Genomic DNA, 55,782 nt, shown 5'->3' with positions numbered 1-55,782 from the left:
CCCAGTTGAAAGATCAGCACGCCGATCAGCACCCGCCCCACGATGGGCGGGCGGCGAGTGCCTTCTAGTTTTTCCGAAGTCTCCTCGCTCATGTGCTTTTTATCGGCGTGACATGGCCGGGGGCGTCTTCGCGTGCGCCCTCATCGGTCGAGGGGGCGGCTTCTGCGGCGGGGCGTCTGTGGGCGGGGCTTTCTTGCATCGCCACATCGACATCGCGCACGGCGGCCAGTGCTGCGCGCAGCTCGGCAAGGGTCAGCGTGTCTTCGACCGCGGCCCCCTCGCGGCCAGAGCGGATCGCGCCTTGGGTAATGGCGAGTATCATCACCAGCACGGCGGGCAATAGGTCAATCGCAATCGCACCGGCCCAAGAGGGCACGAAGTTGCGCGCATAGAGGATCACCGCATCGGCGCTGGAGATCGGCGTATAGGTCGTGTCGGCGGCGGGCGGCATGGCCTGCACGTCTTGCGCGGCGCGCTCCAGCGTGGCGGCGCGTTGGGCCAGCACTTCCAGAACCGAGGTGATCGTGGCGCCCTGCGCGCCGCGCTGTTCTTCGTTGCTGCCGTCCAGTTCCGGCAGCACGACGGAGGCCGCCAGATCCTGTGCCGCGCGTTCAACCAGTGGTGCGACCGAAAGTTGCCGCAAACGGGTTATCAAACCGGCAAGGCGCACGGCCTGTTCGGAAAACTCGACCGAGCGTGCTTGGACCGGGCCGGGTTCTACCGTCAGCGCGCGCATCCGGCTGAGGATTTGGTTGCCCTCTGCAAAGGCGTCATTCACCAGCGGGGTCTGCGTGGCGATCTGCGCCTCCAGCCCTGCCAATTCCGCCGATTTCTGCCGCAGGACACGGAACACCGCGCCGCGCCCAGCAAGGCCCGAAAGACTGCCTGCGGCCTCTTGTTCGCTCAGGTCCTCGAAGCTCTGTCTGACCCGCGCCACGTCACGCTCAAGCCCTTGAGCGGAAAGAGCGATTTCATGGGTGCGCTCCAGCGCGCCTTGGTAGTCTTGCACCGTCTCGGCCAGATGCTGTTCGACCGCCGCCGACCCGGCCAGCGCCGCGGCGTTCAGCCAACTCGACATCGCGATGATCGCCACGGAGCCGAGACCCATGGCCCCCAAAAGCCCCATCCGCGCCCGTGTCGTGCGCACTGCAGGGAAGAGCCGCAGCAGATAGGACCAAAAGACGAAGATACCGACCGAAACCGCCACGGAATAGGCGATCGCGGCAAAGGCCGACATGGCGCCATTGTCGTCGAGCAGTGAGGAAACGCCAAGGTAGGTGTAGATGCCCGAGGCCACGGCGAGGACACCAAGCGCCGTGCCAGAGAATGTGTCGAGCCATGTCAAATGGCCCTCTAATTCACGGGCATAGCGCACCCCGCGCGCCTGTGTCTCACTCATCGGTTCGCGTTGTGCCATGGGCCCCCCTCGCTTTGCTTGTTTGAAGATAGGGGGTTGTGGGGGAAATACCAAACTTTCCGGTGTGGGCCCTTGCGAATGTTCACCAAATGTTCATATTTGTCGCTATGATGGAAAACGAGATACGACAGTTCCAACCCGGTCAGCTTCTGGCGCGGGGGGTGATGCGGCATTTGGCCGATCTGGGTTTCGCCTCTGTTGAGGAACTGGTGCCAACGCGCGGCCTGCGGGTGGACGTGATGGCACTTGGCCCGAAGGGGGAGATTTGGATCGTCGAATGTAAATCCTGCCGCGCCGATTTCATGGGCGACGCAAAATGGGAGGGCTATTTGGAATGGGCGGACCGGTTCTTTTGGGCCGTCGACAGTGATTTTCCGGTAGAGCTGCTGCCGGAGGAAAGCGGCCTTATCATCGGTGACGCCTATGGGGCCGAGATTGTGCGAATGAGCGACGAGACCAAGCTTGCGCCCGCCCGGCGCAAGGTGATGGTGCAAAAGTTCGCGACCCATGCCGCCCGGCGCCTGCACCGGCTGCGCGATCCAGATATGGCGCCGAACTGGTCTTGATAGTGGGGCTGAGCGCAGTTTTTGCTTCGAAAGTAGTGCCTTGGCAGAGCGCTGGAAGAACGCAATGCCCTGCGGGCTGCCTGTCCCTCAAGGGGGCTTAACGCCCCTTTTTGCCCGCGCGGTTCGCTGCGGCCATGATTTCTTCGGCGATTTCGCGGGCTTCCTCGGGCGTGAAATCCATCGGAATTTCAACGCCGTCCCCTTCGACAAAAAGGCGGACCATGCCTTTGTCGGTCGGGCCGATTTGCAGGTTTGCTTCAATGTCGCGTTCGGTGTCGATGCCCATGGGAGCCTCCGGTTTGGTGGGGCTTATCGCTAGCGCGGAGTGGCGGAAAAGGCAAGGGATCTTGCGGTGTTGCGGGACTGTGGCGACCGGGATTCGGCATGGTGCGGATGCGTGCGGGAAACGCTGACCCTCTATGCGGCACGTGGTGGGCTCTGATGCCGTTTTTTGGCACACCTCTGAGCCGAAAGGGCTGAACAAGGCGCGGTGTAGGGGCAGGGGCGCAAGAACCAGTGGCCAGCCACCGAAGTTTCCCCCGGAAAAGGCGATGGTCGGGAAGACGTGAAAATTCTGCCGAAAACCGACCATTCTTCTGTCCCTGAGGTCTTGCATTCCTCTGCCACGGGCGCTAAATCCGCCCCAGTGCCGCCTTAGCTCAGTTGGTTAGAGCGCTTGATTGTGGATCAAGAGGTCCCTGGTTCGAGACCAGGAGGTGGTACCATCCCCCCCCCACTTTTCGTGCATCGGCCACTCTTTCCAGTGAGACTAGCGCCTTTCCGCGAGGGCTGGCCGCGCAGTGCCGCACCAGCGTTTCCACGCTAACCCATAGAATCTAAGCCTTTTCTGGAACGTTCACCCTCAGCTTTCGTTGTAACCACAGCAATTAACGAAAGAGGAGAGAGACAGGAAAACGCTCACAGCCAGCACCCTTGCCTTGACAATCGCAGGCACCGCCGCTTTCGCAGAGGCCCATATGGTCGACCATTCCAACCTCGACAGTGTGGCGATGAACGAGATGCGCCGCGATCTGATCCGCTCGCGGGATATCACAGGCGGAGAGATTTACACCATCAACGAAGCCAGCGATGAATGGAGCCCCAACACGGCATATTCCGAAATCGGCACCGACTGGAACGAGATCGGTGAGATCGAAGACATCGTTCTGTCCAAAAATGGCCAAATGGTCGGTATCGTGGCCGAAGTCGGTGGTTTCCTTGATATCGGTGACAAACATGTCATGATTTCTACGCCCGACGTGAACCTCGTGGCCGTCGACGACCAAACCTATGCCTATGTTACCCGTCTGAGCGAAGAAGAACTGGAAGCGCTGCCCGGCGTTGACGAAGGTTTTTGGGACTGATCTGAACGGTTAACTCTTTGCCGAAAGAGTTTTGACCTTGGCGTGGCGCCGTCCACGCCGGGGTTGTTTTGTGATTGGGGTTAGCCCAGCTTCATCACGATGCAGGTGGTTGAGCCGGTGGCATAAAGTTTGCCATCCTCGACCCCGCGTATTTCACCATGCGCCACGCCGGTGGAGCGGCCCACGTGATCGGTCACCCCGATGCAGTCGATCTCCATCCCCAAGGGCAGGCCCCGCAGGATATTAATCTTGTATTCCAAAGTGGTATAGACCGAGCCGCGCGGCACTTTCGTCATCACTGCGCAGGCCATCGCCGAATCGAGCAGCGTGCCGTACCAGCCGCCATGCACCGTGCCCATCGGGTTGGTCATGGCGAAGCTCGGCGCGCCGCGAAAGATGATGCGGCCCTCTTCGACCGAATGCAGTGCATAGCCCATGGTTTGGCCAATGGGCGGGCCGGGGTTGGTGCCGTCGAGGATGGCCTGCATGAACTCCAGCCCCGACAGTTTCAGGGCCTCGGATTGGGACAAAAGGTCAGCAGGGCTTTGGGCGATGCGGGGCATGGTCTTCTCCGGCAGATGAATTTCGCCGGAGGATACGCCCGAGCGGGGCAGGGGCAAGCCCCTGCGCCCGAGGTGCCAAGTTTACGCGACGTCCGACAGATCAACCTGCGGCGTCACACCGATGGCGCGGCAAACATCGCGGGTCAGTTCGGCGCGGTTGAGCGTGTAGAAATGCAGTGCGTCCACGCCCTCGTCGATCAATTCGCTGCACAGTTCGGTGCACATGGCTTGGGCCAGCAGGTCATGACGGTCATCGCGGATCGCCGCTTCATAGGCTTGGTCGACCCATTCCGGGATGGGCGTACCACATTTGACGGCGAACTTGCGGGCTGAGGTCCAGTTGACCACTGGCAGGATGCCCGGCGTGATCGGCTTGTCGATGCCCGCTTTGACGCAGGCGTCGCGGAAGCGCAGAAAGGTATCGGCTTCAAAGAAGAACTGGGTCAAGGCCTCGTCCGCGCCCGCGTCGAACTTGCGTTTCAGCCAATCGATATTGGCCTGCTGGTCGGCCGCTTCGGGGTGCGGGTCGGGGTAGGCGCCCACTCGGATGGTGAATTTGCCGGTTTTCGCCAGCGCCTCGATCAACTCGCAGCTATCGGCAAAACCGTCTGGATGCGGCTCGAACTTGTCGGTGCCCGCCTGCGGATCGCCGCGCAGGGCGACGATGTCTTTGATGCCCGCTTCGGCGAATTTATCGGCGACTTCCATGGTTTCCGCGCGGCTGGCCCCCACGCAGGTCAGGTGCCCGGCGACAGGCAGACCGGAGGTACGGTGCAGCACATGGGCCGAATCATGGGTCAGATCCCGGGTCGTGCCACCCGCGCCATAGGTGACCGAGAAGAAACGCGGCGCCAGTGGGGCCAGCGCCTGAGCTGCATCCCACAGTTTGAACGCCGCGCCAACGGTGCGGGGCGGGAAGACTTCGAAGGAAACGGCAGGCGTGGTCATTGAGAGATCCTTTTGGCGGTTTCACGTCTTGTCTCACATCTAGCCTTGTGAGACAAACTCATAACATTCATCTTGAACATGAGTAATGCCTCACATGCACATTGAGTTCCGTCACCTGCGCACAATCAAGGCCATTCACGAGGCGGGCGGGCTGGCCCGCGCGGCGGATCAGATGAATATCACGCAATCGGCGTTAAGTCATCAGGTGAAGGGGTTGGAGGATCAGGCCGGGGTTGAGTTGTTTGTCCGGCGCTCAAAACCGTTGAAGCTCTCGCCCGCCGGGCAGAGACTTTTGAAGCTGGCGCAGCAGGTTTTGCCGCAGGTCGAAGCTTTGCAAGATGAATTCTCGGGGCTGCGGGCAGGCAGCACGGGGCGGATGCATATTGCCATTGAATGCCACGCTTGTTTCGAGTGGCTTTTCCCGGTGTTGGAGCAGTTCCGGCGGCATTGGCAGGATGTTGATGTCGATATCCGCCCCGGTCTGGCATTTGACGCGCTGCCCGCTCTGCTGCGCGAAGAGGTTGATCTGGTGGTGTCATCGGATCCCGAAGAACTGCCGGGGGTCGAGTTTGTCGAACTCTTTGATTACAATCCGGTTTTCGTGGCGTCGCAAAGCCACCCTCTGGCCGAGAGACCCTTTGTGGAGGCGGCTGATTTTCGTGGTGAGACGCTCATTACCTACCCGGTGGAACGGACGCGACTGGATGTGTTCAGCCAGTTGTTGATCCCCGCCAAGGTCGAGCCTGCAGCGATCCGACAGGTCGAGCTAACGGCGGTGATCTTGCTATTGGTGGCGTCCAATCGCGGGGTGTCGGTCCTGCCGGACTGGGTGGTGCGCGAGGTGAAATATTCGTCGGATTACGTCACGCGGCCTTTGACGGCGCAGGGTATAACGCGGCGGCTTTATGCGGCGGTGCGCAAGGATGATCTGGGCAAACCGTTTATGGATGAGTTGTTGAAACTGGCCGGGCAAGAGGCGCGGAAGTTGCAGCGGGCCTAGGCGGCGTTCTGAGGGGCAGCACCTCGCCTCATCAAATCGCCTACCCGGGGGACGGGCAGGCGATGGCCCGGCGCCTGCGGCTTGATTCCGGGCCAAAGGTAGGCGCAAGGCTTACTTCACCTTAACCTGCATTCCCCAGGTGGCGTGTCGTTTGAGGTGAAGATCGCCTGTATCCGATCGCTAGACAAGGATTTTCTGCCGCAAGCGGCACCTGCGGTCGCGCAGACTGCTGGATCTGGACGGATCAGACCGCGAAGCCGCTGTTTCCTTGCCCAGGGGCGGCGTTTTTCAGCGCAGCGGACAGATCTGTCCAGCCGCTTTCGTTCAGTTTGAGCGTGGATCGCGATCATGCGCATAGCGGTGGCGCTCGCAATCGGCGGATAGCGGCGAGGATGGCGCGTACCATCGTGCCGGTGACAGCGACCTCGGCCAGCTGGAAGGTGATGGTGCGGGCGTGACGGACCACACGTGCCCCGATCTTGATCAGCTTCAGTTGCAGGCTGGTCAACGACCAGTCGGCCATGGCTTCGGGCAGCTCGATGCAGCGCAAGAAGGTGGCCAGGTTGTACGCCAGGGCGTGCAGTTGCAGCCGCACCTCATTGTCGCGGAACTTCCGGCACGACAGCCGCGTCCAGCGAAAGGCGTATTTGCCCTCTTTGATGTGCTGCTCGGCGGTGCCGCGCTGGTTGTAGAACCGCACCACCCAGTCCGGCTCCATCGGCAGGTTGGTGACGATGAAGCCGACACGCGGGAACAGTTCGCCCGGATGCCATTCGATCTTGGCGATCACCCGGCGTTCCTTGTCCCAGGACGCCGCCTGATACTCGAATTCCTCGAAGAACCGCTTGACCTTGGTCAGTGACGGCCGCCCGACAGGGCGCGTTAGCCGATGCGCGATCTTGTCCTTGAGGACCGCGTTTGCGGGCAGCCGGATGGCGTAGAAGAACCGCGCTTCTTCCAATCGCTCATAGATCGCCGGGATCGCGTAGGCAGCATCGGCCCGGAAGAACCTGCCACCAAGGTCGCGCTCCGCGTAGCGCGCAATGACGGGGTCGAGAACATCACGCCAGCCATCGGCGCTGTGGACGTTGCCATGGCGCAGGGCGCAGCGTTCCAGCATCCCGAACTGGTTGAACAGAAAGTTGGGGTGATAGCAGCTACAGTCGAAATGGCCATTCCAGGCGGACCCTTCCTGGTCGCCATGGGTCGGGCTGACCGAGCTGTCCATGTCCAGAACGATGTACTTCAGCCCGTTACGGTCATGGAACCGGTCGATCCATTGCCCGTTCAGGTCGGCCAGCGCGGCACGGTTCCCGGCCAGAGCCAGCGTCTCGGTCTCGAACCGTCCCATCTGCGATGCCGAGGCCGCTTGTGCATCGACCGCTCTGCCGCCGACAACTTGGCGCATGACCGGATCGCAGGCGAGACGGTTGGCGTCGTTGACATCCTCGTATCCGGCCAGCCGCCCAAAGACTGATTGCCGGAACAGGCCGTCGAGCCGATGGACCGTGTTCTTGCCAGAGCGAGTATCGCGCAGCGCCGCTGACGCCAAATCGGACAACCCGAGCGCGTCATCAAGCTCGCGCATCACCAGAAGGCCGCCGTCGGAACTGAGCTGCGTGCCGCGAAATTCCAGCCGCACGCGAGGGTCGAAATCCACCCGATCTGCCCGTTGCAAGCCCGCACCCTCTGGGTGATCCATGAAACGCGCCCCTCGCAGCCTTCAACACCATGTTTTATATAGGAAATATAATGGTCAGGACAGCGAAATCAGCGCCTTACTTGGGAAATGTGGGCTTAACGATTGCCTTGCCAGTGTTGCCGCCATTCAGCATGTCGATGAACGCCTGCGGCGCATTCTCCAGCCCCTCGGTGATGTCCTCTTTCACCTTCACACGTCCATCCGCGACCATCGGGGCCACCTCGCGGTGAAACTCGGGCATGCGGTTCCAGTGGTTCGAGATGATGAAGCCGCGCACGGTGAGGAAATTCACCAAAATTGTCCGCCACAGCCGCGGCGCGGTGAGGCCAGCGCCCTCGGCGTCGGCACCAAGCCCGCCTGCGTTATACCACGCGATCATGCCGCAGAGCGGGATACGGCCATGCGGGTTCATCAGCGGCAGTACTGCATCAAGCACTTTGCCACCGACGTTTTCGTAATAGATATCAATGCCATCCGGCGCGGCCTCTTTCAGCGCGGCGCGCAGGGATTTGGCGTCGTCATAGGCGCGGTGATCAAGGCAGACGTCAAAGCCGAAGTCGCGCGTGGCGATCTTACATTTCTCGGCCCCGCCCGCGATGCCGACGGTGCGCAGCCCTTTGGCCTTGGCCAACTGCCCCACCATCGACCCGACAGGCCCCGTGGCGGCCGCGACGACAAGCGTCTCACCCTCTTTCGGCTGGCCGATTTCGTTCAGCCCGTACCAACCGGTCAATCCGGGCATCCCCAGCACACCAAGCGAGGCGGTGATCGGCACGGCTTCGGCGTCGACCTTTTGGCACTGCTTGGCCGGGGCAACGCCGTGGGTCGCCCAGCCAAAGGCGCCAAAGGCAAAATCGCCAACGTTAAAGCTCGGATCATTGGAGGCGATCACCTTGCCGACGCTGCCGCCCTCCATGAGCCCGCCAATAGGCACCGGCTGCGCATAAGATTTCGCATCATCCATGCGGCCCCGCATATAGGGATCAAGCGACATGTAGTGCACTTCGACCAATATTTCCCCGTCGCCCGGCTGGGGCATATTCGCGCTTTCTAGGCGGAAGTTTTCAGGCGTTGGCGCACCGTCTGGGCGGCTGGCGAGGACGATTTTTTTCATCTGGTCAGACATGGGATTTCCTTCGGGCTGATTGCTTTGGGTCCAAGGTGTCACCTTGTGCTTTTAAAACAACCCGCACGCTGCGTAAGAATGCCCCAGCGGCCTAGGTTTCTGCCCCCTTGGCAATTGCGCTCTTGCGCCCTATACGTCCCGCCTTATCCATCAAAGGGCGCGAACAATGATCGGCAGTGCGAATCTTAACATCATGATCAAAGCGGCACGCAAAGCGGGGCGTGCATTGGTCAAGGATTTCCGCGAGGTCGAGAACCTTCAGGTCTCGGTCAAAGGCGCGGGCGATTTCGTGACCAAAGCCGACATTGGCGCCGAGAAGATCATCAAAGACGACCTGATGGGCGCGCGCCCGACCTACGGCTGGCTGGCCGAAGAGGGCGGCGAGGAAGAGGGCCAAGACCCAACGCGCCGTTGGATCGTCGACCCGCTGGATGGCACGACCAACTTCTTGCACGGCCTGCCGCATTGGGCCGTCTCCATCGCGTTGGAGCATAAGGGTGAGATCGTCGCTGGTGTGGTTTTCGACCCTGCCAAGGATGAGATGTTCTTTGCCGAAAAAGGCACTGGCGCTTGGATGAACGAAAGCCGCCTGCGCGTGTCGGGCCGTCACCGCATGATTGAATCGATCTTTGCCACGGGCTTGCCTTTCGGTGGCCGTGCCGATCTTCCCGAAACGCTGAAGGATCTGGGCCGTCTTCTGCCCGTTTGCGCCGGTGTGCGCCGCTGGGGTGCGGCTTCGCTTGATCTGGCTTACGTCGCTTCGGGCCGCTACGATGGGTTTTGGGAACGTCGTTTGAAGCCGTGGGACGTGGCCGCAGGCATGTTGATCGTCAAAGAGGCCGGTGGCCTTGTCGAGGCGATCCGTCCTGAGCGCAATATCCTGCAGCACGGCGAGATTATCTGCTCGAACGAGCCGATCTATTCGACCTTCGCCAAAACGATCCGCGGCTGATTATTCGATCGCTACCGTCTGGCGCAATTCGCCGGTCAACTGGTCAAAGATCAGGATCTCATCCGCATCCGTCACCACCGCATACCAGCCGCGCCCTTGCGTAAATGCTTGGGCGCTGCTGCCATCGGGCAGGGTGATGCTGCGCGGCATGGTCGGGCCTTGATCGCTCAGGCGGGTGACAAGCACGAAGATCAGCACTAGAACCCCGCCAATCATCACGACGGTCAAGACCGTCACCATCCGCCGCAGAAACCGCAGGTTCGCCGGTTCATCAGGGTTGTCCGTGTCCATGTCTCACCGCCGCATTGATTTCATTCTGGGCGATAGCCCGCCCGCCCGTCTTGATAAGGCGCTGGCCCGCGATGTGCCAGAGGAAGCGAACCTGTCGCGCACGCGATTGGGCCGGTTGATCGCCGACGGGGCCGTGACGCTGGACGGTGTCAAAGTCCAAGACCCCCGCGCCAAAGTGGCCGAAGGGCAGGTAGTGCAGATCACGGTCGAAGAAGCGGCAGAGAGCCACATCCTGCCCGAAGACATACCCCTGTCGGTGGTGTTCGAAGATGACGACCTGATCGTGATTGACAAACCAGCGGGCATGGTGGTCCATCCCGCCCCGGGCTCGCCTTCCGGCACGCTGGTAAACGCATTGTTAGCACACTGTGGCGATGATCTCTCGGGCGTGGGCGGGATGAAGCGGCCCGGCATCGTGCACCGGATTGACAAGGACACCACGGGACTGCTGGTTGTCGCCAAATCCGACGCGGCGCATCACGGGCTGGCGGCGCAGTTCGAAAAACATACGGTTGAGCGGTATTATCAAACGCTTGTCTACGGTGTGCCGGATGCCAATGACCCGCGTCTGCGCGGTGTTAAGGGCGCATCCTTTGAGGCGGGAAACATCCTGCGTATGACCACCCAACTGGCGCGGCACAAGACCGACCGCCAGCGGCAGGCGGTGCTGTTCCAAGGCGGCCGCCACGCCGTAACCCGGGCCCGCACGGTTGAACGTTTTGGCACGCCACCCGTTCTGGCGCTGCTGGAATGCTGGCTGGAAACGGGGCGCACGCACCAGATCCGCGTGCATATGTCTCACGCAGGCCACGGTTTGGTGGGGGATGCGACCTATGGCGGGCGGCGCAAGCTGGCCAAAGCGGCCTTGCCTGAGGCCACCGCCGAGGCCATCCGCGCCTTCCCGCGTCAGGCACTCCACGCGGCTGTTTTGGGGTTTGAGCACCCAGTGACCGGCGAAAACCTGCGTTTTGAAGCCCCCCTCCCGCCGGATATGGCAGCGCTGCTCCAACTGCTGCGTGAGGGGCCTGTCGACCCGTCGGCGTGACCCCGCCACCTCAGGGAACCGCCCTAGGATTGATTACGTTCTGTTCACAGAAGCTGTGCAATCATGAACAAAAGCGTGAAGGCTTCTGTCTTGAAAGCACGAAGGGGGCCGCCCATATTGCATGTTAAGCGAAATAACATAGGCCCCGATCAAACTGGGGAAAGGGACAAGACATGGCAAATTATGCAAATCTGCCCGCACCGACACCGGAAGGCGGGCTGAACCGCTATATGCAAGAGATCCGCAAGTTCCCACTGTTGGAGCCTGAGGAAGAATACATGCTGGCCAAACGTTGGGTCGAGGAACAAGATACCGAAGCCGCGCACCGCATGGTCACGTCGCACCTGCGTCTTGCTGCGAAAATCGCGATGGGCTACCGGGGCTATGGGCTGCCGCAGTCCGAGGTGATCTCGGAGGCGAATGTCGGCCTTATGCAGGCGGTCAAACGTTTCGATCCGGAGAAGGGCTTCCGCCTTGCGACCTACGCGATGTGGTGGATCCGTGCTTCAATTCAGGAGTATATCCTGCGGTCGTGGTCGCTGGTGAAACTTGGCACGACTTCTGGTCAGAAAAAGCTGTTTTTCAACCTGCGTAAGGCAAAGAACAAGATCGGTGCCTTGGAAGAAGGCGATCTGCGCCCCGAAAACGTGACAGAGATTGCGACCCAACTGGGCGTGACTGAAGCTGAAGTCGTTTCGATGAACCGGCGGATGTCGGGTGGGGATGCCTCGCTCAACGCCACCGTCGGGTCCGAAGGCGAAGGCACGATGCAGTGGCAAGATTGGTTGGAGGACGAAGACGCCGACCAAGCGGGTGACTATGCCGAACGTGACGAGTTGGAAACTCGGCGTGAGATGTTGGCCGAAGCCTTGGATGTGCTGAACGACCGTGAAAAGGACATTCTGACCCAACGCCGCCTGTCGGATGAAACGGTCACTTTGGAAGACCTGTCGTCGCAATATGATGTCAGCCGCGAACGTATTCGCCAAATCGAAGTGCGTGCTTTTGAAAAGTTGCAGAAGCGGATGCGCGACTTGGCGAAAGAAAAAGGCATGATGGCGGCCAGCTAATTCTCGGCCAGCTTAACATAGATGGCCCCGCTCGCAGGAGCGGGGCTTTTTCACGTCTGGCTTGGGCGGGCAAGCCTACCTTCGATTTCCGCAATCTGTTCAAAGCAGACGGCAAGGGTGCCGCTCTTCATCGCGCGGGCCGCGGTTTGCAGCACCTCACGCAGATGCGCAATCTGGGCCTGTGGCTGGGTCTCGAAATCCCGCAGGGACCACCTGATCAGACGCCAATAGGCCGCGCGAAAAGCATCACTGAGGATCGGATTCTCGATCATCTCGGATAAGGCATTCAAAAGCTGGGCGCGTATCTCGAAAAACGCCTCGGCTTGGTCCAGCTGGCTGATGTCCATCATCCCCAAAAGCCCGGCCAGCGACATGAATTGCGTTGGCGGCGCAGGGCTAGAGGGGGCACATTTGGCTGCGGCCTCAATAATCGCGGCTGCTGCGCAGATATCGTCAGCGCGCATCGACTCCTCCAAGGGCGTCACGACAGAGCCGACACCGGATTTAACGGCGATCATCCGTTCATAGGCCAACCGTTGCAGCGCTTGTCGGATCGGCGTGCGGGAGACGCCAAATCGCTGCGCTAAGGCCACCTCGTGCAACATTCCATCCGCGATGTCGCGATTCAGGCAGATATCCGCCCGGAGCGTGTCAGCAATCGCTGCGCTGGATTTGACTTGGTTGAGCATCGCCCGGCGTCCTTCGGTCTGTTCACATCTTGCCTGATTAACATGTATACAGGTGTCGCTGCGCTTACTCAAATTTTATGGATGCTGTTATGTCTGGCAATCTGCCTTTTTTCGATCCCGAAGCGACCTCGATACGCGCCGTCATCCCGACCCCGCGCGGGGGGCATCTGGCGATGACCGGCTTTCCGGGGCTGTTGACCCATGTCGATGGCTCTGCCTATCTCGATCCGCATCAAATGGTCGAAACCTTGGAAGGGTTGCGTGCGACCGGCGCGCGCCAATTGCTCATCCTGACTGAGGAAGCAGAACTTCCCAAGGGGGCGTTTCCTTTGATTTCAGAGGTTTCTCAACCCCTTGGCCTGACGCTTTCTTTCGCGGCGATCCAAGATTTCAATGTGCCCGGCGACGCTTTCCTGACGCAATGGCCGGAACGTCGGGCCGGTTTTGAGCAGGCGCTGGCGGCTGGGGAGACGGTGGCCCTGTCGTGCCAATACGGGGCGGGCCGTAGCGGAGTTATTGCGGCATGGTTGCTAATAGGGTGCGGTCTGGCGGCGGCTGACGCCATCGCCTTGGTGCGCGCTCACTTTCCTGAGGCAATCGAGAATCGGCTTCAGGAAAGGTGGCTCCTAGACGTCGAAAAGGTGGGTTAGGCGCTGCATTCGCATAGAGCATGTGAAAAAAGATTGTCGAATTATACGATTGCCCCTTTGTCGGCAAGTTGTTGCCACATTCTTGCCACAATTGGATCGGACAACATGTATACAGGTTGGGCAAACAGCGGAACCTCCCGAGGGAACGCAACAGCCCACAGAAGGGGAAGACTAACGAACAGACGAGTAGAAAGAGGATTAGACATGCAAAGCCGCTCCATCGCGCCAGAAACATCCGGCCCCATCGCATCCCTCAGCGCAGGTGACATTATCCGCCGTAGGCGCGGCTATGAACCCGTTACCGTCTGTCATCCTTCCGATGAATTTCCCGCTGTTCTAAACATTTGCAGCACGTGTTTCCACAGTGTCCACCATGACCGCGACTTTGGCAGGGTGGAGGCGGTGGTCGAGGTGACCTATACGCACCATCCGCGCGCCATGCCGCAGACCGTGTACCTGCGCACCAACGTGCCACTGCGCCCCGCGGGGCAGCGCCAAGAGCTTCGCCAACGGCTTATCCAAAGTGCCGTTACCCTGTCCGTCCTGATCAATCGTCAAAATGAAGGAGATACGACCCTGCGTGCTGCTTGACTCACAGCCCAATGCCTAGCAACTGCACCCCCTTATGGGGGTGTTTTTTTGTTGGGCAGGCGGTACGGTCGCGTTTCGCGTAATTATCCTCCGGCGCTTCGGCGCGGCCTGTGAACCTTGTATATTCGCGCAGGCCCCCCATTTGTTACACTCTGATGAGGGCAGCGAGGGCTTGGCATAGATGTGGCCGCAGGTCCGTGACAAGCGGCCCGCGGGCCCCATATCAATGATGAGCATAGCAACAGGAGGGTGTGACATGGCAGGCGGATGGGCGCGTGATGGCGCGGTAAGCGAACAGATCGAAGCATCCATATCGGACGAATTGGCACGGCTGAAAGCCCGCCGCGCGCCGGTGGGTGAGAGCCTGACCCATTGCGCGGAATGCGAAGAGCCTATCCCCGAAGCACGACGCATTGCTCTGCCGGGGGTGAAACTTTGCATTGATTGCGTGCGCGACCGGGACGGGAAGGCGCAGATGCGCGGCGGGATAAACCGGCGCGGGTCGAAAGACAGCCAGTTGAAGTGAGGTTAGGGGCGCATTGCCCTGCGCCGACGCCGAAGAGAGCGCCAGCGCCGATACAACCGCACATCCATCGCCGCCACCATGAAACCAAGCGGTAGCATCCAAAAGCCGAGGATCGGCAAGAACCCAAGGATGCCGCCGCAGATCAGCAGCAGGCCGAGCGCAAACCTGAACCCGGGCGGGACCCGCCTTTGGACCCAAGCAAAGAACGGCGCGAACCTGTCCTTCATGCGCTCGGCGAGGGACATCAGTCCTCCATCGCCTCCAATTCGTCGATCATGTCAGAGATCATCGACAGTCCTTTGTCCCAGAAGGCGGGGTCAGAGGCATCAAGCCCGAAGGGGGCCAGAAGCTCCTTGTGGTGCTTCGATCCGCCTGCTTTCAACATGTCGAAATACTTCTCTTCAAAGCCGTCCTCGCCCTCGGCGTAGACCGCGTAGAGCGCGTTTACCAGCCCGTCGCCAAAGGCATAGGCATAGACGTAGAAGGGCGAATGCACGAAATGCGGGATATAGGCCCAGAAGGTCTCATAGCCGTCCATATACTCGAATGCTGGCCCAAGGCTCTCGGCCTGAACGCTCATCCACAGCGCGTTGATGTCGTCGGGCGTAAGCTCCCCGCCGCGGCGCGCTTCGTGCAATTTGCACTCGAAATCATAAAAGGCGATCTGGCGCACGACCGTGTTGATCATGTCCTCGACCTTGCCAGCCAGCAGCACCTTACGCTCTGACTGCGTCTTGGCCTTGTCGAGCATTTTGCGGAAGGTCAGCATCTCACCAAAGACCGAGGCCGTTTCGGCCAATGTCAGCGGGGTCGAGGACAGCATCTCGCCCTGATCGGCGGCCAGCACTTGGTGCACGCCATGGCCCAACTCATGCGCCAGCGTCATCACGTCGCGCGGTTTGCCGAGGTAGTTCAGCATCACATAGGGGTGCACGTCCGTTACGGTGGGATGCGCAAAGGCGCCCGGCGCTTTGCCCGGTTTCACGCCGGCGTCGATCCAGCCCTTGGTGAAGAACGGCTTGGCCAACTCGCCCATGCGCGGATCAAAGGCGGTATAGGCTTCCATCACGGTCGCTTCGGCCTGCGCCCAGTCGACCACCTTGGGGTCTTCCATCGGCAGCGGCGCGTTGCGGTCCCAGACCTGCATCACATCAAGGCCGAGCCACTTGCGCTTCAGCTCATAGTAGCGGTGGCTCAGCTTCGGATAGGCTTCGACCACAGCGTTGCGCAGCGCTTCGACGACCTCGGGCTCGACATGGTTGCGGAGATGCCGCCCGGTCTGCGGTGTCTCCATGCCGCGCCAGCGGTCGATGACCTCTTTCTCTTTCACCTGCGTGTTATGGACGCGGGCGAAGGTGCGGATGTTGCGGCCCAGCACGTCAGCCAATTCACGCGCGCCCGCTTCGCGCTTGCTGCGGTCGGGGTCGGTCAAGAGGTTCAGCGTGCCTTCGATGTTGAGCGTTTCGCCCTCGACTTCGAACTCCAGGCCGGCGATGGTCTCATCGAACATCCGTTCCCAAGCATCGCCGACGACGCCGAGGTCGTGCAGAAATTTCTCCATCTCATCCGACAGTTGATAGGGCTTCATGGCGCGGATACGGTCGAAGACGGGTTTGTAGCGTGCCAGATCCGGGTTTTCGTCCAAGAGCTTGGCAAGGTGATCGTCGGGCAGTTTGTTCAGTTCCAGCGTGAAAAAGACCAGCGGCGTGGTGTAATCGGTGATTTTCTCTTGGCAGTCGGACATGAATTTGGCCCGGCCTGAGTCCGTCGTCTGCTGGTAATAGCGCAGGCCCGCGTAGGACATGATGCGCCCCGCGACCTGATTGATCTTTTCGTTGCGCAGCACACAGTCGAGCAGCCCTTTGGCGTCGAGCGCGGCCAGATTACCTTGGTAGTCAGTAGCAAAACGCGCGCAGGCTTCCTCTAGCCAGTCGAGGTCGCGCTTCAGTTCGGGCGCGTCTTCGGCGGTGTAAAGGTCGCTCAGATCCCATTCCGGCAGATCGCCGAGGTTTTTGCCCCCGGCGCTGGCGTTGGCATCGTGAAGCGGGAAGGGAAGCTGAAACATCGGTGTACCTCATTTGCGTTTCGTCACATCTATGCCTCCGGGCGGGCCGGAACAACCTATCCGTAGATGCGGAGCATTTCTTTCAGATCGTCGAGGGTGTTGGCCTCTTGCAATGGCTTGTCCTTGCGCCAGCGCAGCATGCGCGGAAATCGCAGGGCGACGCCGGATTTATGGCGGGGGCTGGGTTGGATGCCTTCAAAGGCGATCTCGAATACATGGTGCGGCGTGACCTGCCGCACGGGGCCAAAGCGTTGCTGCGTGTTCTTGCGCACCCACGCGGTGATCTGGCGGAATTCGGCGTCTGTGAGGCCGGAATAGGCCTTGGTGAAGGGGACCAGATCATTGCCGTTCCAGACCGCGAAGGTGAAGTCGGTAAAAAGGTTCGCGCGGCGGCCCGAGCCCGATTGTGCATAGATCATCACCGCGTCGATGGTCAGCGGGTCGAGCTTCCATTTCCACCAGTCGCCTTTTTTGCGGCCCGAGAGATACGGGCTGTCGGCCCGTTTCAGCATCAAGCCTTCAGCCTGCGCCTCACGGGCGGTCTCGCGCAGGACGGCCAATTCAGCCCACTCGGTGAACTGGTGTTGCGGCGAGAGGCGCACGGGCGCGTCTACGGGCAGATCGGCGGCGGCCTGTTCCAGCAGCGCGCGCCGCTCGGCAAAGGGGCGGTCGCGGATGTCCTCGCCCTGCCATTCCAGCAGGTCGTAAGCGTGCAGCACCACCGGGGCTTCTTTCAGCAGCTTTTTCGGCACGGTCTTGCGTCCGATGCGGGCTTGCAGCGCGTTGAAGGATGAGGGAAATTCCGCCCCCGGCTGCCAGACGAGCAATTCGCCATCAAGCACCGTGCCCGGCGGCAGGTGGTCGGCAGCGCGGGCGAGTTCGGGGAACCGGTCGGTCATCAGTTCTTCGCCGCGTGACCAGACGAAGTAGTCGCTATCGCGCAGGATAAGCTGCCCGCGGATGCCGTCCCATTTCCATTCCGCGCGCCAGTCTTCGGGGGTGCCGAGCGCTTCCGGCCCATCCTCCAGCGCATAAGCGAGGTAGAAAGGGTAGGGGCGCGAGGCGTCGGCGCTGGCGTCTTCGGCCTCGATCAGGCTGTGCCACGTCACGTCATCGGGGTGCCAGTTGCCCATCAAGCGGTGCGCCATTTCCGGCTCGGGACGGCCACTGGCGCGCGACAGGGCGCGGGTCATCAGCTTTTGACTGATGCCGATGCGAAAACCGCCGGTGATGAGCTTGTTGAACAGGAACCGCTCGGTGCTGCCGAGTTGTTGCCAGGCCGAAAGGACGAATGCCTTGCGCGCCGCGTCGTCTTCGTCTTTCAGCCCGCGCAGGGCGTTGATCCATGCGGTCAGCGTGCCGGTGTCCTCGCTCTCTACCGGGGGGAGGACCAGCGAGATGGTCTCGGCCAGATCGCCGACGATGGCGTAGCTGTCTTCGAATAGCCACAGCGGCACACCGGACGCCTCTGAGGCCCATTCGCGGAGCTTGGTCGTGGTGACGGCGCGTTTCGGGCGGCGGCCCGAGAAAAGCGCCACGGTCCAAAGACGGTCCTCTTCGGCCGCGGTGGTGAAATATTCGGCCAAGGCGGCGACTTTGACCGTGGTTTTGGTGGTCTGGTCGACGGCGTTGAAAAGAGCGGCGAAATTCTTCATTCGTTGTCGCCTCCCTCGCTGTCGAACTGGGTCGGAACAACCTGCGCGTTCCAGCCTTGATCGTTCAGGTAACGCGTGAAGATATCGGTGTAACCATGCGTTACATATATGTTTTCCGCCCCAGTCTCACGGATCGCCCAAAGCAGCCCATGCCAATCCGCATGGTCCGAGATGACAAACCCCCGATCCCCTGCGCGCCGTCTGCGCACCCCGCGCAGCGCCATCCAGCCCGAGGCAAAGGCGCTCTCCTGCGGTCCAAAGCGCCGCGCCCATTGGCTGCCCAAGGCCGAGGGCGGCGCCAGCACCAACGCGCCGGGATGCTCCTTTGGCACCAACTCGGGCGTCACAAGCGTGGTCTCGGGCAGGGTGATGCCCTGTGCGCGCAGCACCGCATTGGTATTTTCCACCGCAGTATGGGTCAGGATCGGTCCGATTGCGGGATCCAGCATCGACAGGAGCCGCTGCGCCTTGCCCAGCGAATAGGCCCCGAGGAAAGCGGTCTTGCCCGCCGCCTTGCAACCCGCCCACCAGTCGTTGATCTGCGCTGCCACCTCGGCCTGCGGTGCCCAGCGAAAGACCGGCAAGCCAAAGGTACTCTCAGTAATGAAATGGTGGCACTGGACCGGCTCAAAGGGTTCTGACATGCCGTCGTCGATCACCTTGTAATCGCCCGACGCGACCCAGACCTCTCCGCCGACCTCAACCCTGATCTGCGCGCTGCCGGGCACATGGCCCGCCGGGTGGAAGGAGACCGTGGCCCCGCCGATCTGCCGCCTCTCGCCATAGGCGATGCCCTCGATGGCGATCTCGCCCAAGCGGTGGCGCATCACTGGCAGGGCCGCGTGGGTGGCAAGGTAACGGCCCATGCCGTCGCGGGCATGGTCGGCATGACCATGGGTGATCAACGCCCGGTCAACGGGGCGCCAAGGGTCGATGTAAAAGTCACCTGCAGGGCAATAGATGCCGTTTTCGGTGAAGGTAAGGACGGGTTCACGTGTCATGCCAAGCAATCTAGGCGGCGCGGGCCGATTGCACAGGAAAATGACGCCTGAGCAGGGTTAACCGGTGATATTGCCCAGATAGAGCTTTTCCAGCCCGTCGAAGATCGGCTTGCGCAGCTCCGGCCTCTCCAACAGCACCTCATGCTCGCCGCCCGGAACAATCTCTAGCCGCCCGCCTTTCCACTGCGCCATGCGCTTGTGGACGCGGTCTGTGGCGACGATCCGCTCGTTGCTGCCAAGATAGGTGACGCAAGGGATGTTGGGCGCAGACCGCCCGGCGAGGTGCTTCGTCTCGGCTAGCGCCTCGCGCAGCCAGACAAAACTGGGGCCGCCAAGGCTAAGCTCAGGATGGGCCGCCAGTTGATCGCGCATCATGTCGTACATCTGCGGATCGGTGGTCAGCAGGTTGTCGTCGAAAGGGGCGATGGCGGGGTAGGCTTCGATCTTGGTGCCCGGCGGTAGGCGGTGGCCCTGTCCGACCCGGGGCATGAACTGCGCCAAGGACCATGCAACAGCGCGCAGATGCGGGACGACATAGATGCCCCACATCGGGCCCGTGAAAGCGACGGCCTGCACCGGCAGCCCCTCCATCACAGCGCGCAGGCCGATGCAGCCCCCCATGGAGTGCGCCAGCAGGAAATAGGGCCGCGGCAGGTTCAAGCTGCGCGCGGCGCGCAGCATGGCGGCAACATCTTTTTGATAGTCGCTGAAAACATCCACATGGCCGATGCGGGTATCTGGCAGTAGCCGGTCCGACAGACCCTGACCGCGCCAGTCGATCGCCATAGTGGCAAGGCCGCGCCGCGCGAAGTCGGCGGCGCAAAGCCCGTACTTCTCGATATATTCGGTCCGCCCGGGGAACAGCAGCACCGTGCCCCGCGCGCCCGCGCAGGGCCAATGACCCAGCCTGATCCGCTTGCCATCCGATGTCTCGGCCCAATGGGCTTGGCCCCCCTCGGGGCCGGGGGCGATATCGGTAAAAAGCGGGGCCGGGTCCAGCTGCATCAGCCGAGCACAGCGGCGAGCTTCATCGCCATGCCCATGTCGCCGTCGATCTTGAGCTTGCCGGTCATGAATGCGGAGGTCGGGTTGGTGTCGCCTTCGAGGATGGATTGGAAGGTTTCGGCATCGGCGCTCAGCGTCACGTCGGCCTCTTCGTCAGCGGCGCGGGCGCCGTTTTCGTCCATCATCACGGTGCCTTCGCCTTCGATGTCGAACTTGGCCGTGCCGTCAAAATCGCTGTCGGCCAGCTTTTCGTTCAGCACCACAACCGCTTCGTTCACAATATCGCTCATCGCTCGCCCTTTTTTGGCATTTGGCCCCGCTACGTCTGGAATTGCGGCGGCAGCCTGTTACATTCAGTTTTGTTATGCGCATCATACCCGTCAACCTCAAACATACCGTTGCGGCAGTTGGTAGCTTTGTGTTGCTTGCGGGCATGGCCGTGGCCGAGGGGGCGCTGCCTGAGCTTATGCAAAAGCTGCGCGAGGCCCCGGCGGCCGAAGCCCCCAGAATCGCCCATGAGATCGAAGCGCATTGGCAGCGGTCCGGCTCGGCTGCGATGGATTTGCTGCTGTCACGAGGGCGCGAAGCGATGGCAAATGGCGACAGCCGGTTGGCGATTGAGCATTTGACTGCGCTGACCGATCACGCGCCCGAGTTTGCCGAAGGGTTCCACACGCGGGCGCAGGCCTATTATGCGGCCAACCTCTATGGTCCCGCGCTGGATGATCTGGAACGGACACTGGCGCTGAACCCCAACAACTACAACGCGATCTTCGGGCTTGCCGTGATGATACAGGAGCTCGGAGATCTGGGCCGCGCGGCGGAGCTGTACCGCAGGGCGCTCGCCCTCAACCCGCATCACGAAGACGCCCGGTCGGCCCTTGAGGGTCTGCGCCGGGACGGCATCGGGCGCGAGCTTTAATTCAAGGATAGACAGGTGGCAGGCAACAAGCGCGTCGTGGCCGTTCTCGGCCCGACAAATACCGGCAAGACGACCTATGCAATTGAGCGGATGCTGGCGCACCGGACCGGGGTGATCGGCCTGCCGCTGCGGCTACTGGCGCGTGAGGTTTATGACCGGATCGTCAAGGCGCGCGGGCCCTCGGTCGTGGCCTTGGTCACCGGCGAAGAGCGGATCGTGCCGCCGCGCACGCAATACTGGGTCTGCACCGTTGAGGCGATGCCGCAAGAGATGGGCGCGGATTTCGTGGCCATTGACGAGATCCAGCTCTGCGCCGACCCCGAACGCGGCCATGTGTTCACCGACCGCTTGCTGCGGGCGCGCGGCCTACATGAGACGCTGTTCATGGGCGCCGACACCATGCGCGGGACGATTGCCGCACTGGTGCCGGGCGTTGATTTCATGCGCCGTGACCGGATGAGCGAATTGATCTATTCTGGTCAGAAAAAGATAAGCCGAATGAAGCCTCGCAGCGCGATCGTGGGGTTTTCGGTTGAGAATGTATATGCCATCGCCGAGCTGATCCGCCGCCAAAAGGGCGGTGCAGCCGTGGTGATGGGCGCACTTTCCCCGCGCACGCGCAATGCGCAGGTAGAGATGTACCAGAACGGAGAAGTCGACTATCTGGTCGCCACCGATGCCATCGGCATGGGGCTTAACCTAGACGTTGATCATGTCGCCTTTTCGGCGCTTTCCAAATTCGACGGGCGTCGCATGCGGCCGCTGGCCCCGAATGAGTTGGCGCAGATCGCGGGCCGGGCGGGGCGCGGGTTTAAGTCCGGCACCTTCGGCACCACCGGCGATGCGCCTGCGCTTGATGACGGGGTGGCGCGGGCAATCATGGACCATAATTTTACGCCTCAGAACAAGGTGAACTGGCGCAACCATGCGCTGCAATTTGGCAGTATTGACCGACTGATCCAAACCTTGGAGATGCCCCCAGAGGACGAGCGCCTTGTTCGGGCGCGCGAGTCCGATGATCTAAAGGCCCTCAAAGCGCTTGCGCAGGTCGATGAAGTTTTCGCCCGCGCCACGGGTGGCGCTTCGGTGCGCTTGCTCTGGGATGTCTGCCGTATTCCCGATTTCCGCGGCATCAGTCACGCGGAACATGCGGGGCTTTTGGAGACCATTTTCAACGACCTGCACCAGCGCGGATATATCCCCGACGATTGGCTCGCACGGCAAATCAAGAGAATTGATCGAACCGATGGCGACATTGATGCGTTGTCCAAACGACTCGCGTTTATTCGCACATGGACCTACGTTGCGCAGCGCAAGGGCTGGACAAAGGACGAAAGCCATTGGCGCGACACGACGCGTGTCGTAGAAGACCGCTTGTCGGATGCTCTGCACGAGCGTTTGACTCAAAGATTTGTAGATCGGCGCACATCCGTATTGCTGCGCCGGCTTGGACAGAAGGAAGCCATGGTGGCCGATGTAAACGAGACCGGTGAAGTCACCGTTGAAGGTGAATTAGTAGGCAAGCTGGACGGGTTCCGCTTTCGGGTGGACAAGGGCGCGGGCGCGGCCGAGGACAAGACGGTGAAAACCGCCGCATTGCAGGCCTTGGCTCCGCAGTTCCATCTGCGTGCCGACCGGTTCTACAACGCACCCGATACCGAGATTGATTTCACCGAACAGGGCGGCCTGATGTGGGGCAGCGCTGCGGTCGGTAAACTGACCGCTGGCAGCGACGCGCTGAAGCCGCAGGTCGAGGTTTTCGTCGACGATATCGCCGGTCCCGAAGTGGCGGAGAAGGTGAAGCGCCGTTTGCAGCACTTCATCGACCGCAAGGTTGCCGCCTTGTTCGAGCCGCTGCTGGGTCTGAGCAAGGATGAGACGCTAACCGGCTTGGCCCGTGGCTTTGCTTTCCAACTGGTTGAGAATTTCGGCATTCTGCCGCGCGCCCAAGTGGCCGAGGACGTGAAAGCGCTGGATCAAGACGCCCGCGGCGCATTGCGCAAGCACGGCATCCGCTTTGGCCAGTTCACTATCTTTATGCCGCTGATGCTCAAGCCTGCGCCGACACGTCTGCGCTTGGTGCTATGGTCGCTCAGCAAGGGTCTGAACGAGTTCCCGGAATCGCCCCCTCCCGGTCTGGTGACCATTCCGGTCGAAACCGGCGCGCCCGAAGGGGCCGACACCATGTCGGGCTATCGCAATGCAGGCAAACGCGCGATCCGCATCGACATGCTTGAGCGTTTGGCCGACATGCTGCGCGCCGAGGATTCCCGTGGTGGGTTTGAAGCCAAACCCGACATGCTGTCGATCACCGGCATGACCCTTGAGCAATTCGCCGACCTGATGGAGGGCTTGGGGTACAAGGCGGAAAAAGACGAGCGGACCAAGGTGAAACCCGTTGATGTCGTGATGCCGAAAGATGGCAGCCATGATGCAATGGACCCCTCTGCCGATACCAACGTGCCCGAAAAGCTCGACAGCGACCTGCCCGGCGATGACGCGGCAGACAAGCCAATCATGGATGTAGCCGCCGAAGAACCCGCAGGCGGTATCATCGAAACCCCATCGGATGAGACCAACCCCGACGACCGCCCGGCAGACGTGGCCCAAATGCCCGACGACGGCATTGCGCCCATGGCCGATGTGGCGGCGGAAGACCCCGAGGTCGATGCCAACATCCCCGAAGTCCCTCCCGAAGAAATCCCGCAGGGCACCGCACCTGACGCCGATGTCGCCGGGCCGGAGTTGGAGACCTATTATATCTTCACTTGGGCACGCAGCCCGCGCGGCAATGCCGGTGGCAACCGCCGCGGGGGGGACCGTCCTCAGGGGCAGGGCAAGCCGCGCGGCAAGCCCGCCAAGGGCAAGGGGCGCAAGCCCGGTGGTGACAAGGGCGGCAAATCCCAAAACTTCTCTGCGCGTCCGCCGCGCAAGGAAAAGCAGATTGACCCTGATAACCCCTTTGCCGCAGCACTTATGGGGCTGAAGGACGACAAGTAAGTGGAGGCGGGCGCGAAACTGCGGCTGGACAAATGGCTGTGGCACGCCCGCTTTTTCAAGACTCGCTCGCTCGCTGCCGCTCAGGTGGCGGGCGGCGCGGTTCGGATCAATGGCACCCCCACCCAGAAACGCGCCAGCAATGTTGGCCCCGGTGATGTGCTGACCTTCAGCCAGGGTGATCACGTTCGTGTCATCCGGATCGAGGCAATAGGCCAGCGGCGGGGTCCGGCCCCTGAGGCGCAGTCGCTTTATACCGATCTGTCCCCACCGCAGCCAAAACCAAAGGACAGACAGCCCGAAAATCCCGGTTTTGAGGGAAAGGGCCGCCCGACCAAGCGTGACCGCAGGCAGCTTGATCTTTCTAAGGCACGCCACCTTGAATGATCCCGCGCCCCGGTTTAGCTAGTCCCTCACATACCCAGCCAGAGTTTCCCGCATGACCTATATCGTGAATGACGCCTGCATCGCCTGCAAATACACCGACTGCGTCGAAGTATGTCCGGTGGATTGCTTCTATGAAGGCGAGAACATGCTGGTGATCCACCCCGATGAATGCATCGACTGCGGCGTCTGCGAGCCTGAGTGCCCCGCCGATGCGATCCGCCCAGACACCGAGCCGGATATGGAGAAATGGGTGGAGTTCAACCGCAAGTATTCCGAGCTTTGGCCCGTCATCATCACCAAGAAAGATCCGCTGCCCGAGGCAGAGGAAATGGACGGCAAAGAGGGCAAGATGGAGCTCTTCTCGGAAAAGCCGGGCGAGGGCGGCTGAGGCTCAGTCGATTCGCGCATTGTTGCGGCTTTGTGACCTCAAAATTTCGGGTTAAACCGCTGAAATGACCGGGAAACCGCCGAGCGTGACTTTGTGTAGCTTTCGGACGGCGTGATTCTGTGGTATGATGTCTTCAAGCTGTAACACACGAGCCTGATAATGTTTCGACCCTGCTGCCAAGGTTGACCTCACATTTCTAGATCAGACGCACCCGAACGCAAGCCGCTCTGGCGGTGCTTCGTATGCGTTTTGACGTGTTGTTCAGGTATATGAAGTAATGGCGGGGCTTCCCCCGCGCGCCAAGGAGCGACCTATATGACCAAATCGAAAAAGCTTGATTTCCGCCCCAATGAATTCGTTGTCTACCCCGCCCATGGCGTGGGTCAGATCGTCTCGATTGAGGAGCAGGAAGTTGCCGGCATCGCGCTGGAGCTCTTCGTGATTTCCTTTGAAAAAGACAAGATGACCCTGCGGGTGCCCACCCATAAGGCGACCGAGATTGGAATGCGCGCCCTGTCGACGCCCGATGTGATCAACCACGCGATGAAGACCCTCAAGGGCAAGGCCAAGGTTAAACGTGCCATGTGGTCGCGTCGCGCGCAGGAGTATGAGCAAAAGATCAACTCCGGTGACTTGATCGCCATCGCCGAGGTTGTGCGCGATCTGCACCGTACCGACGACCAGCGCGAGCAGAGCTATTCCGAGCGTCAGCTTTACGAAGCGGCACTTGAGCGTCTGACCCGCGAAGTGGCCGCTGTTTCGGGTGGCGATGAACTTGCCGCCGCGAAACAGGTTGGCGATGTGCTGGAAAGCCGCGTCGCCGCTTAAGAGCGCCGCAGGTTGAGATTATGCCGCGTCCCCTAGGGGGCGCGGTTTTTTCGTTAGGGGATGGCCTGCCAGCCGTAGGCCATCATCTGACAGCCTGTTAGCAGGGCGATCTCTGTCACCTGTTGGGTCGCGCCCAGCACATCGCCGGTCTGCCCGCCGATCTTGCGTTTGGCGATCTGCCGCACCACCAGCGCCCCGAGCAGCCCCAAAAGCGCCAAGCGCCATGCTGAATAGTCCGGCGCAACCACGATCACCACCACCCCGATCAGCACTGCCACCGCCGTCGCCAATTCGCCGGGGCGGCCGGTGCGGTTTGACAGCCCGTCGCGGCGCACCGTCGGCAGGCTGTCCATCACCCAGACCATCGCGGCGCGTGACCCGCAAGAGGCGATGACCAGCGCCCAGATCAGCGCCTCATCCGTGATCAGTTCGCTGATCAGATACCACCGCAGCAACAGCGACAGCACCAGCGCCACGACGCCATAGGTGCCGATCACGCTGTCTTTCATGATGCGCAGCCGTTTCTCTGCGGTCCAAGCGCCCCAGAACCCATCGGTGCAATCAGCGAGGCCGTCTTCATGCATCGCCCCGCTCAGCATCACCAACGCAAGCAGCACGAAAGCCGCTGTCAGCGGCGGGGTTGCCCCCATCCGTGTTAACGCCAGCCCCACGGCCCCCGCGATCAGCGCCAGCACAATGCCTACCAGCGGATAGGCCCAGGCGCTGCGGGCCGGGGGGTGCTGCGGCTCGGTCGGGAAGTGGAAATGCGGCAGGGGCAGGCGGGTCAGCAGGGCAAAGGCCACCGCGATGTCACGGGCGCGAAAGGCGTGCCTTAGGGTGGTGATGTCGGGAATGGCCATTATTTCGCCCCTTCGGCACTTTCAGCGCCGACAGGCTAAGGCTAGAAACGATTGAATATCAATCCGCAAAGGGCCGCATATGAACACGTCTTTCGCCAGTCTTTCCGAATTTCGCAGTCTTCTGCGCGCTATGCCCGCCTGCGACAGCGCCGCGATGGAAGAGGCGCGCGCCCATGATAGCATCCTCACGAAACCTCCCGGTGCGCTAGGCCGGTTAGAGGAACTGGCGATCTGGTACCGAGGCTGGCGCAGCGGTGCCCGGGCCGAGATTGCAGCGCCTCAGATCATCGTTTTTGCGGGCAACCACGGGGTTGCCGCGCGGGGTGTCTCGGCCTTTCCGGCAGAGGTGACCGCGCAGATGGTGGCGAACTTTCAGCACGGTGGGGCAGCGATAAACCAAATCGCGCGGGTGAATGGGGCGAGCCTTGATGTGGTCCCGCTGTCATTGAACAAGCCGACCAAGGATTTCACCGTTGAGCCCGCGATGGACGAGGACGAATTCCTCGAAGCGCTGCGCGCCGGTTGGGAGGCGGTGAACTCCGAGGCCGATCTTTTGGTCGTGGGCGAAATGGGCATCGCCAACACCACCTCTGCCGCTGCCCTTGCCAGCGCGATCTTGGGCGGCGGGGCCGAATTCTGGACCGGGCGGGGCACTGGGGTGGATGATGCGGGCCTGTCGCTGAAAACCGACGTCGTGGCCGAGGGCGTTGCCCTGCACGCGGACAAGGGTGACGGGTTGGAGAGCCTGCGCCGCCTCGGTGGCCGCGAACTGGCCGCGATGGCCGGGGCCATGGCGCGGGCGCGGCAGCTGCGCATCCCTGTGATCCTAGATGGTTTCATCTGCTGCGCCGCCGCGCTTGGCCTTGCGCGCACCACACCGGGCGCGCTGGATCACTGCGTTGCGGGCCACCTCAGCGCGGAAAGCGGCCACCGGCGTCTGCTGGGCGCGATGGACAAGGAGCCGCTGCTGGAGTTGAACCTGCGGCTCGGCGAAGGCTCTGGCGCAGGCTTGGCGATCGGCATCCTCAAGACCGCCCTTGCCTGTCACGCAGGGATGGCCACCTTTGCCGAAGCGGGCGTCAGCGACGCATAGCGCGGTGCCGGGCAGCCCCCGGAAAGGGGGCTAGCTGCCCGGTTCAGGCGCTTTCCTTGCCCTTGCTTTCACCCAGATTGAGAAAGGCCGTTTCCAAGTCTTTCTGCAATTCTTTCGCCCGGGCGACATAGGCGGCGTTCTGCGAAGGGGGCACATCCGGGCGCCAGAGGGCTGCCAATTCGCGGACCGAATCCCGGTCATGGGCATAGAATAGCTTTTGCGCCTCATTCGCTTCGAAATCCGAAAGCCCCATGTTTTCCAACACATAGCGCCCGGCTCTGAGGGAGCTGTCGAACATCTCGCGCACGATGTCATTCGACCCGGCCTGATAGTGGCGATAGACCTCTTCGCGGTCGCGCGCACGGCTGACGATATGCAGATTCGGGTTCTCCTTGCGCGCGTAAGAGATCAGAGAGACCGCCGATTTCGGGTCATCAAGCGCCACCACCAGCACGCTGGCCTCTTGCAAACCCGCCTTGCGCAGGATGTCGGGCCGCGTCGGATCACCCAAAAAACCTTTGAAGCCAAAGCGCCGCATGACGGCGATGGTCTCTGGGTTGTGGTCCAACACGACGGTTTGAAAGCCGCTGGCCTGTACCATCCGGTTCACCATCTGCCCAAAACGCCCCACGCCCGCGATGATCACCGGACCGCTGCTGTCGATCTCATCGGCGATGACGGGGGCGCTGTCGTCAAGGCGTCGGCTGATCAGGTCGTGCAGGATAAACAGCAGCGGCGTGATCAGCATGGTCAGCGCCACCACCAGCAAGAGTGTCTCGGCAATCGGGTCGGGCATGACACCGGTGGCGAGGGAGAAGCTGACCAGCACAAAGCCAAACTCCCCGGCCTGCGCGAGTGCCAGCGTAAACAGCCAGCCATCGCGTCCTTTCAGACGGAACAGGCGGCCCAGCACCATGAGGATCAGCGCTTTGACGATGATGACCAAAAGCGCCATGGAGATCAGGATTAGCGGTTTTTCGAACAGCAGGACAAAGTTGATGCCCGCGCCGACGGTGATGAAAAACAGCCCCAAGAGCAGCCCTTTGAAGGGCTCAAGGTCGGTCTCTAGCTCGTGGCGGAATTCGCTGCTGGCCAAGACCACACCGGCGAGGAAGGCACCAAGCGCGGGTGAGAGCCCGACCACCGTCATCAGCGAGGAAATTCCCACCACGATCAGCAGCGCCAGCGCCGTGTACATTTCGCGCAGTTTGGCAAGGTGGATATAGCGGAACACGGGCCGGGTCAGGTAAATGCCGACGAGGATGATCGCCGCGACGGCCCCAATGGTCACCAGCGTCACGCCCCAGCCGGGCAGGCTTTGGACAAAGGTCTGGGCGGCATGGGCGGCGTCATTGCCGTGGCTGGCCTCCGCGCTCAGATGCGCGTTCTCGACCTCTTGAGGATCAAGTGAAATCGCCCCGTTGGGCATGATCCCCCCGGCCAGCCCCGTGGCCAGCAGCGGCAGGAAGGCGAGGATCGGGATCACCGCGATATCTTGGGTCAACAGCACTGAGAAGACGGATCTGCCCCCCTGTGTTCGCATCAATCCCTTTTCCGAAAGGGTCTGCAACACGATCGCCGTGGAAGAGAGCGCGAGCGTCAGACCAATCGCTAGCGCCACACGCCACGGCTGGTCATAGGCCATGGCGATGGCCATCAGCGCCGCCGTCGACAGCAGCACCTGCAACCCGCCCAAGCCCAAAAGCCGATGCCGCATGTCCCACAGCGCCCGGGGCTCCAGTTCCAACCCGATGAGGAACAGCATCATCACGACGCCAAATTCCGCGAAATGCTGCACGTCCTTCGTCTCGGACCCGACGAGGCCCAGCACCGGGCCGATCAGAATGCCCGCGGCGAGGTAGCCCAGCACCGACCCAAGCCCCAATCGCGCGGCAATCGGCACGGCGATCACGGCGGCAGCCAGATAGACGGAGGCTTGGAACAGGAAACCTTCCATTGCGGTCCTCTCTCAGGGTCAGGTGGGCAGCGGCCCGTCTTGTTTCAGTTGGTCCATGACGATCTGGCTATGCACCCGGCTAACGGCCTGATGGGGCAGAAGAACATCGTGAATGAGCCTGTTAAGGCTTGGCAGATCGTCACAATAGACCCTCAAGAGATAGTCCGCATCCCCCGTCATCGTCCAAACGCTCACAATCTCAGGACGGGTGGCCATAAGCCGCGCAAAGCTGGCCGAATGCTCTGGCCCGTGGGTGCCCAGATGCACCTGCACAAAGCCCTGCACATTGAGCCCCATTCGCACCGGATCAAGCCGCGCATGATAGCCGCGAATATAGCCCTCCGCCTCCAACCGCTGCCGCCTGCGCCCGGCTTGGCTGGAGGATAGGTTGAGTTCTTGGCCCAGTTCCTGCGCCGTGAGGTGGGCGTTCTTTTGCAGTGCCGTCAGCAGCCGCCGATCTGTTTCATCCAACATGATGCGTATTTCCCGCATGGTTTATGGGTAATATGCTCTTCTTGCGCGAAAATTACCAGAACCATGCCGCGAAACGCGCAAACAGCGCGGAACGTGCATCGTATCATGGGCCAAATCCCAAAAGCAGAGGAGACTGACATGGGCCCTTTCCCACATGACGCCCCGAAATCGCAGATCACGGCAGAGAACCCCGCCGGCACCGATGGTTTCGAGTTTGTTGAATTTGCCAGCTCCGACCCGCAGGCGCTGCGCGATGTCTTTACCAAAATGGGCTATGCCCATGTCGCCAATCACAAGACGAAAAAGATTGAACTTTGGCAGCAGGGTGACATCACCTACGTCCTGAACCACGACCCCGAAAGCTTTGCCGCGCGTTTCGTCGAAGAGCACGGCCCCTGCGCGCCCTCCATGGGTTGGCGTGTGGTCGATGCGCAAAAGGCGTTGGAACATGCGGTCGCCAAGGGAGCCGAGGAATACAAAGGCGATGGCAAGGCGCTGGACGTGCCTGCGATCATGGGGATCGGCGGCTCGCTGATCTATTTCGTTGATCAATATTACGACACCTCGCCCTACAATTGGGAATACGACTGGATCGCGACCTCCAAACCCGAGGGGGTGGGGTTCTACTACCTCGATCACCTCACGCATAACGTCCACAAGGGCAATATGGATGTCTGGTTCAAGTTCTACGGCGACCTGTTTAACTTCCGCGAAATTCGCTTCTTTGACATCGAAGGTAAGTTCACCGGCCTTACCAGCCGCGCACTGACCTCGCCCTGTGGCCGCATTCGCATCCCGATCAACGAAGACCGCGGCGAGACCGGACAGATCGTGGCCTATCTGAAGAAATACAACGGCGAAGGCATCCAGCATATCGCAGTGGGCGCGCGCGATATTTATGACGCCACGGACGCGATTGCCGACAACGGCCTGAAATTCATGCCCGGCCCGCCCGAGACCTACTACAAGATGAGCAAGGACCGCGTGACCGGCCATGAAGAGCCGCTGGACCGGATGCAGAAACACGGCATCCTGATCGACGGCGAAGGTGTCGTCGACGGGGGCGAGACGCGCATCCTGTTGCAGATTTTCTCGAAAACGGTCATCGGCCCGATCTTCTTTGAGTTTATCGAGCGCAAGGGGGATGACGGGTTCGGCGAAGGCAACTTCAAAGCGCTGTTTGAATCGATTGAGCAAGAGCAGATCGACAACGGCGAGCTTGAGACCTCGTAAGAAAAGCACATTCGGGGAGGGGTGAAGGGGGCGCTTCGGCGCCCCTTTTTGCGCGCGGTTGCGGGCAGTCGAACCGGCGTTAGTTCGGCATCTTCAGCACGACATTGCGGCCCCGGCGGACATAGCGCAACTCGCTGTCGCCAATCGCTGAGACGCGGCCCCCATCGATACGGTCACCCACCTCAACCTTTTGATAGCGTCCATTGCTGAGCCGAACCAAGGCGCGGCGGTTCGATGGTTTGCCGTAGACCCCGATCAGATTGACGTCCCGCAGGTTGATCGCATTCTTCACCGTGGCCTGTTTCGCGACCGAGGTTTTGGACGGAAAGCGCGGCTGCACCGCTTTGGGGGCGACGCTGGCGACCTGTGCGGGGGCCACATCGCGGGCGGCGCGTTTCACGATCCGGTCAAAATTGCGGGGCCGCGTATCGGGGCGGCGTGACTGGGTGGTGGCCTGTTTCGTGGCGTTCTGGATCGCCGGAGGCGTGGCAAGTGCGGCGGCAACGGCGCCGCTGGTGTCAATGGGATCAACGGTCACTTCGGGCGGGGCGGTCGCGACAAGCGCTTCTTCTGTCTCTTCCTGCACCGACTTTGGCCGCAACTGCGGACGCAGCCCAGCCAACTCAGCGCGCGTCAGCCCATCAAGCTGCGCGCGTTCGGTGGTTTCTTCCAGATCATCGGGCCGGTCGCGGGGCCGGGCCTCTGCCAAGGCGTTATCGACCTCCGGGGCCACCGGCTCGGCCTCAGGCCGGGTCAGTGTGGCGGGCGGCTCGGCGGAGGGGCGGCCAAGGTAGACCAGATGCCCATCGGGGCTGAGCGCCCCTTGGGCTGAGGGTTTGACCAGACCGCGGGCGTCCAGTGCAAATTGCGTGCCTGCCGCTACGGGTGAGCTGACCGCGCCGGGGGCCGTATCGGTGCCAAAGGCATCGACCGAGGGCAGGGCCACGGCATCTGTCGTGCTGCTGATCGGGTCGATGCTGGTGAGATAAAGGTCGTCGATATCAATTGCCGCCGCCGGTGCCGGGGGCGCGTCCGGTGCGCGGGCCCAGATGCCAGTGGTGGCATATTTGGCGTCAATCTCGGCCTCGGTCATCTCGGTCAGGGGGCGCGGCTCGGGGTCGCGCAGGGCGTCGAGCACGGCACCGTCTTCATCGGTCAGACCGGCGTCCAAAGCGGCGGTTTCAATCGCGTCCGGCTCACCCGGTTCTGGGGGCAGCACGGCGATTTCTTCGTCGATGCTGGGCGTTTCCGCAGGTGCCAAGGCTTCGGCGGTGCTGCGCGGGCTGCGATCGCCAAAGAGCCGCGAAAGGGCGCTGCCCTCGTCAAGGAAGATCGAGGCCCAAGCGGCGACACCTGCAAGGAAAACCAAGAGCGCCGCCGTCAGGATCAGGCCGAGGAAGCGCGGCTTGCCGCCGACTTCGTTGCGGCGACGGGCGCCGAAAACGGTCATTCGATCGGCTTCGGAGGCGGGGGTGACGGTGGCCGCGGCAGCCGGAGCTGACCGGCGGTCTTTCGATGCCTTCGGCTTGCGACGGCTGAGGAAGGCCCCACCGGAGGAGGGCGCTTCGGGCGTCAGGGAACTGCTGTCGGGCTGGGGGGCTGCGGCCACTGCCGCGGCGGCGGTGGCTGCCGGTTCGACGGGCATCTGCGGCGCCAGCGGGGCCGCGGCGGGCGAAGGCGCGCCGACGGGCAGCGACGGTGTGCTGGGCGCGGGTGCTGGCGATGGTTCCGGTTTCGCGGCGGGCGGAGGCGGCGGTGTCGCGCGGCTCGCACCACCAAGGCTGGGAGCGCTCTCAGTCCCGCCACGGCGGCTTGCGAAACCGGCAGCAGGGGCGCTGCGCGACGGCGGGGCAGAGAAATCGACCTTGCGCAAAGGCTCAGACCGCGGGGCGGCGGGCGGCTCGGCCTGTGCTGCGGCCGCTGCGGCCAGGGGCGCGGCGGAGGCCGCAACGCTGCCGCTGGCGGGGGGCGTCGATAGCGGCGCAGCCTCAGCCGGTTCTGTGGCGGGCGCAGGGGTATCCAGCGCGGGCAGGTCCTCTTTCAGGGGCGGTGGCGTTTCTTTTGGCGTGGGGGCCAGTTCTGCTTCCGCCGCGGGGGCTGACGCTTCTGTTTCCTTTGCTGCAGGGACCATTGCCGCGTCCAGCGCGGCCAGGTTTTCCTCAAGGGGCGGGGGCGTCTCTTTGGGGGTCGGCTCCAACGCCGCCGGGGGTGTTTCCGGCGATTCCTCGGGGGTGGCCAACTCGGGCAGGTTTTCCTCTGCCGGCAGCGGTGTCTCTTCGGGCGTAGCGACGAGATCAGGTTCCGCTACGGGTGTGTCAGCCACGGGCGTATCGGCCACCGGTGTGTTGGCCACCGGTGTGTCGGCCACGGGCGTCGTCTCATCCGTGTCCACGATCGGCCCCGCAGGCGCGCTCGTCACGCCGGAGATCACGATGGGTTCCGCTTCGGGGGTCACGGTTTCGCCGGGGTCCAAAAGCGCCGATGCGGCCTGGGTCATGCCGAAATGCGGCACGCCTACAAACGCCTCGGCGGCAGGGGCGGCGGCAAAGCTGACCGGGTGGAAACGGTGCTCCACCGCAAATGCTTCGGCCTCTTCCAAGGTTTCGCGGGCCACGGCGGCCACATGGCTTTGCGCGCCATCGGCGTGGACGTCGAACACCAGATCAGCCACCTGATAGGGCGTTGCCCCCTCAAGCGCCTCAGCCGCTGTGGCACGGCGGGCGGCGGTGTCCATTCCGGCGGTGTCGATGGCAAGGTATTTGATCTGCGCGTCGGGGATCAACAGCAGGCTACGCAACCCGCCAGGCTCCAACGCCGTGGCGGTTTTGCGCAAAACCGCCAGCTCCGCCGCCAGATCGGCGCTGTCGAGCGCCACTTCACCAACAAGCTGCCAGCCGCCTGATGTGCGGTGGAGCAAACGAATGCCGTCGAACGACAGGGAGAGGGTAAAATTCGGCTTCATCGGGGTCGACTTTAGCATGGGGTAGGGCGCACTTACAGACGCGCCGCAGTCTTCGCGAAGGATAGAGCAGGAGTTCGCCCAAGGGAAGGGTGCGCGCCGCGCAGGTGCTTGTCAGCGGGGGCCCGCAATGGGCAAATGGCGGCGCATTGATGCACGGAAAGGAACGAACATGCGACTGATAAATTTGGTGGCGCTGGCGTGGATGGCGGGTGCGGGGCTGGTCTCGGCCCAGCAGGGACCGGAAGAGGGGATTATCGTCACCGGCCAAGGCAGCATCGCCGCCGCGCCCGACATGGCGACGATCACGCTGGGCGTGACCGAAGAGGCCGAGACTGCCAAAGCCGCGATGGACAAGGTGACCGAAGCGGTATCTGCGATCCTGACCCAGCTTGACGCGCAGGGCATCGCGGCGAAGGACCGTCAGACCAGCCGCTTCTACCTCCGCCCGGTGCATGACCGCCGCCCCGTCGAAAATGGCGCCCCGCCGCGCATCACCGGCTATCAAGCGGGCAATTCGGTGACCGTAAAGGTCCGCGATCTGGACCGTCTCGGCGCGATGATGGGCGCGGTGATCGACGAAGGTGCGAATGATTTCAACGGTTTGGAATTTGGTCTTCAAGATCCGAAAGACGCGCTGGCCGAAGCGCGCAAAGCCGCGGTTGCCGATGCCACCGAACGCGCCCGGCAATTGGCCGATGCCGCGGGGGTGAAGCTGGGCACGCTGATCCGCATGACCGAGAATTCGCATTCCCAGCCCAAGATGTTCGAGGCCGCCCGCATGGGCATGGCGATGGACAGCGCCGTGGCCGAAGGCGAGGTCGAGCTGCAGGCCGAGGTCTCTATGACCTTCGCGATTGCGCCGGGGCAGTAAGCCGCCTTGGATAAAAGTTCCCCCGCCGAGGTGATCGGCGGGGGCGAAGGTTTAGCTGGTCGCTTTGGTCAGCGCTTGATCGAGATCGGCGATCAGATCGTCGGCGTCTTCGGTCCCGATTGAGATGCGCACCACGCCCGGCCCGGCCCCCGCCGCTTCCTGCTGCTCTTGCGTCAGCTGTCGGTGGGTGGTCGATGCCGAGTGGATGATCAGCGAGCGCGTATCGCCCAAGTTCGCCACATGGCTAAAGATTTCAAGGCTGTTGACCAGTTTCACGCAGGCGTCATAACCGCCTTTGACCGCAAAGGTGAAAAGCCCGCCCGCGCCCTTAGGACAGACCTTTTGCATCCGCTCGTGATAGGGCGATGACTTCAGCCCGGCGTAGGTGACGTAATCAACGCGGTCGTCCTGTTCGAGCCATTCGGCCACCTTCACCGCGTTCTGCACATGGCGGTCCATCCGCAGTGACAGGGTTTCGATCCCCATGAGCGTGTAATGCGCCGCCTGTGGGTTCATCGTCATCCCCAAATCACGCAGCCCAATGGCGATGCCGTGGAAGGTGAAGGCCATCGCGCCGAAGGTCTCGTGGAACTTCATCCCGTGATAGGCCTCCTCAGGCTGGCTGAGCGAGGGGAATTTGTCATTGGCGGACCAGTCGAATTTGCCCGAATCCACGACGCAGCCGCCCATGACGGTGCCGTTCCCGGTGAGGTATTTGGTGGTGGAATGCACCACCAGCGTCGCGCCGTGTTCAATAGGGCGGCAGAGGTAGGGCGTGGCGCTGGTATTGTCGATGATCAGCGGAATGCCCGCCGCATCGGCGACATCGGCGATGGCACGTACATCCATGATATAGCCGCCGGGGTTGGCGATGGCCTCGCCAAAGACCGCGCGGGTGTCGTCGTCGATCGCATCGGCGACGGCTTGCGGATCGTCGAAGTCGACAAACTTGCAGGACCAGCCAAAGCGTTTGATCGTATGGCTGAACTGCGTGACCGTGCCGCCATAAAGACGGGTGGAGGCGACGATATTCTTGCCCGGCCCCATCAACGGGAACAGCGCCATGATCTGCGCCGCGTGACCCGAGGAGCAGCAGACCGCCCCCACACCGCCTTCGAGCGTGGCAATCCGCTCTTGCAGGACGGCGTTGGTGGGATTGGTCAGGCGCGAATAGATGTAACCCACCTCTTGCAGGTTAAAGAGAGCCGCCGCGTGGTCGGCATCGCGAAAGACATAGGCCGTGGTCTGGTAGATCGGCGTTTGTCGCGCACCGGTGGCCGGGTCGGGCGTAGCGCCTGCGTGAATCTGCAACGTGTCAAATTGATGTTTGGGGCTGTCGGCCATTGGTCTGTCCTTTCAGAAAAATGGATTTCGCGCAGCCTAGGCGCAAAGAACCGTTCAGACAACGGGGGACGGATCGCTCAGCGCATCCAAAAACCGTTGGATTTGATCCGGTTGCGGATCGCCTGTTCGCGGCGCGGCAGGTTGTCTTGATCAAAGAGCGCGCGCACTTTGGCGCCGCGCCCCTGATAGACCATCCGCTTGATCGCATCGCGTTGTTTGAGCAGCTTTTTCATCTGGTTGGGGGCGGTGATGGTCTCTAGAACCTCGATCGCATGGTCGCTTTCGCGGGCATAGAGCAGCGGCAGAAAACGGTAGTGGCAGGTCACCGTGCCATCCAGCAAGCCAGAGGGCAGGGCATCCCGCCCGCCGCCGAGTGCGTGGATCACCAGCGGCAGCACGATCTGGTCGAGCCATGGGTCAAAGCTCTGCGCGCAGAGTTCCACAGGAGGATCATCCCGTACCGCCAGCGCATAGCGCAGAAACAGCGCCCCAAATTCGCGCGGGCAGCGGTAGTAGAAGAACCCGGCGTTAAAATAGAGGTAACGGCGCCAATATTCATCCGGCTGGCTCAGGTCGAGGCTGCTGGCGAAGTCGAGGTCGAACTTGTCGTAAAGCGACTTCCAAAGCGCGGTATAGCCCGGCCCGTAAAGCTGCGGCTCAGGCCATGTCCCTTCGCGCCGCAGGGAGGCCGATGGCCGGTTGAAATCAAAAGGCACGGCCGCCAGATCGCCAGTGATCAGCGTATCTGTGTCAAAGAAAACAAAGGGTTCACCCGCAGGAAGGGCGCTCAGCATCTCGATTTTGTTGCCATAGGGGTAGGCGCTGCCGAAATGCTGGCTCTCGAAGGGGATGAACTCTGCCCCGAGGTCGGTCAGCGCCTCACGCAGCGCGGTGTCGGTGATGCGCGGGTCGTTGTCCCAAAGCGGGCCGGGTTGCGGCTCGGCGATCAGCAGGCGGCCTTGGAACTGCGGGCAGGAATGGCGCAGAGAGGCGGCAAAAAGCAACGCTTCATAGGCCAGCCGGCCCTGTTGCCCCACGATGACGACGTTGAAAATTTGCGGGGAACGCGAATTGCGTGTCATACTTATGTGCGGCCTCATGTTTTTTAGCCAGTATAGGGGCAGGCGTCTCTTGGCAAAAGCCAGCAAATTGAGCGGCCTGCAGGAAGGTTCGGAATGTTCGATTTTGTCTTTGCCGTGATCGCGATCAGCTTCGGCGGTTCAGCCGCCCCTTTTGACGGGGTTGGCCGACCGGATGCGCCGATGACGGTGCAGGCCCCGGCGCGCCCCGCAGCACCGGCCAGTCCGGCAGCACCTCTCGCACCCGCAGAACCGCCGCGGGCGTTCCACATGGCAGCCGTGCCCCCCGGATTGGTTGCCGAAGATCAGACCCCCACGGGCCGGTTCACAACCGCCGCGGAGGTTAAGCCGATCCTGAACGCCACGCGCGGCAGTTGGATCGCGGTGCGGGAGTATGACGGGCAGGACCTCGTCTATGTCACCCATCTGTGGAGCTGGCGCTGCGGGCTGGCCGCCATGGCGATCGCGGTCAACGACGCGCCGATGCAGGACTGGCCGATGCCCCCTTGCCACGAGGCGCTGCCTTCGCCCAATGCGATTCTGGATGACGATCCGCAGCCGTATCTGACGTTCGGCCTCGGGTCTGTTCAGACGGTTCGGGTTCAATTGGTATACGACGATCTCAGCATGGAGCTTGAGGCGTTTTCGCGGGGGGATGTGCTGATCCCGTGAGGCGGGTACGTTGCCGTCGCGTACAGGATTGAACCAACGCCACGACCGTAGCGGTGGCGGAAATCAGTGTCATCGTAGAAGGAAAAAGTGGTGGGCGACCCTGGAATCGAACCAGGCGTGCGTCTCCGCGAGGGAGCCGCAGGCGGGCCCTGCCACATGGCTGTAGCACGCAGGATCGATCCGGGGGATCGATCGGTGGCCACGGGCGTATCGCTCGCGTGGTTCCGGGGTCATCTACGGAGGAGAAAGTGGTGGGCGACCCTGGAATCGAACCAGGCGTGCGTCTCCGCGAGGGAGTTACAGTCCCCTGCCACACCTTGCGGCCTGTCGCCCACTTTGTCCTGTGCATTGCACCTGACGTGGGGGCGTGATTACAAGCGACCCAAAGAAGCGTCAAGGCGAATTCCCGAGAAATGTTGGGGAAATCGCACGAAAGGATAAAGAGATGAAGAAACCCAAATGGGTCGTGCAAAAAGAACAGGACAAGAAGGCCGAAGCGGCGCAGACGGTCTGGCTTTTTGGCCTGCATGCGGTGCGCGATGCGCTGATGAACCCGAACCGCGAAAAACTGCAGCTGATGGTCACGCCGAATGCCCAAGCCAAGTTGGAGGATGCCATCGCAGAGACGGGAATCACGCCGCAAGTCGTCGATCCGCGCAAGTTCCGTCCGCCGCTCGATCCCAACTCCGTTCACCAGGGTGCGGTGCTGGAAGTGAAGCCGCTGAACTGGGGGCGGTTGGAGGATGTCGCTATCGGTGATTCCGCACCGCGGCTGCTGTTGCTCGACCGGGTGACCGATCCGCATAACGTCGGCGCGATTCTCCGCTCGGCTGAAGTCTTGGGCGCTTCGGCGGTCATCGGCACCAAGCACCACTCCGCGCCTGAGACCGGCGCGCTGGCCAAGACCGCCAGCGGCGCGTTGGAGCGTCAGCCCTATTTGCGGGTGCGCAACCTCGCCGATGCGATCCGTGCCCTGCAGGATATGGGGTATCTGGTGCTGGGGCTGGATGGAGAGGCCACACAGTCCATCGAGGGCGCCGTAGAGGGCCGCCGTAACCGCCCTGTGGCGCTGGTTCTGGGGGCCGAGGGTCCGGGGCTGCGGGAGAAGACCCGCGAGACCGTGGATGCGCTGGTGCGGATCGATGCGGCGGGCGGATTTGGGTCGCTCAATGTCTCTAACGCCGCGGCGATTGCGCTATATGCCAGCCGGGTCGGGGGCTGAGAATCGGCAAGAACTGGCTCAAAACCGGGCAGGGGGCGGGGCGACAGGGTCCAGCCCCTTTGAAAACGGCCAAGGGTTCCTAAATTTAAAGGTGACCGCAGGCCCGGAACGCCTGCCGGCCACCTACTGTCCCTCGTTCCGTACCTTACGCCCCGTGTTCGTCATGGGGCGTTTTTTTATGTGGGGGCGAGATACACAAAAGCCGCCCCGAGGGGCGGCTTTGCGTCTCCTACGGGGTGGTAGGATCAACCTGGAGCGGGCGAGGCGATTCGAACGCCCGACCCTAACCTTGGCAAGGTTATGCTCTACCCCTGAGCTACGCCCGCATCCGGTTGGTGAGGGGGGAATACCCATTCGCGCGGGGGGCTGCAAGGGGGAAAATTACCGTGATGCGGGGAAAGCGCGAGATTTGTTGGGCTGCGTGAATCGAGGGCCGGAAAGCACAAAGGGCCGCATCCGAAGATGCGACCCTGTGAAAACCAGATGGAGCGGGCGAGGCGATTCGAACGCCCGACCCTAACCTTGGCAAGGTTATGCTCTACCCCTGAGCTACGCCCGCTTACCGTCTGGTGAGGGCGAAATACCCATTGGGGCGGGGGGCTTCAAGAGAGAAATGTGGTTTTTAGTGGAAAAAATTGCGCAGGGCGGGGGCGCCGCCCCCGGACCCCCGAGGTATTTGAAAAAGGATGAAGATGAGGGGGCGGTGCGGGTTAATGTGGAGGGCTGATTGGGGCGGTGAGCGGGCTTTGGCAAAAAGAAAAGGCCCCGCGCGGGGGCGGGGCCTTTGATGATTTTGGCAAAGCTTAGTGGCTGTGCTGTTTGTCCCAGTCTTCCTGTTTCGGAAGCTGCTCGAAGGTGTGTTCGGGTGGCGGGCTGGGCAGGGTCCATTCCAGCGTGTCCGCAAATTCGTTCCACGGGTTGTTCGCTGTGGAGCGGGCGCCGCGGGTCAGCGTGTAGGCCATGATCCCGAAGAAGAACAGGAAGGAGGCGAAGCTGAGGAAGGCACCGATCGAGGACCACTGGTTCCAGTAGGCGAAGGCTTCGGGGTAGTCGATGTAGCGGCGTGGCATGCCCTGACGGCCCAAGAAGTGCTGGGGGAAGAAGGTCAGGTTGGCGCCGATGAACATCGCCCAGAAGTGCAGTTTGCCTGCCCATTCGGGGTACATGCGGCCTGTCATCTTGGGCAGGTAGAAGTAGATGCCTGCGAAGATGGCGAAGACGGCACCGAGCGACATCACATAGTGGAAGTGCGCCACGACGTAGTAGGTGTCGTGATAGGCGCGGTCCACGGCAGCCTGGCTCAGCACGATGCCGGTGACGCCACCGACGGTGAAGAGGAACAGGAAGCCAAAGGCCCAGAGCATCGGTGTTTTGAACTCGATGGAGCCGCCCCACATGGTGGCGATCCAGCTAAAGACCTTTACCCCTGTCGGCACCGCGATGACCATGGTGGCCAGCATGAAGTAGGCCTGCTGGTTCAGGGTCATGCCCACGGTGTACATGTGGTGCGCCCAAACGACAAAGCCCAATGCACCAATCGCGATGATCGCCCAGACCATCGGCAGGTAGCCGAAGACCGGTTTGCGCGAGAAGGTCGCGATGACGTGGGAGATGATGCCGAAGCCGGGCAAGATGATGATGTAAACTTCGGGGTGACCGAAGAACCACAGGATGTGCTGGTAGAGGATCGGGTCACCACCGCCTGCAGGATCGAAGAAGGCGAAGCCGAAGTTGCGGTCCATCAGCAGCATGGTGATCGCGCCCGCCAGAACTGGCAGGGAGAGAAGGATCAGCCAGCTTGTAACGAAGATCGACCATGCGAAGAGCGGCACTTTGAACAGGGTCATGCCGGGGGCACGCATGTTCAAGAAGGTGGTGATCATGTTGATCGCGCCGAGGATCGACGAGGCACCCGAGACGTGGACCGCGAAGATCGCGAAGTCCATCGACATGCCTGCTTCGCGCACGGAGAGCGGCGGGTAGAGCACCCAACCCACGCCGGAGCCGAGCTGGCCATTGCCGCCCGGTGTCAGCAGCGAACAGACCGCCAGGGTGGTGCCCGCGACATAGAGCCAGAAGCTGAGGTTGTTCATCCGCGGGAACGCCATATCCGGCGCACCGATTTGCAGCGGCATGAAGTAGTTGCCGAAACCGCCAAACAGAGCGGGAATCACGACGAAGAACATCATCAGGATGCCGTGGCCGGTGATCAGCACGTTCCACAGATGACCGTTGGGCGTACAGGCGGCAGAGCTATCCGCGATGAAACGCGCGCCTTCCATACACATGTATTGAACGCCGGGGTTCATGAGCTCAAGGCGCATGTAAACGGTGAATGCCACCGAGATAAGACCGACCAAGGCCGAGACGATCAGGTAAAGAATACCGATGTCTTTGTGGTTTGTGGACATGAACCACCGGGTAAAGAACCCCCGGTCGTCGTGATGATCTTGGCCGTGAATGGCTGCGTCTGCCATGCGGTGCCTCCTGCAAATGAATTGGACACATGGCGCCATAGGCGGCACATGCGGTGTCGCGCCCGTTTTAGAGCGACCGTCTCGCGGGGGCAATGGGCGCGATGGTCGCAGGGAGGGTATTTTTTCCGCTGCGGCTATCGACGTATATTCGGGTTCTTACGCCGCTTGGCGCGCGCTTTGCCTCTCTCAGGAGGCGATGTCGCAACTGGCGGAGGGGTCATTTGCAAAGACATCATCGAAGGTGGCGCGCAGGGCCAGATCGACATCGTCCATCGTGACGGGCAGGCCCAGATCGACCAGTGAGGTCACCCCATGGTTCGTGATGCCGCAGGGGACGATCCCGCCAAAATGGCTGAGCTCCGGTTCAACATTGATGCTGATGCCGTGAAAGCTGACCCATTTGCGCAGCCTGATTCCAATCGCGGCGATCTTGTCTTCGGCGGGGCTGCCATCGGGCTGGGCGGGTTTCTCGGGCCGCTGTACCCAAACGCCGACACGCCCGGGGCGAACCTCGCCGCGCAGGTTGAATTCATCCAATGTGGCGATCACCCAATTTTCAAGCTGGCGCACGAAACAGCGGACATCGCGGCCCCGTGCGGCGACGTTCAGCATCACATAGGCCACGCGCTGGCCCGGTCCGTGATAGGTGTACTGCCCGCCGCGCCGGGTGGGATAGACGGGAAAGCGGTCCGGCTCTGTCAGGTCTTCGGCCCGCGCCGAGGTGCCCGCGGTGTAGAGCGGGGGGTGTTCTACCAGCCAGATGCATTCCTCGGCTTCGCCCGCGGCGATGGCGGTGGCGCGCGCCTCCATCCACGCCTCGGCGGTGCGGTAATCGGTCAAGCCGTCGCTGATGATCCATTCAACCATAGGGATGCCTTAGCAAGACCCGCGCCGCACCGCCAGAGGCTCTGCGTCAGGCAGCGGCGTCACGTTCTTCCAGAACCTTGCGGAGCATCTGGGCATAATTATCGGCCCCCTGCGCTCCGGTTACGAGGTATTTGCCCTCAAAAATCATCGACGGCACGCCGGAAATGCCGCGCGAGGTCCAAAATTGCTGCGCTTCGCGGGTTTGTTCGGCGAAGCTGCCGCTGCTGAGCACCTCCAGCGCCTCGCTGCGGTCCAGCCCGACGGAGGCCGCGACATCGGCCAGCACGTCGGGATCATTCACATTGTGCCCTTGCGTGAAATGCGCATCGAAGAGCGCCATTTTGAGCGGGTGTTGCAGCCCCTTGGCCTGCGCCCAAGTGAGCAACTGATGCGCGGCGAATGTATTCTGCATCCGCGTGTCGTCAGAAAAGTTGAAGGCAAAGCCCAAGTCGCTGCCCATTTGGGACAGCCGCTTGCGATTCTCGACCGATTGCGCGGGGGTGGAGCCGTATTTCTCGGCCAGATGTTCGGCCATGTTTTGGCCTTCGGCTGGCATCTGCGGGTTCAACTCAAAGGGATGCCAGCGCAGATATGCGCCCACACCGACCGCGCCGAGCGCTTGTTCGAGTTGTTTGTAGCCAACGATACACCAAGGGCACATGACATCCGACACGATGTCGATCTGCACGGTGGGGGCGTCAGTTGAGGGCGTGGCGGTATCTACGGGCATGGCGTGTTCCTTGTTGCTTGGTCCACAGATGGCTTGCCGGGCGCGACGTTTCAACGTCTGAGGTGTCAGATTGCAGGGCATTGAAGGGATTGTGATCAGCGAAGTGGCCCCAGGAAAATAGGGGCTTAACTCGGTTTCTGAAACTCACTGAAAAATTTTGCCGATTGCCTCTTCACAAGCCCTTGGTCTTTGGCTAAACCCCGCCCACCAACCATGGCGTGCGGTCGTGGCGGAATGGTAGACGCGCAGCGTTGAGGTCGCTGTGGGGTAACACCCGTGAGAGTTCGAGTCTCTCCGACCGCACCACCATGTTTTGCAATGGCAAAGCGATGGTTGGATCACCCAACAAAGAAAACTCATTTCAGCCCTCGTCTCTCGTCGCGTGCAGACTACACTTTGCTGCGCGGTATTTTGCCGATTTTGCGGTCCACTTCTGTGCGAGGCGGGCGAACAGGGCTCTCATACCGCGATTGCCCCGGCAGAATGTTTGCAGCCAAGGCGGCAATGCCGTTTAACGGTTGATGAGAAAAAGGCTCGTGCTGAGCGGGCTAAGGAAAACCGGCGCGAAAACCGGGGTGACGAAACGCAAGGAGGGTAGCGCGTGGCGCAACAAGGGCAGACTCAAGGGGCGGCGTATTATCTCGCCCTTGGACTTCTTCTTGGTGGGGGGGCTGCGGCGCAGGCGGCAGAACTGGCCATCACCGGTATCGACGATGATTCAGAGCTTTATGCCACCCTGCGCGGCGGGTCGCTGCTGGCCGAGCAAACCGATGAGGATGCCGAACCGGCCACGCCGCAGGAATTGGTAGCCGCTGCACAGGCGGACTATGGCAGGCTTTTGGCTCTGCTTTACGACAATGGGTATTTCGGGCCGACTCTGAAAATCACGTTGGACGGCGTCGATGCTGCCGCGATTCCCCCAGTGCAGCCGCCGCGCCGCATCGACCGCGCCGTGATCACCGTGGACCCGGGGCCAAAGTTCCGCTTTGGCGCAGCCCGTATCGCGCCCGTCGCCCCCGGTACCGAATTGCCGGAGGGTTTCGCCAGCGGCGAGACCGCGAGCCTTGGTGTGCTCAAGGAAACCGTCTCGGCCGGGGTGAGCGGCTGGCGCGATGTGGGCCACGCAAAGGCGGAATTGGCCGATCAGGATCTTGTGGCCAAACACCGTGAACGGCAGATCGACGCTGCCTTGCGGATCGCCCCGGGGCCAAGGCTGCGCTTTGGTGCGCTGACCGTGACCGGCAACGAAGACGTGCGCACCGCCCGCCTGATTGAGATCGCGGGGCTGCCGGAGGGGGAGGTCTTCTCTCCCGAGGAGTTGGAACTGGCCACCGAACGGCTGCGCCGCACCGGCGCGTTTGATGCCGTGGCCCTGATCGAAGCAGATCGGATTGGCCCCAATGACACGCTGCCCATCGCCGCACAGGTGACAGAAGCGCCTAAGCGCCGCTTTGGGTTTGGCGCGGAACTGTCTTCGCTCGAAGGGCTGACGTTGAGCACCTTTTGGCTGCATCGCAATCTGCTGGGCGGGGCCGAACGGCTGCGCTTGTCGGCTGAGGTCGAAGGCATCGGCGGCAACTCGGGCGGCGAAGACTATACGCTCTCCGCTCGGTTCGAGCGTCCGGCGACCTTTAACGAAGATACCGATTTCTATGCGCTGGCGACGCTAGAGCAGCTGGATGAGGTGAATTACTTCTCCCGTCAGTTGGATCTGGAAGCGGGGATTGAGCGGATCGCCAACCAAAACCGCACCTATTCCGCGGGCCTTGGCCTGCGTGTGGCCGAGACAGAAGATGCCTTTGGCACCAACCAGTACACCCTGCTGACCCTGCCGCTGGGGGCCGAGTTTGACTACCGCGACAAGGAACTGGACGCGACCGAGGGCTATTACATAGACGCCAATATCACACCCTTCGTCGCGCTGTCGGGGTCTGAAAGCGGTCTGCGGACCTACTTCGATGCGCGTTACTACCGCAGCTTTGGAACCGAGCGCCCCGTGACACTGGCCTTCCGGGGGCAGCTTGGCTCCGTCGCTGGGCCGGACCTTTCCGAGGCGCCTGCGGATTACCTGTTTTACTCTGGCGGGGGCGGCACCGTGCGCGGGCAGCCCTATCAGTCGCTGGGGGTTGATCTGGCAAGCGGCGACACCGTGGGCGGGCGCAGCTTTGTCGGCCTCTCGGCAGAAGCGCGCGTGGCCCTGACCGAGAAGATCGGCGTCGTGGGCTTTGCCGATGCGGGCTATATCGGGTCAGAAGAATTCTACGACGGATCAGGCACTTGGCACTCCGGCGCGGGGCTGGGGCTGCGCTATGCCACGGGCATCGGCCCGATCCGTCTGGATGTGGCCGTGCCCACCTCGGGTCCGGAAGTTGATGAAGATTTCCAAGTCTATATCGGGATTGGACAGGCGTTTTAATGCGACATTTTTTGCAGATTCTCACCGCCAGCTTTGTCTATCTGGCCTGCCTCACACCGGCTTTTGCGCAGGATGACGACAAGGGTTTTCTCACCCGGACCATTCAGGATGCACTCAGTGGCGCGGGCCGCACCGTCAGCATCGACGGGTTCTCGGGGGCGCTGAGTTCAGCAGCCTCCTTTGATCGGATGACGATCTCGGACGACGATGGCATCTGGTTGACGTTGGAAGAGGTGGTGCTGGATTGGAACCGCTCGGCCCTGCTGCGCGGGCGGCTGGAGGTTGAGCAACTCACCGCCGGGCGGCTGGATGTTGAGCGTCTGCCGGTCAGCAATGAGGTCGATCTGCCCGATGCCGAGGCCAAACCCTTTGCCTTGCCCGATCTGCCCGTTTCTATTGAAATCGCCGACTTCTCCGTGGATGAGATCAATCTCGGCGAGCCGATCTTGGGCGAGGCCGCCCAGCTTTCGGTCCGCGCCAATGCGCGGCTGACCGATACGGTCGGTATTGTCGATTTTCAGGCCCGCCGCACCGATGGCAAAAAGGGTGAGTTCGACATTCAGGCCAATTTCGACCGCACGGAAAACGTGCTGGACCTGCTGTTGAACCTGACCGAAGACCCCGAAGGCATCGCCTCGAAACTGCTGAACCTGCCGGGGCAGCCTTCAGTGCAGATGACCGTCGAAGGCGCGGGTCCTCTGGATGATTTCGCGACCGATGTGACCATCGCCACCGATGGGCAAGAGCGTTTGGCCGGGCAAGTGACCCTTGGCACGCAGGCCCCACGCCGCGCCAGCGAAACCCCTGACCGTCGCATTCAGGCCGATATCGGGGGCGACATCACTGCGCTGCTCGCTCCGCGCTACCGCGAATTTTTCGGGGAAGACGTGCGGTTGGCGGTTGATGCGCTGCTTGAGAGCAACGGTGCCGTTGAGGTCAGCAGCTTTGCTCTTGCGGCGAATTCCGTCGATCTGGAGGGGCAGGTCATGCTGAACCAAGAGAAGTGGCCGACGCTGATCGACATCTCAGGCCGGATCGCAAATCCTGATGGCACTTCGACCCTTCTGCCGATTTCGGGTGAGGGCACGCGGGTAGAGGCCGTGACCCTGCGCGTGGATTACGATGCCGCCGATGGCGACCGCTTTGAAAGTGCGTTCGACATCACCGGGCTAGACACGGGCGCGCTGCAAATCACGCAGACACAGCTGGCGCTTGATGGGATCCTCGAAGGCAACCTTGGCAGTTTGGGCCAATTCCTTGGCGATGTGACCTTTGCCACCGAGGGGATGTCGCTGACCGATCCGGCCAGCGCCGAGGCCATTGGGGACGCGATCACCGGCAGCGCCGAGATTCGTTTCGTCGAAGGTGAACCGATTGAGATCAACGGGCTGACCCTGTCGGGGGAAGACTATGGCCTGACCGGCGAGGCGGCGATCGATGGGGTGGATACCGGGCTGCTCACGCAGTTGAAGATGACGCTCGAAGCGCAGGATATCAGTCGCTTTTCCGCGCTGGCAGGCCGCGATATCGCGGGCGCCACGGCACTGGCGCTGAACGGGACGGTCACGCCTTTGGGCGGTATGTTCGATCTGGCGATTGCGGGCGGGACGGATGACCTTGAGATCGGGATCGAACAGGCCGATGCGGTTCTGGCGGGGCGCACCAGCCTCAGCATGGTCGCAAAGCGCAATGAGACCGGGACTTATCTTCGTGATCTGGACCTCAAGAACGACGCGATTGATTTGACCGGCAATGTCGAGTTGCGCAGCGAAGACAGCCGCGCGGCTTTGGACTTTACGCTCGCCGATGTCGGGCTGGTTCTGCCGCAATACGAAGGCCCCATCGCGGTCAAGGCGACAGCGGTGCAAGAGACGCGCGGCTGGGTTGTCGATGCGGTCACCGATGGCCCCTATGACGCGGCGCTGACCGTGTCGGGCTTGGCCACGGGCGAGGACGCGCAGATCGATTTCACCGCAGATATCCCACGGATCGAAGATTTCGTACCAGACGCGGATATCACCGGGCCTGTCACGGCCAAGGGCGAGTTGCGCCAGACACCACAGGGCTGGGAGATCAACACCGACGCCAGCGGCCCGCTTGATGCGCAGGCCTCGGTCAGGGGGCTGGTCACGCCGCGCGTTGATGTGGCCTTTGACCTGTCGTTGCCAGATATCCAACCCCTCGTGCCGCAGATCAGCGGCGGGGTTGAGGCCAGTGGCACGTTGGAGCAGACCGAACAGGGGTTTGTCGTCGATACCATCGCCAATGGCCCCTACGATAGTCGCGTTGCGCTGGAAGGGCTGGCAACCGGCCCTGACATGGCGCTGCGCTTTGACCTGACCTTGCCGGATGTCAGCCCGCTGGCCCCCGGCGTCAACGGGCCGCTTGCCGCGCAGGGCACCGTCCGCCAGCAAGAGGATGGCATTGCCGTGGATGTCGCCGCGACCGGCCCCTACGGCAGCAGCGCCGTGGTCGAAGGTCTGGCAACCGGTCCGAATATGGCGCTCAGCTTTGATCTGTCGGTGCCCGACCTTAGCCCCATCGCCCCCGGTGTGAATGGCCCGCTTTCGGCCACCGGCGACATCCGTCAAACAGAAGACGGGATCGCCGTGGATGTGAGCGCCGATGGCCCCTATGGCAGCAGTGCCATGGTCGAAGGGCTGGTCACCGGTGAGGTCTCAATGCGGTTCGACGTCTCCGTTCCCAACGTGAACCCGCTGGTGCCCAGCGTCACGGGTTCTTTCGCCGCGAATGGCGTGGCGCGCCAGACCGAAGCAGGTGTGGTGCTTGATGCAAGCGCCAGCGGCCCCTATGGTGCGCGGGCGACGGTCGAAGGCTTGGTGACCGGCCCCAATGCGGCGGTCGATTTCCAGCTGAACATGCCCGACATCGGCGCCTTGGTGGATCAGGTGAACGGCCCGCTGAGCGTCGCAGGCTCGGCCCGGCGCGAGGGGGAGGCATGGCGCATCGACACCAATGCCAACGGCCCCGCCGGCACGCAGGCGACCGTGGCTGGGTTGGTGAACCCCGATGGGACGCTGAACCTTGATATCGCGGGCAACGCGCCGCTTGGCCTGTCGCGTCCCTTCCTTGCCCCGCGCAACTTGCAGGGGCAGGCGCGGTTTGACTTGCAGATCAACGGCCCGGCGGCGCTGTCGTCGGTCAGTGGGCGCATCACCACCAATGACGCGACCTTCACCGCGCCGAACCTGCGCGTCGCCCTTCGGGGGATCAATGCGGACGTCCAGTTGGACAACAATCGCGCACAGTTGAACGTAACCGGGCAAGCCGTGGACGGCGGTGAGCTTCGCGTGGCGGGGGCGATCACCCTGACACCGGCCTTGCCTGCGGATATCAGCGTGACCCTGCGCAATCTCGTCTATGCGGACCCAAGCCTTTACAGCACCACGCTGAACGGCGACCTGCGGCTTGCAGGCCCCTTAAGCGGTGGGGCGCAGATCACCGGGGTGATCAACGCGGGCGAGACCAATATTCAAGTGCCCGCAACGGGGCTGACCTCAATCGGGGACATTCCGCAGATCACCCATGTCAACGCGCCCGCCGATGTTCTGGCAACGCGGCGCAAGGCCGGGCTGGCGGGGGCCGAGGCGGGGGAAGACCCTGCCGAGGATGCTTCTAGCCCCGGCTTTGGCCTGAACCTGCAATTGAACGCGCCCAACCGGATTTTCGTGCGCGGGCGCGGGCTTGATGCGGAACTGGGCGGCTCGCTCAACCTCAGCGGCACCACCAATCGGATCATCTCTGCCGGGCGGTTTGAGCTGATCCGGGGGCGGCTGGATATCTTGGGCAAGCGCTTCTTGCTCGACGAAGGCTCGGTCCAGTTTCAGGGCGATTTCATTCCCTATATCCGCTTTGTGACCTCGACCGATACCGAAGCGGGCGAGGTGCGTGTCATCGTCAGCGGCCCTGCGAATGAGCCAGAGGTGACCTTCGAATCCACCCCCGCCGCACCGCAGGATGAGGTGCTGTCGCAACTGCTCTTTGGTCGCAACATCTCGGAAATCTCGGCCTTCCAAGCGCTGCAATTGGCCAGTGCGGTGGCGACCCTTGCGGGCCGTGGCGGCGAAGGGGTGATCGGCAACCTGCGCGAAGGCTTTGGCTTGGACGATCTGGATGTGACCACCACCGACGACGGTGCAACGGCGCTGCGGCTTGGGAAATACCTGACCGACAATGTCTATACCGATGTCACGGCGGCCTCTGACGGGACTGGCGAGGTTTCCCTCAACCTCGACATTACCGAAAGCCTGACGGCCAAGGGCACGCTTGGCTCGGATGGCGACAGCAGCATCGGCATCTTCTTTGAGCGGGATTACTGAGAACGGGGGCGCCTTGCGGGGCGCCCTTGGCCGCGTTCAATCTGCGTCGCGCGGGGTAAATTGGCCATAGCGGCCTTGGTCGAACATCAGACCCGCCGCGCCATCCTCGCGCAGGGCGACCTGTTGCACATGGCCCAAAATCAGCGAATGATCGCCCGCCGGATGCACGGCGTAGGTGTTGCAGTGAAACCGGGCAAGGCAGCCCGAAAAGGTCGGCACGCCTGCGGCATCTTCGGTCCAGTCGAAACCGGAAAAGTCGTGACCTTGGCCGGCGAACCGCTGGGCCAAATCCTCTTGATCCGCGCCAAGGACATGGATGCAGAACGATGCGGCCGAGGTGAAACTGTCGTGCCGTTTGGATGAGATCGCAGGCGACCACAGCACCAAGGGCGGCTCAAGCGAGACCGAGGCGAAGGAATTCGCGGTCATCCCCAAAGGGCCCTGTGCAGTTTTCACGGTCACCACGGTCACGCCGGTGCCGAAACGCCCAAAAGCGCGGCGCAGGGCTGGGGCATCGCCGCTGTCGGGCGAGAAGGGGATCAGATCATCACTCATAGCGACAAGCGGTGCCATGTAGCGGCTGATTTGTCCAGCGGTGCCGGGGCGTTGCGTGCCCCGTCACCCTGCGCGGTATTCCGCCCCTGTGACCGCGGGCAGGAACCCCAGCCGGGGATGGGCGTTGGGTCTGCGATGAGAGGCATCATCGGCCCCTACTTGGTGTCGATGCTGGCTGTCTGAAAGGGGCGGGGCAGGTCATCTGCGCCGCCTGTCCAAGGCACCCGAATGCCGTTCAAAGCAGAAAAGGCGCGCAACGCCGCGCCGGAAAGTGACAAAAGATGATGCATGCAACCAAACTGACCCTCGGCGCCGCTTTGTTGAGCGCCACCGCTTTCGGTTCCACCGCGATGGCCGATGACAATGAGACCGTAGACCACGCTGAGATCGGGTCGCTGTCTTGCGATGTGGGCGATGGCACCGGCTTTATCTTTGGCTCCACCCGCGAGCTGACCTGTACCTTCAACCCCATCGAAGAAGGTCTTGAAGATGAGACCTATGTGGGTGAGATCAACCGCTGGGGCGTCGATATCGGCAAGACCCAGAACGGCCAGATGTCTTGGCTGGTGTTGGCCCCAACTGAGCAGGAATATTACGAAGGCGGTCTGAACGGCAGCTACAAGGGTGTCTCTGCTGAGGCGACCGTTGGTGTCGGCGCAGGCGCCAACCTGATGACAGGTGGCTCGGAAAACACGCTGGCGCTTCAGCCGCTGAGCGTGAACACCCAGACCGGCGTGAACTTTGCTGTGGGCGTGGGTGAGATCAACCTTCAGCGCGTCGAAGGCTAAGCCAGCGGAAGGCGAGAGCCGAGCTTACAAATATGAAATGAACGTAAGGCCGTCCCTTTGGGGCGGCCTTTGCTTTTCGCCAAACCTCAAAGTTTGGCGAGCTGATCGCCGACCCGCACGGTGCCATCCTGCACGATCTTGCACAGGATACCGCGCAGACGGTGGGGGCGGTTTTCCTTTCGGTTGATCCAGCGCAGGCTGTCTTGGCCATATCTGTCGCGCCATTTGGTGCAGCCGGTATTGAACTTGTCGCTCACCAATAGCACCGCCGATCCGGCCTGTAGCCGTGTGCCGACGGGCAGATTCTCATGGCCAAGGTCCATGTCAACGATCATCGTATCGCCGGGGTGGGGCGTGTTTGCGCGGTCGCGCCAGCAGAGGTCCATGATGCGTTTGGGCAGGATCGAAACCTGTATCCGCGGGTCGGGGCTGCCATCGGGCAGGGTCAGCGAAGGTTTCTTGGTCCAACGCTCGCCACGGATGCCTTCGCCGACGGTCAGGTCCAGATGATCGGGGTGGTCTCGCAGGCCGTAATCAGAGCGGAAACAGAGCTGTTCTATCACGGCGCCATCCTTGGGCGCGGAGAGGATATCCGGCAGGGCGGCGTCACATTCCGCCGCTGTGGCGGGCGGCAGTATCTGGGGGGCGGTTTGGTCCATGTCTCTCCTTCTTAGGGCAGGGCGCGGGGGCGGGCAGCCACCCGCGCCCTGCCAAGCTTTAGCGATTCATTCGGTTGTCGATAAGATCATCCACCACGCTGGGATCCGCCAGTGTCGATGTATCCCCCAAGGCGCCATAATCGTTTTCGGCGATCTTGCGCAGGATGCGGCGCATGATCTTGCCCGAGCGGGTTTTCGGCAGGCCGGGCGCCCATTGGATGAGATCGGGCGAGGCGATGGGGCCAATCTCTTGCCGGACCCAGTTGCGCAGCTCGCTGCGCAGATCATCGGAAGGCTCTTCACCGCTCATCAGGGTGACATAGCAATAGATGCCCTGACCTTTGACATCATGCGGGTAGCCGACCACGGCGGCTTCGGCGACTTTGTCATGGGCGACCAGCGCGCTTTCGACCTCGGCGGTGCCCATGCGGTGGCCTGAGACGTTGATCACATCATCGACGCGCCCCGTGATCCAGTAGTCGCCATCGGCATCGCGTTTGCAGCCATCGCCGGTGAAATAGTAGCCGGGATAATCCGCAAAATAGGTCTTCTCGAACCGCTCATGATCGCCCCAGACGGTGCGCATCTGGCCCGGCCAACTGTCGGCGATGCACAGCACGCCTTCGGCCGGGTTGCCCTCAATCTCTTGACCCGAGGTTGGGTCGAGCACCACGGGTTTGATCCCGAAGAACGGTTTCATCGCGGCCCCCGGTTTCATGTCATGCGCGCCGGGCAGGGGGGTCATCAGGTGACCGCCTGTTTCGGTCTGCCACCAAGTGTCGACAATGGGGCAGCGGCCTTGGCCGACGACGTCGTGGTACCAGTTCCACGCCTCGGGGTTGATCGGCTCGCCCACGGTGCCAAGGATGCGCAGCGACGACAGATCGCTTTTGGTGACGAATTCCCTGCCTTGGCCCATCAGCGCGCGGATGGCGGTGGGGGCGGTGTAGAACTGGGTGACCTTGTGCTTTTCACAGACCTGCCAGAAGCGGCTGGCGTCGGGGTAGGTCGGCACGCCTTCGAACATCAACGTGGTCGCGCCATTGGCCAGCGGACCATAGACGATATAGCTGTGCCCGGTGACCCAGCCCACGTCCGCCGTGCACCAATAAACATCGCCATCGTGGTAATCAAAGGTCACCTCATGGGTCAGCGCGGCATAGGTGAGATAGCCGCCGGTGCTATGGACCACGCCCTTGGGCTGGCCGGTCGAGCCAGAGGTATAGAGGATGAACAGCGGGTCTTCGGCCCCCACGGCTGTCGGCTCGCAGGTGTCGGCGGCCTGCTCGGCCAGTACGTTGTAATCGCGGTCGCGGGCGTCGTTCCATGCCACATCCCCGCCGGTGCGGCGCACCACGAGGCATTGCACACTGGCGTCGCACTGCGCCAGCGCCTTGTCGGCATTGGACTTGAGCGGGGTGGCCTTGCCCCCGCGCGGGGCCTCATCCGCGGTGATCACGACCTTGGCTTCGCAGCCGTTGACGCGGGCGGCCAGCGCATCCGGTGAGAACCCGGCGAAAACGATGGAATGGATCGCGCCGATCCGCGCGCAGGCGAGCATGGCATAGGCGGCTTCGGGGATCATCGGCATGTAGATGATGACGCGGTCGCCTTTGCCCACCCCCAGATCGCGCAGCACATTGGCCATGCGGCCGGTGGCGCTGTGCAACTCGCGGTAGCTGATGTGTTTGGCGGCGTCCTCGGGGCTGTCCGGCTCCCAGATGATCGCGGTCTGATCGCCGCGCGTCTCAAGGTGGCGGTCGATGCAATTGGCGCTGACGTTCAACTCGCCGTCCGCGAACCAATTGATGCTGACTGACCCAAGGTCAAAGTTCACATCGCGCACTTGGGTAAAGGGTTTGATCCAGTCGATCCGCTGCGCCTGTTCGCGCCAGAACTCCTCGGTGTCGGTGACCGAGGCGTGGTACATCTTGTCATAGGTCTGCGCATCCACATGGGCGCGGGCGGCCATGTCGGCGGATGGCGGATAGGTCTTTGCGGTGGCGTCGGACATGGTGGTTCCTCCCTTGATGTTCGCGTCTTGCCACGGGGCGCGGGTCTCCCCTGCTTTCCGTGGCCTCCTCCTGAGCTGGATCATAACGGCCCGTGAAAAGAAGTGAATAAGCAACTGGATTACAAGGGCTTGCCTGTAAAGGTTTTTCCCAATTGGCGGGGTATCTGTAAATTTTCCGATCTGTGCCGGGGAATGACGCGCTTTTTCAATGCCTTGGCAGTCAAACCCTGCCCAACTGTCTTGCGGCTGTCGTATTTGCGCGGCATGACGGGGTTGGCAGGCCTGTCCCCTCGGGGTAGCCTGTGCGCCAATCCGCCCATCCAAGGGCGGCAACAATGGGAGAGAGACATCATGAAAAACCTGCTGAGCGGTGCCGCCGCCTGTGCGCTGAGCGTTGCCTTTGTTGGCGAAGCTGCCGCGACCGAATGGAACGCCTCCGTCTGGGGCAAGCGCCGCGCCTTCACCGAACATGTCGAAAAGATCGCCGAACTGGTGAGCGAAAAGACCAACGGCGAATTCACCATCAACGTCAGCTACGGGGGCCTGTCCAAGAACCGTGAGAACCTCGACGGTATCTCCATCGGTGCCTTCGAGATGGCCCAGTTCTGCGCCGGCTACCACGCCGACAAGAACCGCGCGATCACCGTGTTGGAACTGCCCTTCCTTGGCGTCAGCAACCTTGAAGAAGAAGTCGCTGTCAGCCGTGCCGTCTATGACCACCCCGCCGTGGCCAAAGAGATGGCGCAGTGGAACGCCAAGATGCTGATGACCTCGCCCATGCCGCAGTACAACCTTGTCGGCACCGGTGATCCGCGCACCACGTTGGAAGACTTTGACGGCATGCGCGTGCGCGCCACCGGCGGTCTGGGCAAAGCATTCGAAGCCGTGGGCGGTGTGCCGACATCCGTGACCTCTTCGGAAGCCTATAACGCGATGGAATCCGGTGTTGTCGACACTGTGGCCTTCGCCCAGCACGCGCACCTCAGCTTTGGCACGATCAACAAAGCAGATTGGTGGACCGCAAACCTCAACCCCGGCACCGTGAACTGCCCCGTTGTGGTAAACATCGACGCCTATGAGGCGCTGAGCGACGCAGAGCGCGAAGCGCTTGATGGGTCCGTCGATGAGGCGCTGGATCACTACCTTGCAAACTACGGCGAGTTGCTTGAGCGTTGGGATACCGTTCTCGAAGAGAAGGGCGTCGAGAAGGTCGAATTTTCCCCCGAGGTAATTGCCGAGTTCAAAGCCAAAGCGGCCGATCCTGCGCGCGAAGCATGGATCAAGGACATGGAAGCTCAAGGCATTCCGGGTCAGGAACTCTATGACCTCGTGATGGAAACGCTGGAAAAAGAACGCGCGTCGAACTAAGCCTTGCGCGCATGACTTTAAGGGCCGTGCGGCAAACCGCGCGGCCCTTTCGA

General features: G+C 62.0%; 50 protein-coding genes and 5 tRNA genes (1 of these 55 only partly in view). 25 read left to right on the top strand and 30 right to left on the bottom strand.

Annotation, left to right across the window (positions count from 1 at the left end; translation table 11 throughout):
* Positions 1–92, bottom strand: partial view of a hypothetical protein gene (locus T8A63_RS12335; protein ID WP_322343968.1) — the 5' portion only. 685 nt of this gene lie to the left of the window's left edge; 92 of the gene's 777 nt are visible here — the first part of the coding sequence; it begins with the start codon at positions 90–92; the stop codon falls past the left edge of the window.
* A complete protein-coding gene (locus tag T8A63_RS12330) occupies positions 89–1,417 on the bottom strand; it encodes a hypothetical protein (RefSeq protein WP_322343967.1) in 1,329 nt (442 codons plus the stop codon). Before T8A63_RS12330 ends, T8A63_RS12335 begins: the two co-directional genes overlap by 4 nt.
* An 89-nt stretch (positions 1,418–1,506) precedes the next feature.
* On the opposite strand from T8A63_RS12330, the gene T8A63_RS12325 reads away from it, so the two are divergent.
* On the top strand, positions 1,507–1,983 hold the full coding sequence (locus T8A63_RS12325; RefSeq protein ID WP_300056513.1) for an MmcB family DNA repair protein: 477 nt from the start codon (positions 1,507–1,509) through the stop codon (positions 1,981–1,983).
* A 97-nt stretch (positions 1,984–2,080) separates the two neighbouring features.
* On the opposite strand, the gene T8A63_RS12320 is transcribed toward T8A63_RS12325, so the two are convergent.
* On the bottom strand, positions 2,081–2,269 hold the full coding sequence (locus T8A63_RS12320) for a DUF6324 family protein (RefSeq protein ID WP_067624462.1): 189 nt from the start codon (positions 2,267–2,269) through the stop codon (positions 2,081–2,083).
* A 362-nt stretch (positions 2,270–2,631) separates the two neighbouring features.
* Between T8A63_RS12320 and T8A63_RS12315 the strand changes: the two genes are divergently transcribed.
* A tRNA-His gene (locus T8A63_RS12315) sits at positions 2,632–2,708 on the top strand.
* 219 nt (positions 2,709–2,927) lie between these two features.
* A complete protein-coding gene (locus T8A63_RS12310) occupies positions 2,928–3,347 on the top strand; it encodes a PRC-barrel domain-containing protein (RefSeq protein WP_416153250.1) in 420 nt (139 codons plus the stop codon).
* Positions 3,348–3,427: 80 nt separating this feature from the next.
* Here the strand turns inward: T8A63_RS12310 and T8A63_RS12305 are convergent, their stop codons facing one another.
* Both T8A63_RS12305 and metF read right to left on the bottom strand, forming a co-directional pair.
* Complete coding sequence (locus T8A63_RS12305; protein WP_120350683.1) at positions 3,428–3,910, bottom strand: PaaI family thioesterase; 483 nt, start codon at positions 3,908–3,910, stop codon at positions 3,428–3,430.
* 81 nt (positions 3,911–3,991) lie between these two features.
* Positions 3,992–4,858: a methylenetetrahydrofolate reductase [NAD(P)H] gene (metF, locus tag T8A63_RS12300; RefSeq protein WP_067624467.1), complete on the bottom strand. Its 867-nt coding sequence runs from the start codon at positions 4,856–4,858 to the stop codon at positions 3,992–3,994.
* Positions 4,859–4,952: 94 nt separating this feature from the next.
* Between metF and T8A63_RS12295 the strand changes: the two genes are divergently transcribed.
* Positions 4,953–5,858: a LysR family transcriptional regulator gene (locus tag T8A63_RS12295; RefSeq protein WP_067624470.1), complete on the top strand. Its 906-nt coding sequence runs from the start codon at positions 4,953–4,955 to the stop codon at positions 5,856–5,858.
* Positions 5,859–6,204: 346 nt separating this feature from the next.
* Here the strand turns inward: T8A63_RS12295 and T8A63_RS12290 are convergent, their stop codons facing one another.
* Both T8A63_RS12290 and T8A63_RS12285 read right to left on the bottom strand, forming a co-directional pair.
* Entirely contained in the window at positions 6,205–7,560 is a 1,356-nt protein-coding gene (locus tag T8A63_RS12290; RefSeq protein WP_006473457.1) for an IS1380-like element IS1247 family transposase, read from the bottom strand.
* Positions 7,561–7,636: 76 nt separating this feature from the next.
* Positions 7,637–8,686 carry an NADP-dependent oxidoreductase gene (locus T8A63_RS12285; protein ID WP_322343965.1) on the bottom strand — a complete coding sequence of 350 codons (1,050 nt, stop codon included), beginning with the start codon at positions 8,684–8,686 and terminating at the stop codon, positions 7,637–7,639.
* 166 nt (positions 8,687–8,852) lie between these two features.
* On the opposite strand from T8A63_RS12285, the gene T8A63_RS12280 reads away from it, so the two are divergent.
* Positions 8,853–9,638, top strand: a complete 786-nt coding sequence (locus tag T8A63_RS12280) for an inositol monophosphatase family protein (RefSeq protein WP_067624477.1) — start codon at positions 8,853–8,855, stop codon at positions 9,636–9,638.
* On the opposite strand, the gene T8A63_RS12275 is transcribed toward T8A63_RS12280, so the two are convergent.
* Positions 9,639–9,929 carry a DUF6476 family protein gene (locus T8A63_RS12275; protein ID WP_067936589.1) on the bottom strand — a complete coding sequence of 97 codons (291 nt, stop codon included), beginning with the start codon at positions 9,927–9,929 and terminating at the stop codon, positions 9,639–9,641.
* Between T8A63_RS12275 and T8A63_RS12270 the strand changes: the two genes are divergently transcribed.
* Together T8A63_RS12270 and rpoH are read left to right on the top strand one after the other, a co-directional pair.
* Positions 9,928–10,974, top strand: coding sequence for an RluA family pseudouridine synthase (locus tag T8A63_RS12270; RefSeq protein ID WP_322345719.1), 1,047 nt, complete (start codon positions 9,928–9,930; stop codon positions 10,972–10,974). The genes T8A63_RS12275 and T8A63_RS12270 overlap by 2 nt on opposite strands.
* Before the next feature lie 173 nt (positions 10,975–11,147).
* The gene (gene rpoH, locus T8A63_RS12265) at positions 11,148–12,044 is read left to right on the top strand and encodes an RNA polymerase sigma factor RpoH (RefSeq protein ID WP_067624486.1); all 897 of its coding nucleotides are present in this window, start codon (positions 11,148–11,150) and stop codon (positions 12,042–12,044) included.
* 50 nt (positions 12,045–12,094) lie between these two features.
* Here rpoH and T8A63_RS12260 read toward each other — a convergent pair whose 3' ends face one another.
* Positions 12,095–12,733 carry a GntR family transcriptional regulator gene (locus tag T8A63_RS12260; protein ID WP_322343964.1) on the bottom strand — a complete coding sequence of 213 codons (639 nt, stop codon included), beginning with the start codon at positions 12,731–12,733 and terminating at the stop codon, positions 12,095–12,097.
* Between the two features lie 89 nt (positions 12,734–12,822).
* Here T8A63_RS12260 and T8A63_RS12255 point away from each other — a divergent pair, with 89 nt between their 5' ends.
* The 3 genes from T8A63_RS12255 to T8A63_RS12245 all read left to right on the top strand — a co-directional run bounded on the left by T8A63_RS12255 (position 12,823) and on the right by T8A63_RS12245 (position 14,500).
* Positions 12,823–13,383: a hypothetical protein gene (locus tag T8A63_RS12255; protein ID WP_322343963.1), complete on the top strand. Its 561-nt coding sequence runs from the start codon at positions 12,823–12,825 to the stop codon at positions 13,381–13,383.
* 204 nt (positions 13,384–13,587) lie between these two features.
* Complete coding sequence (locus T8A63_RS12250; protein WP_322343962.1) at positions 13,588–13,974, top strand: hypothetical protein; 387 nt, start codon at positions 13,588–13,590, stop codon at positions 13,972–13,974.
* 256 nt (positions 13,975–14,230) lie between these two features.
* Entirely contained in the window at positions 14,231–14,500 is a 270-nt protein-coding gene (locus T8A63_RS12245; protein ID WP_067624494.1) for a DksA/TraR family C4-type zinc finger protein, read from the top strand.
* Positions 14,501–14,502: 2 nt separating this feature from the next.
* Here T8A63_RS12245 and T8A63_RS12240 read toward each other — a convergent pair whose 3' ends face one another.
* From T8A63_RS12240 to T8A63_RS12215, 6 genes are read right to left on the bottom strand one after another with little or no spacing between them, the layout of a single operon-like run.
* Entirely contained in the window at positions 14,503–14,745 is a 243-nt protein-coding gene (locus T8A63_RS12240) for a hypothetical protein (RefSeq protein WP_254693967.1), read from the bottom strand.
* The gene (locus tag T8A63_RS12235) at positions 14,745–16,565 is read right to left on the bottom strand and encodes a M3 family oligoendopeptidase (protein WP_322343961.1); all 1,821 of its coding nucleotides are present in this window, start codon (positions 16,563–16,565) and stop codon (positions 14,745–14,747) included. Before T8A63_RS12235 ends, T8A63_RS12240 begins: the two co-directional genes overlap by 1 nt.
* A gap of 56 nt (positions 16,566–16,621) precedes the next feature.
* A complete protein-coding gene (locus tag T8A63_RS12230; RefSeq protein ID WP_322343960.1) occupies positions 16,622–18,220 on the bottom strand; it encodes an ATP-dependent DNA ligase in 1,599 nt (532 codons plus the stop codon).
* Positions 18,217–19,221 carry a ligase-associated DNA damage response exonuclease gene (locus T8A63_RS12225; protein ID WP_322343959.1) on the bottom strand — a complete coding sequence of 335 codons (1,005 nt, stop codon included), beginning with the start codon at positions 19,219–19,221 and terminating at the stop codon, positions 18,217–18,219. Before T8A63_RS12225 ends, T8A63_RS12230 begins: the two co-directional genes overlap by 4 nt.
* Before the next feature lie 57 nt (positions 19,222–19,278).
* A complete protein-coding gene (locus T8A63_RS12220; protein WP_322343958.1) occupies positions 19,279–20,226 on the bottom strand; it encodes an alpha/beta hydrolase in 948 nt (315 codons plus the stop codon).
* Entirely contained in the window at positions 20,226–20,516 is a 291-nt protein-coding gene (locus T8A63_RS12215) for an SCP2 sterol-binding domain-containing protein (protein ID WP_322343957.1), read from the bottom strand. The genes T8A63_RS12220 and T8A63_RS12215 overlap by 1 nt, the downstream gene beginning before the upstream one ends.
* A 74-nt stretch (positions 20,517–20,590) precedes the next feature.
* Between T8A63_RS12215 and T8A63_RS12210 the strand changes: the two genes are divergently transcribed.
* From T8A63_RS12210 to T8A63_RS12190, 5 genes are all read left to right on the top strand, one after another.
* Entirely contained in the window at positions 20,591–21,148 is a 558-nt protein-coding gene (locus T8A63_RS12210) for a tetratricopeptide repeat protein (protein WP_322343956.1), read from the top strand.
* Positions 21,149–21,163: 15 nt separating this feature from the next.
* Positions 21,164–24,148 carry a helicase-related protein gene (locus T8A63_RS12205; RefSeq protein WP_322343955.1) on the top strand — a complete coding sequence of 995 codons (2,985 nt, stop codon included), beginning with the start codon at positions 21,164–21,166 and terminating at the stop codon, positions 24,146–24,148.
* Complete coding sequence (locus T8A63_RS12200; protein WP_120350699.1) at positions 24,149–24,532, top strand: RNA-binding S4 domain-containing protein; 384 nt, start codon at positions 24,149–24,151, stop codon at positions 24,530–24,532. It begins immediately after the preceding gene.
* Between the two features lie 52 nt (positions 24,533–24,584).
* Positions 24,585–24,920 (top strand): ferredoxin FdxA, encoded by a 336-nt coding sequence (fdxA, locus tag T8A63_RS12195; protein ID WP_067262482.1) that lies wholly within the window; start codon positions 24,585–24,587, stop codon positions 24,918–24,920.
* A 315-nt stretch (positions 24,921–25,235) separates the two neighbouring features.
* On the top strand, positions 25,236–25,748 hold the full coding sequence (locus tag T8A63_RS12190) for a CarD family transcriptional regulator (protein WP_007120274.1): 513 nt from the start codon (positions 25,236–25,238) through the stop codon (positions 25,746–25,748).
* 53 nt (positions 25,749–25,801) lie between these two features.
* On the opposite strand, the gene cobS is transcribed toward T8A63_RS12190, so the two are convergent.
* Positions 25,802–26,608 carry an adenosylcobinamide-GDP ribazoletransferase gene (gene cobS / locus T8A63_RS12185; protein WP_322343954.1) on the bottom strand — a complete coding sequence of 269 codons (807 nt, stop codon included), beginning with the start codon at positions 26,606–26,608 and terminating at the stop codon, positions 25,802–25,804.
* A gap of 79 nt (positions 26,609–26,687) precedes the next feature.
* Between cobS and cobT the strand changes: the two genes are divergently transcribed.
* The gene (gene cobT, locus T8A63_RS12180; protein WP_322343953.1) at positions 26,688–27,701 is read left to right on the top strand and encodes a nicotinate-nucleotide--dimethylbenzimidazole phosphoribosyltransferase; all 1,014 of its coding nucleotides are present in this window, start codon (positions 26,688–26,690) and stop codon (positions 27,699–27,701) included.
* 43 nt (positions 27,702–27,744) lie between these two features.
* Here the strand turns inward: cobT and T8A63_RS12175 are convergent, their stop codons facing one another.
* Both T8A63_RS12175 and T8A63_RS12170 read right to left on the bottom strand, forming a co-directional pair.
* Complete coding sequence (locus tag T8A63_RS12175; RefSeq protein WP_322343952.1) at positions 27,745–29,658, bottom strand: monovalent cation:proton antiporter-2 (CPA2) family protein; 1,914 nt, start codon at positions 29,656–29,658, stop codon at positions 27,745–27,747.
* 18 nt (positions 29,659–29,676) lie between these two features.
* Positions 29,677–30,132, bottom strand: coding sequence for an Lrp/AsnC family transcriptional regulator (locus T8A63_RS12170; protein ID WP_067626139.1), 456 nt, complete (start codon positions 30,130–30,132; stop codon positions 29,677–29,679).
* Between the two features lie 138 nt (positions 30,133–30,270).
* Here T8A63_RS12170 and hppD point away from each other — a divergent pair, with 138 nt between their 5' ends.
* On the top strand, positions 30,271–31,365 hold the full coding sequence (gene hppD, locus T8A63_RS12165; protein ID WP_322343951.1) for a 4-hydroxyphenylpyruvate dioxygenase: 1,095 nt from the start codon (positions 30,271–30,273) through the stop codon (positions 31,363–31,365).
* Positions 31,366–31,444: 79 nt separating this feature from the next.
* Here hppD and T8A63_RS12160 read toward each other — a convergent pair whose 3' ends face one another.
* Positions 31,445–34,345 carry a hypothetical protein gene (locus T8A63_RS12160; RefSeq protein WP_322343950.1) on the bottom strand — a complete coding sequence of 967 codons (2,901 nt, stop codon included), beginning with the start codon at positions 34,343–34,345 and terminating at the stop codon, positions 31,445–31,447.
* Between the two features lie 151 nt (positions 34,346–34,496).
* Between T8A63_RS12160 and T8A63_RS12155 the strand changes: the two genes are divergently transcribed.
* Positions 34,497–35,198, top strand: a complete 702-nt coding sequence (locus T8A63_RS12155) for an SIMPL domain-containing protein (RefSeq protein ID WP_322343949.1) — start codon at positions 34,497–34,499, stop codon at positions 35,196–35,198.
* A gap of 51 nt (positions 35,199–35,249) precedes the next feature.
* On the opposite strand, the gene T8A63_RS12150 is transcribed toward T8A63_RS12155, so the two are convergent.
* Both T8A63_RS12150 and T8A63_RS12145 read right to left on the bottom strand, forming a co-directional pair.
* A complete protein-coding gene (locus T8A63_RS12150; protein WP_067626576.1) occupies positions 35,250–36,542 on the bottom strand; it encodes an O-acetylhomoserine aminocarboxypropyltransferase/cysteine synthase family protein in 1,293 nt (430 codons plus the stop codon).
* Between the two features lie 77 nt (positions 36,543–36,619).
* Positions 36,620–37,624, bottom strand: a complete 1,005-nt coding sequence (locus tag T8A63_RS12145; RefSeq protein ID WP_322343948.1) for a hypothetical protein — start codon at positions 37,622–37,624, stop codon at positions 36,620–36,622.
* A gap of 93 nt (positions 37,625–37,717) precedes the next feature.
* Between T8A63_RS12145 and T8A63_RS12140 the strand changes: the two genes are divergently transcribed.
* On the top strand, positions 37,718–38,293 hold the full coding sequence (locus tag T8A63_RS12140; RefSeq protein WP_322343947.1) for a hypothetical protein: 576 nt from the start codon (positions 37,718–37,720) through the stop codon (positions 38,291–38,293).
* A gap of 249 nt (positions 38,294–38,542) precedes the next feature.
* Here the strand turns inward: T8A63_RS12140 and T8A63_RS12135 are convergent.
* Positions 38,543–38,626, bottom strand: a tRNA-Tyr gene (locus T8A63_RS12135).
* Positions 38,627–38,738: 112 nt separating this feature from the next.
* Between T8A63_RS12135 and rlmB the strand changes: the two genes are divergently transcribed.
* Positions 38,739–39,515: a 23S rRNA (guanosine(2251)-2'-O)-methyltransferase RlmB gene (gene rlmB, locus T8A63_RS12130; RefSeq protein ID WP_322343946.1), complete on the top strand. Its 777-nt coding sequence runs from the start codon at positions 38,739–38,741 to the stop codon at positions 39,513–39,515.
* 251 nt (positions 39,516–39,766) lie between these two features.
* On the opposite strand, the gene T8A63_RS12125 is transcribed toward rlmB, so the two are convergent.
* The 5 genes from T8A63_RS12125 to T8A63_RS12105 form a co-directional block, all read right to left on the bottom strand.
* Positions 39,767–39,841, bottom strand: a tRNA-Gly gene (locus T8A63_RS12125).
* A 158-nt stretch (positions 39,842–39,999) separates the two neighbouring features.
* Positions 40,000–40,074 (bottom strand) — tRNA-Gly (locus T8A63_RS12120).
* Between the two features lie 244 nt (positions 40,075–40,318).
* Complete coding sequence (gene ctaD, locus T8A63_RS12115; protein WP_067622408.1) at positions 40,319–41,992, bottom strand: cytochrome c oxidase subunit I; 1,674 nt, start codon at positions 41,990–41,992, stop codon at positions 40,319–40,321.
* A gap of 186 nt (positions 41,993–42,178) precedes the next feature.
* Positions 42,179–42,859, bottom strand: a complete 681-nt coding sequence (lipB, locus tag T8A63_RS12110) for a lipoyl(octanoyl) transferase LipB (RefSeq protein ID WP_300058194.1) — start codon at positions 42,857–42,859, stop codon at positions 42,179–42,181.
* A gap of 46 nt (positions 42,860–42,905) precedes the next feature.
* Complete coding sequence (locus T8A63_RS12105; protein WP_067941420.1) at positions 42,906–43,589, bottom strand: DsbA family oxidoreductase; 684 nt, start codon at positions 43,587–43,589, stop codon at positions 42,906–42,908.
* 220 nt (positions 43,590–43,809) lie between these two features.
* Between T8A63_RS12105 and T8A63_RS12100 the strand changes: the two genes are divergently transcribed.
* The 3 genes from T8A63_RS12100 to T8A63_RS12090 all read left to right on the top strand — a co-directional run bounded on the left by T8A63_RS12100 (position 43,810) and on the right by T8A63_RS12090 (position 50,345).
* Positions 43,810–43,895 (top strand) — tRNA-Leu (locus T8A63_RS12100).
* Between the two features lie 295 nt (positions 43,896–44,190).
* On the top strand, positions 44,191–46,005 hold the full coding sequence (locus tag T8A63_RS12095; RefSeq protein ID WP_322343945.1) for an autotransporter assembly complex family protein: 1,815 nt from the start codon (positions 44,191–44,193) through the stop codon (positions 46,003–46,005).
* Positions 46,005–50,345 (top strand): translocation/assembly module TamB domain-containing protein, encoded by a 4,341-nt coding sequence (locus T8A63_RS12090; protein WP_322343944.1) that lies wholly within the window; start codon positions 46,005–46,007, stop codon positions 50,343–50,345. The genes T8A63_RS12095 and T8A63_RS12090 overlap by 1 nt, the downstream gene beginning before the upstream one ends.
* Positions 50,346–50,381: 36 nt before the next feature.
* Here T8A63_RS12090 and T8A63_RS12085 read toward each other — a convergent pair whose 3' ends face one another.
* The gene (locus tag T8A63_RS12085) at positions 50,382–50,918 is read right to left on the bottom strand and encodes a flavin reductase family protein (RefSeq protein WP_120350711.1); all 537 of its coding nucleotides are present in this window, start codon (positions 50,916–50,918) and stop codon (positions 50,382–50,384) included.
* A 263-nt stretch (positions 50,919–51,181) separates the two neighbouring features.
* Between T8A63_RS12085 and T8A63_RS12080 the strand changes: the two genes are divergently transcribed.
* Positions 51,182–51,688: a DUF992 domain-containing protein gene (locus T8A63_RS12080; protein ID WP_120350712.1), complete on the top strand. Its 507-nt coding sequence runs from the start codon at positions 51,182–51,184 to the stop codon at positions 51,686–51,688.
* Positions 51,689–51,774: 86 nt separating this feature from the next.
* Here T8A63_RS12080 and T8A63_RS12075 read toward each other — a convergent pair whose 3' ends face one another.
* Both T8A63_RS12075 and acs read right to left on the bottom strand, forming a co-directional pair.
* A complete protein-coding gene (locus T8A63_RS12075; RefSeq protein ID WP_322343943.1) occupies positions 51,775–52,347 on the bottom strand; it encodes an MOSC domain-containing protein in 573 nt (190 codons plus the stop codon).
* Between the two features lie 58 nt (positions 52,348–52,405).
* Positions 52,406–54,361, bottom strand: coding sequence for an acetate--CoA ligase (gene acs, locus T8A63_RS12070; RefSeq protein ID WP_322343942.1), 1,956 nt, complete (start codon positions 54,359–54,361; stop codon positions 52,406–52,408).
* Positions 54,362–54,712: 351 nt separating this feature from the next.
* Between acs and T8A63_RS12065 the strand changes: the two genes are divergently transcribed.
* A complete protein-coding gene (locus T8A63_RS12065; protein WP_067622384.1) occupies positions 54,713–55,729 on the top strand; it encodes a C4-dicarboxylate TRAP transporter substrate-binding protein in 1,017 nt (338 codons plus the stop codon).
* The last annotated feature ends 53 nt before the right edge of the window (positions 55,730–55,782 follow it).

Origin of the sequence: Sulfitobacter sp. OXR-159 (assembly GCF_034377145.1) — a bacterium.
Lineage (GTDB): Bacteria > Pseudomonadota > Alphaproteobacteria > Rhodobacterales > Rhodobacteraceae > Sulfitobacter.
The sequence above is the reverse complement of the archived record's forward strand: the minus strand, read 5'-3'. Positions and strand labels throughout refer to the sequence as shown.

What these genes read in the sequence shown, in the direction of transcription:
- T8A63_RS12090 (WP_322343944.1), top strand. Translation starts at nt 46,005, where the DNA reads ATGCGACATTTTTTGCAGATTCTCACCGCCAGCTTTGTCTATCTGGCC.
- T8A63_RS12225 (WP_322343959.1), bottom strand. Translation starts at nt 19,221, where the DNA reads ATGACACGTGAACCCGTCCTTACCTTCACCGAAAACGGCATCTATTGC.
- T8A63_RS12170 (WP_067626139.1), bottom strand. Translation starts at nt 30,132, where the DNA reads ATGTTGGATGAAACAGATCGGCGGCTGCTGACGGCACTGCAAAAGAAC.
- T8A63_RS12245 (WP_067624494.1), top strand. Translation starts at nt 14,231, where the DNA reads ATGGCAGGCGGATGGGCGCGTGATGGCGCGGTAAGCGAACAGATCGAA.
- T8A63_RS12215 (WP_322343957.1), bottom strand. Translation starts at nt 20,516, where the DNA reads ATGAGCGATATTGTGAACGAAGCGGTTGTGGTGCTGAACGAAAAGCTG.
- T8A63_RS12255 (WP_322343963.1), top strand. Translation starts at nt 12,823, where the DNA reads ATGTCTGGCAATCTGCCTTTTTTCGATCCCGAAGCGACCTCGATACGC.
- T8A63_RS12190 (WP_007120274.1), top strand. Translation starts at nt 25,236, where the DNA reads ATGACCAAATCGAAAAAGCTTGATTTCCGCCCCAATGAATTCGTTGTC.
- lipB (WP_300058194.1), bottom strand. Translation starts at nt 42,859, where the DNA reads ATGGTTGAATGGATCATCAGCGACGGCTTGACCGATTACCGCACCGCC.
- T8A63_RS12290 (WP_006473457.1), bottom strand. Translation starts at nt 7,560, where the DNA reads ATGGATCACCCAGAGGGTGCGGGCTTGCAACGGGCAGATCGGGTGGAT.
- rpoH (WP_067624486.1), top strand. Translation starts at nt 11,148, where the DNA reads ATGGCAAATTATGCAAATCTGCCCGCACCGACACCGGAAGGCGGGCTG.
- T8A63_RS12270 (WP_322345719.1), top strand. Translation starts at nt 9,928, where the DNA reads ATGTCTCACCGCCGCATTGATTTCATTCTGGGCGATAGCCCGCCCGCC.
- rlmB (WP_322343946.1), top strand. Translation starts at nt 38,739, where the DNA reads ATGAAGAAACCCAAATGGGTCGTGCAAAAAGAACAGGACAAGAAGGCC.
- acs (WP_322343942.1), bottom strand. Translation starts at nt 54,361, where the DNA reads ATGTCCGACGCCACCGCAAAGACCTATCCGCCATCCGCCGACATGGCC.
- hppD (WP_322343951.1), top strand. Translation starts at nt 30,271, where the DNA reads ATGGGCCCTTTCCCACATGACGCCCCGAAATCGCAGATCACGGCAGAG.
- T8A63_RS12230 (WP_322343960.1), bottom strand. Translation starts at nt 18,220, where the DNA reads ATGAAGAATTTCGCCGCTCTTTTCAACGCCGTCGACCAGACCACCAAA.
- T8A63_RS12320 (WP_067624462.1), bottom strand. Translation starts at nt 2,269, where the DNA reads ATGGGCATCGACACCGAACGCGACATTGAAGCAAACCTGCAAATCGGC.
- T8A63_RS12330 (WP_322343967.1), bottom strand. Translation starts at nt 1,417, where the DNA reads ATGGCACAACGCGAACCGATGAGTGAGACACAGGCGCGCGGGGTGCGC.
- T8A63_RS12305 (WP_120350683.1), bottom strand. Translation starts at nt 3,910, where the DNA reads ATGCCCCGCATCGCCCAAAGCCCTGCTGACCTTTTGTCCCAATCCGAG.
- T8A63_RS12175 (WP_322343952.1), bottom strand. Translation starts at nt 29,658, where the DNA reads ATGGAAGGTTTCCTGTTCCAAGCCTCCGTCTATCTGGCTGCCGCCGTG.
- T8A63_RS12210 (WP_322343956.1), top strand. Translation starts at nt 20,591, where the DNA reads ATGCGCATCATACCCGTCAACCTCAAACATACCGTTGCGGCAGTTGGT.
- cobT (WP_322343953.1), top strand. Translation starts at nt 26,688, where the DNA reads ATGAACACGTCTTTCGCCAGTCTTTCCGAATTTCGCAGTCTTCTGCGC.
- T8A63_RS12145 (WP_322343948.1), bottom strand. Translation starts at nt 37,624, where the DNA reads ATGACACGCAATTCGCGTTCCCCGCAAATTTTCAACGTCGTCATCGTG.
- T8A63_RS12160 (WP_322343950.1), bottom strand. Translation starts at nt 34,345, where the DNA reads ATGCTAAAGTCGACCCCGATGAAGCCGAATTTTACCCTCTCCCTGTCG.
- T8A63_RS12235 (WP_322343961.1), bottom strand. Translation starts at nt 16,565, where the DNA reads ATGTTTCAGCTTCCCTTCCCGCTTCACGATGCCAACGCCAGCGCCGGG.
- T8A63_RS12140 (WP_322343947.1), top strand. Translation starts at nt 37,718, where the DNA reads ATGTTCGATTTTGTCTTTGCCGTGATCGCGATCAGCTTCGGCGGTTCA.
- T8A63_RS12325 (WP_300056513.1), top strand. Translation starts at nt 1,507, where the DNA reads ATGTTCATATTTGTCGCTATGATGGAAAACGAGATACGACAGTTCCAA.
- T8A63_RS12295 (WP_067624470.1), top strand. Translation starts at nt 4,953, where the DNA reads ATGCACATTGAGTTCCGTCACCTGCGCACAATCAAGGCCATTCACGAG.
- T8A63_RS12275 (WP_067936589.1), bottom strand. Translation starts at nt 9,929, where the DNA reads ATGGACACGGACAACCCTGATGAACCGGCGAACCTGCGGTTTCTGCGG.
- T8A63_RS12250 (WP_322343962.1), top strand. Translation starts at nt 13,588, where the DNA reads ATGCAAAGCCGCTCCATCGCGCCAGAAACATCCGGCCCCATCGCATCC.
- cobS (WP_322343954.1), bottom strand. Translation starts at nt 26,608, where the DNA reads ATGGCCATTCCCGACATCACCACCCTAAGGCACGCCTTTCGCGCCCGT.
- T8A63_RS12080 (WP_120350712.1), top strand. Translation starts at nt 51,182, where the DNA reads ATGATGCATGCAACCAAACTGACCCTCGGCGCCGCTTTGTTGAGCGCC.
- metF (WP_067624467.1), bottom strand. Translation starts at nt 4,858, where the DNA reads ATGACCACGCCTGCCGTTTCCTTCGAAGTCTTCCCGCCCCGCACCGTT.
- ctaD (WP_067622408.1), bottom strand. Translation starts at nt 41,992, where the DNA reads ATGGCAGACGCAGCCATTCACGGCCAAGATCATCACGACGACCGGGGG.
- fdxA (WP_067262482.1), top strand. Translation starts at nt 24,585, where the DNA reads ATGACCTATATCGTGAATGACGCCTGCATCGCCTGCAAATACACCGAC.
- T8A63_RS12240 (WP_254693967.1), bottom strand. Translation starts at nt 14,745, where the DNA reads ATGTCCCTCGCCGAGCGCATGAAGGACAGGTTCGCGCCGTTCTTTGCT.
- T8A63_RS12280 (WP_067624477.1), top strand. Translation starts at nt 8,853, where the DNA reads ATGATCGGCAGTGCGAATCTTAACATCATGATCAAAGCGGCACGCAAA.
- T8A63_RS12105 (WP_067941420.1), bottom strand. Translation starts at nt 43,589, where the DNA reads ATGCCCGTAGATACCGCCACGCCCTCAACTGACGCCCCCACCGTGCAG.
- T8A63_RS12155 (WP_322343949.1), top strand. Translation starts at nt 34,497, where the DNA reads ATGCGACTGATAAATTTGGTGGCGCTGGCGTGGATGGCGGGTGCGGGG.
- T8A63_RS12260 (WP_322343964.1), bottom strand. Translation starts at nt 12,733, where the DNA reads ATGCTCAACCAAGTCAAATCCAGCGCAGCGATTGCTGACACGCTCCGG.
- T8A63_RS12285 (WP_322343965.1), bottom strand. Translation starts at nt 8,686, where the DNA reads ATGTCTGACCAGATGAAAAAAATCGTCCTCGCCAGCCGCCCAGACGGT.
- T8A63_RS12075 (WP_322343943.1), bottom strand. Translation starts at nt 52,347, where the DNA reads ATGGACCAAACCGCCCCCCAGATACTGCCGCCCGCCACAGCGGCGGAA.
- T8A63_RS12220 (WP_322343958.1), bottom strand. Translation starts at nt 20,226, where the DNA reads ATGCAGCTGGACCCGGCCCCGCTTTTTACCGATATCGCCCCCGGCCCC.
- T8A63_RS12150 (WP_067626576.1), bottom strand. Translation starts at nt 36,542, where the DNA reads ATGGCCGACAGCCCCAAACATCAATTTGACACGTTGCAGATTCACGCA.
- T8A63_RS12065 (WP_067622384.1), top strand. Translation starts at nt 54,713, where the DNA reads ATGAAAAACCTGCTGAGCGGTGCCGCCGCCTGTGCGCTGAGCGTTGCC.
- T8A63_RS12085 (WP_120350711.1), bottom strand. Translation starts at nt 50,918, where the DNA reads ATGGCACCGCTTGTCGCTATGAGTGATGATCTGATCCCCTTCTCGCCC.